The 57,671-nt window shown below is 61.2% G+C and carries 43 protein-coding genes and 3 pseudogenes (1 of these 46 running past the window's edge); 18 read left to right on the top strand and 28 right to left on the bottom strand.

Features of this window, described 5'->3' with window-relative positions:
• Window positions 1-1,549: the 5' portion of an adenylate/guanylate cyclase domain-containing protein gene (locus tag ABID19_RS17455; RefSeq protein ID WP_354492238.1), read on the bottom strand. It extends 221 nt beyond the left edge of the window; 1,549 of the gene's 1,770 nt are visible here — the first part of the coding sequence; its start codon is at window positions 1,547-1,549; its stop codon lies off the left edge, out of view.
• A gap of 284 nt (window positions 1,550-1,833) precedes the next feature.
• On the opposite strand from ABID19_RS17455, the gene ABID19_RS17450 reads away from it, so the two are divergent.
• From ABID19_RS17450 to ABID19_RS17440, 3 genes are all read left to right on the top strand, one after another.
• Entirely contained in the window at window positions 1,834-2,541 is a 708-nt protein-coding gene (locus tag ABID19_RS17450) for a helix-turn-helix transcriptional regulator (RefSeq protein ID WP_354492237.1), read from the top strand.
• A gap of 242 nt (window positions 2,542-2,783) precedes the next feature.
• Window positions 2,784-4,100, top strand: a complete 1,317-nt coding sequence (locus ABID19_RS17445; RefSeq protein WP_354492236.1) for a lipopolysaccharide biosynthesis protein — start codon at window positions 2,784-2,786, stop codon at window positions 4,098-4,100.
• Window positions 4,097-5,137, top strand: coding sequence for a glycosyltransferase family 2 protein (locus tag ABID19_RS17440; protein ID WP_354492235.1), 1,041 nt, complete (start codon window positions 4,097-4,099; stop codon window positions 5,135-5,137). Before ABID19_RS17445 ends, ABID19_RS17440 begins: the two co-directional genes overlap by 4 nt.
• Before the next feature lie 512 nt (window positions 5,138-5,649).
• Here the strand turns inward: ABID19_RS17440 and ABID19_RS17435 are convergent.
• From ABID19_RS17435 to ABID19_RS17420, 4 genes are all read right to left on the bottom strand, one after another.
• Window positions 5,650-7,872: a GumC family protein gene (locus tag ABID19_RS17435; protein ID WP_354492234.1), complete on the bottom strand. Its 2,223-nt coding sequence runs from the start codon at window positions 7,870-7,872 to the stop codon at window positions 5,650-5,652.
• Between the two features lies 1 nt (window position 7,873).
• The gene (gene asnB, locus ABID19_RS17430; RefSeq protein WP_354492233.1) at window positions 7,874-9,874 is read right to left on the bottom strand and encodes an asparagine synthase (glutamine-hydrolyzing); all 2,001 of its coding nucleotides are present in this window, start codon (window positions 9,872-9,874) and stop codon (window positions 7,874-7,876) included.
• 4 nt (window positions 9,875-9,878) lie between these two features.
• Window positions 9,879-11,030: an O-antigen ligase family protein gene (locus tag ABID19_RS17425; protein ID WP_354492232.1), complete on the bottom strand. Its 1,152-nt coding sequence runs from the start codon at window positions 11,028-11,030 to the stop codon at window positions 9,879-9,881.
• Between the two features lie 104 nt (window positions 11,031-11,134).
• Window positions 11,135-12,358 (bottom strand): glycosyltransferase family 4 protein, encoded by a 1,224-nt coding sequence (locus ABID19_RS17420; RefSeq protein ID WP_354492231.1) that lies wholly within the window; start codon window positions 12,356-12,358, stop codon window positions 11,135-11,137.
• Window positions 12,359-13,412: 1,054 nt separating this feature from the next.
• Between ABID19_RS17420 and ABID19_RS17415 the strand changes: the two genes are divergently transcribed.
• The 4 genes from ABID19_RS17415 (at window position 13,413) to ABID19_RS17400 (ending at window position 21,055) form a co-directional block, all read left to right on the top strand.
• A complete protein-coding gene (locus ABID19_RS17415; RefSeq protein ID WP_354492230.1) occupies window positions 13,413-15,353 on the top strand; it encodes a calcium-binding protein in 1,941 nt (646 codons plus the stop codon).
• Window positions 15,354-15,845: 492 nt separating this feature from the next.
• Window positions 15,846-16,901: a glycosyltransferase family 4 protein gene (locus tag ABID19_RS17410; RefSeq protein WP_354492229.1), complete on the top strand. Its 1,056-nt coding sequence runs from the start codon at window positions 15,846-15,848 to the stop codon at window positions 16,899-16,901.
• A gap of 51 nt (window positions 16,902-16,952) precedes the next feature.
• The gene (locus tag ABID19_RS17405; protein WP_354492228.1) at window positions 16,953-19,115 is read left to right on the top strand and encodes an amylo-alpha-1,6-glucosidase; all 2,163 of its coding nucleotides are present in this window, start codon (window positions 16,953-16,955) and stop codon (window positions 19,113-19,115) included.
• A 161-nt stretch (window positions 19,116-19,276) separates the two neighbouring features.
• Complete coding sequence (locus ABID19_RS17400; protein WP_354492227.1) at window positions 19,277-21,055, top strand: alpha,alpha-trehalose-phosphate synthase (UDP-forming); 1,779 nt, start codon at window positions 19,277-19,279, stop codon at window positions 21,053-21,055.
• Window positions 21,056-21,124: 69 nt separating this feature from the next.
• On the opposite strand, the gene ABID19_RS17395 is transcribed toward ABID19_RS17400, so the two are convergent.
• Window positions 21,125-21,796 carry an ABC transporter ATP-binding protein gene (locus ABID19_RS17395; protein ID WP_354492226.1) on the bottom strand — a complete coding sequence of 224 codons (672 nt, stop codon included), beginning with the start codon at window positions 21,794-21,796 and terminating at the stop codon, window positions 21,125-21,127.
• A gap of 8 nt (window positions 21,797-21,804) precedes the next feature.
• Between ABID19_RS17395 and ABID19_RS17390 the strand changes: the two are divergent.
• Window positions 21,805-21,963, top strand: a pseudogene (locus tag ABID19_RS17390) (winged helix-turn-helix domain-containing protein); the annotation flags it as partial.
• A gap of 41 nt (window positions 21,964-22,004) precedes the next feature.
• Here the strand turns inward: ABID19_RS17390 and ABID19_RS17385 are convergent.
• Window positions 22,005-22,307, bottom strand: coding sequence for a DUF982 domain-containing protein (locus ABID19_RS17385; protein WP_354492554.1), 303 nt, complete (start codon window positions 22,305-22,307; stop codon window positions 22,005-22,007).
• 320 nt (window positions 22,308-22,627) lie between these two features.
• On the opposite strand from ABID19_RS17385, the gene ABID19_RS17380 reads away from it, so the two are divergent.
• The gene (locus ABID19_RS17380; protein WP_354492225.1) at window positions 22,628-24,085 is read left to right on the top strand and encodes an NCS1 family nucleobase:cation symporter-1; all 1,458 of its coding nucleotides are present in this window, start codon (window positions 22,628-22,630) and stop codon (window positions 24,083-24,085) included.
• A gap of 35 nt (window positions 24,086-24,120) precedes the next feature.
• Here ABID19_RS17380 and ABID19_RS17375 read toward each other — a convergent pair whose 3' ends face one another.
• The 5 genes from ABID19_RS17375 to tpiA all read right to left on the bottom strand — a co-directional run bounded on the left by ABID19_RS17375 (window position 24,121) and on the right by tpiA (window position 29,202).
• On the bottom strand, window positions 24,121-24,660 hold the full coding sequence (locus ABID19_RS17375; protein ID WP_354492224.1) for a DUF1697 domain-containing protein: 540 nt from the start codon (window positions 24,658-24,660) through the stop codon (window positions 24,121-24,123).
• An 18-nt stretch (window positions 24,661-24,678) separates the two neighbouring features.
• Complete coding sequence (locus tag ABID19_RS17370; protein ID WP_352929938.1) at window positions 24,679-26,316, bottom strand: CTP synthase; 1,638 nt, start codon at window positions 26,314-26,316, stop codon at window positions 24,679-24,681.
• A 136-nt stretch (window positions 26,317-26,452) separates the two neighbouring features.
• Window positions 26,453-27,586 carry a L,D-transpeptidase gene (locus tag ABID19_RS17365; RefSeq protein WP_354492553.1) on the bottom strand — a complete coding sequence of 378 codons (1,134 nt, stop codon included), beginning with the start codon at window positions 27,584-27,586 and terminating at the stop codon, window positions 26,453-26,455.
• Between the two features lie 212 nt (window positions 27,587-27,798).
• On the bottom strand, window positions 27,799-28,260 hold the full coding sequence (gene secG, locus ABID19_RS17360; protein WP_354492223.1) for a preprotein translocase subunit SecG: 462 nt from the start codon (window positions 28,258-28,260) through the stop codon (window positions 27,799-27,801).
• Between the two features lie 174 nt (window positions 28,261-28,434).
• On the bottom strand, window positions 28,435-29,202 hold the full coding sequence (gene tpiA, locus ABID19_RS17355) for a triose-phosphate isomerase (protein ID WP_354492222.1): 768 nt from the start codon (window positions 29,200-29,202) through the stop codon (window positions 28,435-28,437).
• Window positions 29,203-29,346: 144 nt separating this feature from the next.
• Between tpiA and ABID19_RS17350 the strand changes: the two genes are divergently transcribed.
• The 6 genes from ABID19_RS17350 (at window position 29,347) to lexA (ending at window position 35,728) form a co-directional block, all read left to right on the top strand.
• On the top strand, window positions 29,347-31,239 hold the full coding sequence (locus ABID19_RS17350) for a SurA N-terminal domain-containing protein (protein WP_354492221.1): 1,893 nt from the start codon (window positions 29,347-29,349) through the stop codon (window positions 31,237-31,239).
• The gene (trpD, locus tag ABID19_RS17345; protein ID WP_354492220.1) at window positions 31,236-32,246 is read left to right on the top strand and encodes an anthranilate phosphoribosyltransferase; all 1,011 of its coding nucleotides are present in this window, start codon (window positions 31,236-31,238) and stop codon (window positions 32,244-32,246) included. The genes ABID19_RS17350 and trpD overlap by 4 nt, the downstream gene beginning before the upstream one ends.
• A gap of 4 nt (window positions 32,247-32,250) precedes the next feature.
• Entirely contained in the window at window positions 32,251-33,102 is an 852-nt protein-coding gene (gene trpC / locus ABID19_RS17340; protein ID WP_354492219.1) for an indole-3-glycerol phosphate synthase TrpC, read from the top strand.
• 66 nt (window positions 33,103-33,168) lie between these two features.
• A complete protein-coding gene (gene moaC / locus ABID19_RS17335) occupies window positions 33,169-33,666 on the top strand; it encodes a cyclic pyranopterin monophosphate synthase MoaC (protein WP_354492218.1) in 498 nt (165 codons plus the stop codon).
• Window positions 33,666-34,871 (top strand): molybdopterin molybdotransferase MoeA, encoded by a 1,206-nt coding sequence (locus tag ABID19_RS17330; RefSeq protein WP_354492217.1) that lies wholly within the window; start codon window positions 33,666-33,668, stop codon window positions 34,869-34,871. Before moaC ends, ABID19_RS17330 begins: the two co-directional genes overlap by 1 nt.
• A 104-nt stretch (window positions 34,872-34,975) precedes the next feature.
• The gene (gene lexA / locus ABID19_RS17325; RefSeq protein ID WP_352929915.1) at window positions 34,976-35,728 is read left to right on the top strand and encodes a transcriptional repressor LexA; all 753 of its coding nucleotides are present in this window, start codon (window positions 34,976-34,978) and stop codon (window positions 35,726-35,728) included.
• On the opposite strand, the gene ABID19_RS17320 is transcribed toward lexA, so the two are convergent.
• Complete coding sequence (locus ABID19_RS17320; RefSeq protein WP_354492216.1) at window positions 35,722-38,178, bottom strand: ComEC/Rec2 family competence protein; 2,457 nt, start codon at window positions 38,176-38,178, stop codon at window positions 35,722-35,724. The genes lexA and ABID19_RS17320 overlap by 7 nt on opposite strands.
• Before the next feature lie 102 nt (window positions 38,179-38,280).
• Here ABID19_RS17320 and gltX point away from each other — a divergent pair, with 102 nt between their 5' ends.
• Both gltX and gltA read left to right on the top strand, forming a co-directional pair.
• A complete protein-coding gene (gene gltX / locus ABID19_RS17315) occupies window positions 38,281-39,705 on the top strand; it encodes a glutamate--tRNA ligase (protein WP_354492215.1) in 1,425 nt (474 codons plus the stop codon).
• 181 nt (window positions 39,706-39,886) lie between these two features.
• On the top strand, window positions 39,887-41,215 hold the full coding sequence (gene gltA / locus ABID19_RS17310) for a citrate synthase (protein WP_354492214.1): 1,329 nt from the start codon (window positions 39,887-39,889) through the stop codon (window positions 41,213-41,215).
• Between the two features lie 94 nt (window positions 41,216-41,309).
• Here the strand turns inward: gltA and lpxB are convergent, their stop codons facing one another.
• From lpxB to ABID19_RS17245, 13 genes and pseudogenes are all read right to left on the bottom strand, one after another.
• The gene (gene lpxB, locus ABID19_RS17305; RefSeq protein WP_354492213.1) at window positions 41,310-42,476 is read right to left on the bottom strand and encodes a lipid-A-disaccharide synthase; all 1,167 of its coding nucleotides are present in this window, start codon (window positions 42,474-42,476) and stop codon (window positions 41,310-41,312) included.
• The gene (locus tag ABID19_RS17300; RefSeq protein WP_435528750.1) at window positions 42,466-43,365 is read right to left on the bottom strand and encodes an LpxI family protein; all 900 of its coding nucleotides are present in this window, start codon (window positions 43,363-43,365) and stop codon (window positions 42,466-42,468) included. The genes lpxB and ABID19_RS17300 overlap by 11 nt, the downstream gene beginning before the upstream one ends.
• Window positions 43,352-44,185 carry an acyl-ACP--UDP-N-acetylglucosamine O-acyltransferase gene (gene lpxA / locus ABID19_RS17295; protein ID WP_354492211.1) on the bottom strand — a complete coding sequence of 278 codons (834 nt, stop codon included), beginning with the start codon at window positions 44,183-44,185 and terminating at the stop codon, window positions 43,352-43,354. The genes ABID19_RS17300 and lpxA overlap by 14 nt, the downstream gene beginning before the upstream one ends.
• Before the next feature lie 13 nt (window positions 44,186-44,198).
• Window positions 44,199-44,657, bottom strand: coding sequence for a 3-hydroxyacyl-ACP dehydratase FabZ (fabZ, locus tag ABID19_RS17290; RefSeq protein WP_354492210.1), 459 nt, complete (start codon window positions 44,655-44,657; stop codon window positions 44,199-44,201).
• A complete protein-coding gene (gene lpxD, locus ABID19_RS17285; protein WP_354492209.1) occupies window positions 44,658-45,716 on the bottom strand; it encodes a UDP-3-O-(3-hydroxymyristoyl)glucosamine N-acyltransferase in 1,059 nt (352 codons plus the stop codon).
• A gap of 177 nt (window positions 45,717-45,893) precedes the next feature.
• Complete coding sequence (bamA, locus tag ABID19_RS17280; protein ID WP_354492208.1) at window positions 45,894-48,299, bottom strand: outer membrane protein assembly factor BamA; 2,406 nt, start codon at window positions 48,297-48,299, stop codon at window positions 45,894-45,896.
• 217 nt (window positions 48,300-48,516) lie between these two features.
• Entirely contained in the window at window positions 48,517-49,659 is a 1,143-nt protein-coding gene (rseP, locus tag ABID19_RS17275) for an RIP metalloprotease RseP (RefSeq protein ID WP_354492207.1), read from the bottom strand.
• A gap of 118 nt (window positions 49,660-49,777) precedes the next feature.
• Window positions 49,778-50,608: a phosphatidate cytidylyltransferase gene (locus ABID19_RS17270; RefSeq protein ID WP_354492206.1), complete on the bottom strand. Its 831-nt coding sequence runs from the start codon at window positions 50,606-50,608 to the stop codon at window positions 49,778-49,780.
• A pseudogene (locus ABID19_RS17265) lies at window positions 50,605-51,348 on the bottom strand (isoprenyl transferase); the annotation flags it as partial. The gene ABID19_RS17270 and the pseudogene ABID19_RS17265, both read right to left, overlap by 4 nt.
• 11 nt (window positions 51,349-51,359) lie before the next feature.
• Complete coding sequence (gene frr, locus ABID19_RS17260) at window positions 51,360-51,914, bottom strand: ribosome recycling factor (RefSeq protein WP_095485252.1); 555 nt, start codon at window positions 51,912-51,914, stop codon at window positions 51,360-51,362.
• A gap of 126 nt (window positions 51,915-52,040) precedes the next feature.
• Window positions 52,041-52,763: a UMP kinase gene (pyrH, locus tag ABID19_RS17255; RefSeq protein ID WP_111546675.1), complete on the bottom strand. Its 723-nt coding sequence runs from the start codon at window positions 52,761-52,763 to the stop codon at window positions 52,041-52,043.
• Window positions 52,764-52,902: 139 nt separating this feature from the next.
• Entirely contained in the window at window positions 52,903-54,009 is a 1,107-nt protein-coding gene (locus ABID19_RS17250) for an aldo/keto reductase (RefSeq protein WP_354492205.1), read from the bottom strand.
• Window positions 54,010-54,058: 49 nt separating this feature from the next.
• Window positions 54,059-54,487 (bottom strand): nuclear transport factor 2 family protein, encoded by a 429-nt coding sequence (locus ABID19_RS17245; RefSeq protein ID WP_354492204.1) that lies wholly within the window; start codon window positions 54,485-54,487, stop codon window positions 54,059-54,061.
• A 114-nt stretch (window positions 54,488-54,601) separates the two neighbouring features.
• Here ABID19_RS17245 and ABID19_RS17240 point away from each other — a divergent pair.
• A pseudogene (locus ABID19_RS17240) lies at window positions 54,602-55,539 on the top strand (LysR family transcriptional regulator).
• Window positions 55,540-55,546: 7 nt separating this feature from the next.
• Here ABID19_RS17240 and tsf read toward each other — a convergent pair.
• Together tsf and rpsB are read right to left on the bottom strand one after the other, a co-directional pair.
• Window positions 55,547-56,470: a translation elongation factor Ts gene (gene tsf / locus ABID19_RS17235; RefSeq protein WP_354492203.1), complete on the bottom strand. Its 924-nt coding sequence runs from the start codon at window positions 56,468-56,470 to the stop codon at window positions 55,547-55,549.
• Between the two features lie 118 nt (window positions 56,471-56,588).
• The gene (rpsB, locus tag ABID19_RS17230) at window positions 56,589-57,401 is read right to left on the bottom strand and encodes a 30S ribosomal protein S2 (RefSeq protein WP_354492202.1); all 813 of its coding nucleotides are present in this window, start codon (window positions 57,399-57,401) and stop codon (window positions 56,589-56,591) included.
• Between the last annotated feature and the right edge of the window lie 270 nt (window positions 57,402-57,671).

Here is a 57,671-nt window from a genome sequence, read left to right as displayed (position 1 = left end):
TGGCAATCGCCGAATCCCAATCATGAGCGAAACTGTAGGCCGCAGTCAGTTCGCCGAGATTGTGGAAGCCATATATGTCGAACGGACTCAGCCGCTCCGCAGCGAGGAACAGGGGGATCGCCTCCCTTATCTGCCCAAGCAGAAGATGGGCGCTGCCCATTGCCGAGCACGCAAAGGCAAAGCTTGGATTGATACGAAGCGCCTCGCGCAGATGTGCCAATGCCGATTTCGGCTGCCCGCGCATGATATCGGTAATGCCCAGATAAGCATGGGGACGCGCATCCTGACTGTCCATCAGCAGCGCCTTGCGGGAATAGTCAACCACCTTGGCAAGATGTTCGTTGTCGCCGAAGCGCAGCCAGCTGCGCCAGAAATGCCACCAGGCGAGTTCGTTGAGCACGGCCGAGGAATTCGGGTCTTCGAGATAGGCTTTTTGGAAGAACTCGAAGGCGAGTTCAGTATCCTCGCGCGTGCGACGCTGCATGTGCCAGCGCCCGCGTCTCACGAGTTGCCACGTCTCCATGCTTTCCCAAGGCACCTGGAATGTGCGCACCTGCTCGGCCCGATCGACCTCCTTTTCCAGCATCGACACGATTTCAGCACCGATCTCGTCCTGCAAATCGACGATGCCGGCGAAGTCGCGATCGAACCTGCGCGACCAGACCACCCTTCCATTCGAGGCGTCGGCAAGGCTGACGTTCAGCCGAAGTCCGCTGCTGCGGGAAAGCTTTCCGCTGACGACGTAGCGGGCGCCAAGCGCGTTACCGACAAGCCGGGTGTCGAGCATATCGTCGCGAAACTGAAAGCTGGAGCTTTCGGCGATGACCGGCAGCCATCTTGTGTTGGACAGCCCCTGTATTATGTCCTCGGCGATGCCGTCCGCCATATACTCGATTTCGCGATCGTCCCCGTCAATGCGGAATGGCAGGACCGCGATCGCTGGCGGGCCGTTCGCCGTGGATTTCAAACGTATGGAACCGGGAATGCCTCCGGCCGCGGGCGGCATCGTGCCTTGTCCCTCGCCGCTTCGGGCCACGACGAAGAGACGGACCGGCAAAGCGATGTTCTTCAGCGAAAACTCACCGAGATCGGTGAACTTGGCCGCCGATTTACCCTTCACATGGTGCCAGGTGGTCTCGGAAATTGCGACGCCGTCATGTGGCGCGAACTCCTGGATGCGCGCCGCGATGTTCACATCGTCGCCGTAGAGACTTTCACCGCGGACAATTACGTTGCCGGTGTGTATGCCCGCGCGAAAAGGCATGCGCATGTCCGGCACAACCGCGGCGTTGATTGCTGCGATCTTCTCCTGAAAGTCGAATGCCGCCCGCAAGGCCTCGATCGGAGCTCCGAATTCGGCCATGAGGCTGTCGCCGGCAGCGCCGAACATTCGTCCGCCGAAGGAGGTGCAGCTTTCGATAATCAGCGCCCGTCGCCCTTCGAACGCTGAAACTGCAGCCTCGTCATTGAGACCCATCAGACGCGAGAATCCAACCGCATCAATGGAAATGATAGTCGCGAGCTGACGGATATATTGCCGCTCAGCCATTCCCCTTACCACCCTCCACCGAAACGTTAGCGCTGTCATCCGCACGCTGCAATCGAAATTGTGGGCTCACCTATGCGAATGTAAAAATTTTCACATACGAGCGTTCTCGCAATCTGCATTGTAGGCGAGGGTCGGGGAAAGCACCCCAGAAAGCCGGGTATATTTGGTGGATTACCCACGCGATTTCTATTTCACCCGATAGCAATGAAATAGATTCCGTAAATCGTTCCATCGCATCCTTTCCGCTTGCTTCTGGTTGGTTAAATTTTGGGGAGATTAACAAGATGACTCTGGTCGACAGACACAGCAATGCTGTTGCGCGCAACCGGTACATTCCGATGGGCGCCAAGTATAATCGCGAGCCACATACGACGCGGCCTTTTTATGCTTTTCCAACTCGTGCATCTGATCGGCCGGATGCAGGCGGCGACGAACCAGGAAGACGCAGCCTCGAATCCATCACCGGCATGCTTGATCGCATCGGCTGCGGCTATCTCGTGCTGAACCGCGAACGAAAAGTGATCGAGTGGAATGTGGCCGCTCAAACCACGCTGGAGCGCCAGGGCGAAGCGGCTGAAACAGCCAGTGAGCTTTCGATCGCCCTGAGGCGGCTGGTCGCCAACGTTCCGGCCCATTTCCTGCCGGGTTCACTGTCTTGGGTGGTGATCCGCAGCGCAGGCGACAGGCCGGTGATATTGAGAGAGGACGGCGTTGTCGCGCCTGACGGAACCAGCATCGTGGCATTGCTGGACCGCGAGAACAGGTCGGGGCCAAACCCGCAGACGCTCCAAAGGATGTTTGGCTTGACGAGCGCAGAAACCAACCTGGCGCTGCGCCTGGCTCAGGGCGATGCGCCGTTGGAGATCGCCCGCAGCTGGCGCCTCAGCCCCACCACGATCCGTTCCCAGCTTGCCTCGCTCTTCGCCAAGACCGAAACGAGACGCCAAGCGGAATTGGTGGCTCTTCTGGGGCGTATTTCGGTCTTGCCATAAGGGATCCCAGGCACCGTGGATCGCCCTGCAGATCGCGCATCGCACTGCCCGGTTCGTCGCACTTAGGGTTACCCGATATCAGCGACAGCCGGCCCGAGGAGGTCAGCCGGCTGATCCATCGTTCAGACGAATGATGGCGAGGTTTGGCACCCATCATAAGCTCCGGTAAACCTTCTCGGAATCGCGATCTCATGCCCCAAAGCTACTTTCTGAGATACAGGACGATTCCTGCGGTCGAAAGAATGATCACCGGTGTTCCTGCAAGCCCGACTGGCAAAATCCTTCGCGCGGCAGGAGGCGTTTCGGCGATGGCGATCGCCGGCCAGCTTACTCTCGTTGCTGCTATCCCCGTGCTGGCCCGGGTCTATTCCCCGGCCGATTTCGGGATCTTCACGATCTATCTCTCGATCGTGAACATTCTCGGCGCAGTCGCAGCACTGCGCTTCGAGGCCTCTCTCTATGGCGTCAAGGACAATGCTCGGGCGTATGTTACTGTTAAGCTCATCCTCTTGGCTGTCGTGGTGACGAGTGTTGTCGCCTTTGCGGCAGGACAACTGTTGTCGGGCATCGTTCCCGCGCGCGTCAGCCACCTCGTCTGGCTGGTTCCACTTGGGATGGCGGGCGCAGGCCTCGTCGAAGCCATGAACTGCTGGAGTTTACGGGCAGGTCTTTTGCGCGATTTTGCCCTCGGCCGCCTGATCTTGCCGGCGACCATGGCGCTGTTGCAGTTGACTTTCGGTCTCGCCCATTTCCAAGGCGAGTCTATGGTGCATGCTCATATCCTGAGCCAATTCATCTTTATCGGAATCCTCGGCTATCGGGTTCTGAGCTGGGAAGACATCCGGGGCATCGTCCGAGCGCGGTGGCGGACCGTCTTTGCCATCGCCAGGCGAGAATACAAATTCCCGTTGTTCGACATTCCTTCAGCCCTCGCGAGCTTCGCCATCATCAATCTTCCCGCGATTCTCGTTGGCTCGTTGTTTGGCGCCGCCTTCGCCGGTTACCTGGGCGTTGCAGCGCGGCTCATCACTGGACCCGTCACGCTGATTGCCACTCCGCTCAGCAATGTTTTCGTGGCCGAGGCGAACAAAAAAAGCAGTCGCGGGCATCTGATCGGCACCGCACGCGGCCTCTTGATTCTTGCAGCCGGCCTAACCGCGTTACCAATACTGGCGCTTGGGCTGGCCGCACCATATATCGTCGTTCCTCTCCTCGGCGAGCCTTGGGTTCCAGCCGCAGAAATTATGACCGCGCTGGCGTTCATGGGCGCTGCGCAGGCCTTGTCGACGCCGCTTCAAGATGTCCCCGCTCTCCTGCGGCGACAGGAGGTGCGACTTCTCGTCGACACCGCGCGGACGGCACTTGTATTCGGTCCACTTCTCTTCGGTGCTGCGGCGGGTTTGGCACCGCTCACCGTCATTTACCTGATGGCGGCCGGCGGGACCGTCGGCTTTGCAATAAAAACGGCGGCCTATCTGTATCTTTTGAGCCACGACGTTCAATTCGCAGGAGCGGCCATGCCAAAGCAGATTCACCGTCTCGAGGGAAAGACACCATGAAGCAATCGCCGCTTGATCAGTTCCAAACGACCGATGTGGTTGACCAAAATCATTGCGCTGATGCATCGGGACTGCGCCCGTTCATATCGGTCGGAATCCCAACTTTTCGCCGACCGGATACAATCCGCCGGGCGATTGATAGCATCCTGCATCAGGATTTTTCCAATTGGGAACTGGTCGTCAGCGATGACGAGGGGCCAGAGGGATCGACTTGGGCAATCGTGACCGAATATGCCCGGGCCGAGCCTCGAATCCGAATTGTCGAAAACCGCCGAGGTCGTGGCCAGGTGGAGAACACCAACAATGCCATGCTCGCCTGCACCGGAAAATGGATCAAGTTGCTGCATGACGATGACTGGCTCGCACCAGGCGCGCTCAAGACATTTGCCGAGGTTTCCAAGAAACACCCCTCGGCTGCATTCATAACCTGCGCCGCGAACGTAATGGAAGAAAAGCGGGTCAAGTTCCGTTTGGCGCCGCAGGACCGAGAACGGATTTCGGTCTATTCGAGCCAGCAATGCCTGACCGACCTCTATCTGGTCCGCACGACGCGCACCCTTGGAATCATCCCATCGACACTATTAATCAACCGCGACGTCATCCACGCCGGTTGCCTGATGCGTGCGCACAAATCGATCCCGGCCGGAGTCGACCAATTGTTCTTTGTCGACCTGGCCCGCCATGGATACATGGTCGCAATAAACGATGGCTTGATTTTCTACGACGCGACGAACCATCCGAGCATCACGACATCGAAGAATTTCGACGAGGTGGATCAGGTAACCCTTGCCGTCAAACAGCTAAACTGGAACCTCATCGAGGATAGGAAACACCTCCCTCGCCCAGAGACCGTGTTGCGGGCGCTGCGGGTCGCTCGTCTTCCGATGAGATTTCATCGTCAGCCCTGGCGAGCGACAATCCGTGATGCCATGCAAATTCTTCGTCCGTCAGTTATGAAAGTCGCGAACCAGCACATTCTTGCTTACCTGTTCGCGATCCGCCCGCGATTGGGCCGGTTGCTTACCCGGACACGATAGCTCTCAATCTCGCAAAAGAACGCAGCCCTGCCGAAGCCCGGCGTATATGCGGGAGCGGGGTCGCGCTCTGTTATCAGATTCGGAGAAACGGATTCCGGTTTACAGATGAGAGCGGAGCGACTGTGCACTCCCGCTCGGGGAAGATCTCAGCTGCTTCATCGCTGACCACCGGTATCGAGATCGGCTCCGATGCCTCGATTGGCCAGCCACCTGCTCTCACTCACCCGCAAGGAACGCTCTTCGCAGGTCCGACGGCGTGGACGGGAGGTTCGTGAGCGGTCACCGCTTGACGGATCGGGGGCCTGAGGGATCGGGGGCCTGCAGACTCGGCGGTCGATAACCCAGCCTACCGGTCGATGTCATCAGTCGGATCGCAACGTTGTTGGGTTATGGTCCCATACAGCTGATGGCCTGTCTCCTCGACGGGGCAGGCGGCGCCCGTCGGCCGCGCGCCCACGCCTCCCCGGCGATCGGCACAGGGTTGGCGAATGCGCCAGCAGCAGGCGCACTCATCATGTTCTCACGAGCAAGAGATCAGCGCTGTCTCCGAACCGATAGCCGGCGTGCTTTTTGAGATCAACCTGGGTGAGAACACTCCCAATGGGGACCTGAGCCGACACATCGCCCTCAAACAGGTCCAGAACGCCGCGCGCGATACTGCGAGGTGTCTTCGCCCAGCGAACAGCAAAAAGAACCATGTTAGCCCAGCCGATCAGGAGCCTGGCCTCTGGCCCTCCCAGTCCCAGCGGCCCATTTATGATGACGACGCTATAGATCGAGTGTAACTCCTCCGCGAGCAGGGAGCTGTCGGCTTTGGACAGCAGCGGCAGCAGATCCTCCGACGGTGCGATGGCCATAAAATCGATTCCGGTTTCGGACGTTTCCGCGATTGCATCGTGCAGGGCGCAACGGTCGCTCACATAGTCTCCGAAAGAATTATGCGGCTTGGGTGCACCGAACTCGGCCGTGAGGCGAGAACCCGTGCGGTCAAGATCGAGGAAAAGCACTCGCCCGCCCAGTCGGGTGGCTGCCAAGGCCAAGCTCCATGCAAGCTCGGTCTTGCCATCATGCTGGACACTCGAGGTCACGAGGATCACGTGCGACGAGCGATCTCTCGCCTGATTGGGCGCCGCGGTGACAAGCAGGGACATCACGGCTCGGCTATATCTGGACGACTGCTGACCTAAAACCAGCTGCTGCAGTCGCCTCGCATGCGTCGTGGGGGCTTGGGGTATCAGCCCCAGGCACGGAACCCCGAGTGCTGCTTCAGCCTCGGCCTCGCCGCGCAAAGTACGGTCAAAGCGGTTGCTGATAATGACGAAGATGCCGCCCATGAGGCCAAACACAACCATGCCGGGCGGAATAAGGAAGATTGGCGAAAGAGTTGTTGGATTGGCGGGCGGCCACGCCGCTGAAAGAATGCCGACCCCGGAGGATGGACTTGCGATACGCCGCATCAAGTCCTGTTGCCGGGTCAAAAGGTCGTTGTATCGCTGCGTCAGAATGCTGACCTGCGGCTCGAGAGCACGCAATCCGGAAAGCCGGCCGGCTGTATCGGCCACAACCGCATCCAGGACGTCCTTACGCTTTTGCAGCGCCGCTACCTGAGAGCGATAGATATTCGCCTCAGCAGCGATGCGGGCGGTTTCTTGTTCGATCTCATGGTTGATCGCGCTTGTGGTATCTTTATCCGTTGCGCCACTGGTCTGGCGAGCCAAGAGGTCGGCCAGCACGGGTGATCCGATGGCTTCGACCAACGAGGCGACCGACGCACGCCCCTTTCGCAGTTCCTGAATGTGTTGGAGTCGAGATTCCGTCGCGGAGAGGTCCGCTTTCGACAAGGAAATTTGCTGGGTGAGTTCGGCTGTCTCCTTGGCAGCGTTGTCCGCCGCACCTTGATCGACCGCGCCATGGCTCAGCCGATATCTCTCCAGACGATCGGTGGCTTCTGCGAGATTGCTTTGGATGGCCGGCAGTCCCGCAGCTATCGAGGCGAGTTCCAGCCTGTCCGATGCTTGGCCCTTCCTTGCGAGATCGGCGATATACACTTGGACAAATGTATTCGCCACTTGAGCGGCCCGCGCCGGATCGTCATCGGTAAAGCCGATGCTGATAACTCTTGATCGCAGTTCCTGTCCAATCCTTATACGCTCGCGCAGCACCTTGAGTTCAGCCGCATCTGGCTCCGCCGGCTTGCTCTGCGGCCAAATTCTGGCCAGCAGACCGGCCGGAGCAGCGCGCACATTCGGCGGCGCGACGCGAGCAGGGTCGGGACGAGAGTTTCCAGTCCCGGCATCAGCCTGTTTCGTGACATCAGCCTGTTTCGTAATATTGGCAGCGTCCGTTTTGCGCAGCGCTGCGACTACGCTTCGTAGGTGGCTTGACGAGGAGAGCATGGTTATATGGTCGTCAATGCTGGAATCCAGCACTTCCTGAGCAGAGACCAAGCCGCCGGGCGCCACTCTACCAGGTGCGTCGACGATTACCTGTGTGGTGGCCTCATATAAGGCAGGCCGTGCAAGACCTGCCAGCGCCGCCAACAGGCCGCCTGTGACGGCCATGCCCAGCAGGAACCATTTTTTTCTTAAGAGGGTGACGAGAAGCTGATGGAACGGGGCTTGCGTATCCATCTGCTCGCGTAACGGCCGTCTCATGCGCGGATTGATTTCGCGCGCAGGTACGGGCATTTCCGTGACGTGCGGAAGGTGGATGCGACTAACTATAGATCCTTCCATCTCAGACTCCTGTAAGTTCGGACGCGCGAGAAAGCTCCGTTGCTGGCATCGATGGCCGCCGCCTTGCCTCGTTGCGCCAGGCCTGGAACATGAAAGCCGACCACAACTCGCGAGAATGGTCGTGCCTGCCGTCGACGTGATCGCGCCAGCACGCATCCACCTTCGCAAAGTCGAAAATCCCGTCTCCGGAGAGGCGCATGTCGGCGACGAGATCGTTGGCCCAAATGCGCAGCGGACCCCTCAGCCAGACTGCTATGGGAACATCGAAACCTTGTTTCGGCCGGTCCATCAGCCGCTGCGGAACGTAACGATGCAGCAACCGACGAAGGATCCACTTGCCTCTGCCATTGCGAACCTTCGTATGCGTCGGCAGGCGCCAAGCGAATTCGACAACCCGGTGATCGAGCAACGGGCAGCGCCCCTCAAGGCTATTGGCCATGCTGGCTCGGTCCAGCTTCACCAATATGTCGCCGGGCAGGTATCCAGCCATATCGTCGTACAAGAGGCGGGACAGCAAACCGTCAGGCCGGTGCTCGGCGCGAATTGATGAAGGCGGCTGGTGGAGAGTGAGGTTCTCGTTCGACGATCCCGTCAGTTTCCGATACAATTCGTCCTCATCGGCCGCAGCGAGCAGTTGAGCGAGGCGATTCAGACGGTCGCCCCGCAGCGCATGCCGGGCGCCCGCAGAGAGCGGTAGTTTGCCGACGAGATCGTGACGGGCTGCATGAGCCATCAGCCCGACCCCTGCTGCAAGCGCCTGACGCAGTGGCGACGGCAGAGCATGCTGTCGTTTCAGTCGGGCCGCCATGAAGTGGCGGGCGTAACCGGCAAAACACTCATCCCCGCCATCGCCCGACAGAGCCACCGTAACGTGCTGGCGGGCAAGCCGCGCCACCAGCAGAGTTGGTATTTGCGATTCATCGGCGAACGGCTCGTCCCATATCTGCGGCAGTTCAGGAATGACCTCGCGCGCAGCGGCGGCCGAAAGGTGAAGTTCAGTATGGTCGGTGCCCAGATGCCGCGCGACTTCCGCAGCGTGGGGAGCTTCATCAAACCCGTCCTCGCCGAAAGCTATGGTGAAAGTGCGCACAGGCTTCTCCGACTGAGCCTGCATCAGGGCAACAACAGCTGAACTGTCTATTCCCCCCGACAGGAAGGCTCCCAGCGGAACGTCAGCGATCATACGCTCCCGAACGGCAAGCCGAAGCAGGACATCGAGCTCATCCGTCAGTTCTTCGTCGGTGCCGACGATCGGCTCCGCCCTACCCTTCGCGACGGTTTCAGCCAGCGACCACCAGTATCGGATGCGATGCGACAGGGATTCGGCACTGCGTGCCTCAGCAAAATCGGCGGCCGTCACCGACAGGACCGAGCCGGGCGGTAGCTTGAACGCACCTCGCCAGATGCAACTGTTATCCGGTACCCATCCCTTCGAAAGCATGGCGGCGGCTGCATCAAGGTTGAGCTCCTGGTAGAAACCTGGAAAACAGTTGATGGCCTTCAACTCGGACGCAAAGACGAGTGCATCCCGTGTTGACGCGATATAGAGCGGCTTTTTGCCCATGCGGTCACGGGCAAGGTGAAGGGTTCTTGTCTTCAGATCCCACAGCCCAAACGCGAACATGCCAGCGCAGCGCGTAAGCGCCTTGTCGAGGCCCCAATTCTCGATGGCGCACAGCATGACTTCGGTGTCGCTGGCGCCCCGGAAACGATGCCCCGTACTTTCCAGCTCACGGCGCAGATCGCGGAAATTGTATATTTCGCCGTTGAAGGTAATGACATATCTGCCGCTTTCGGAAAGCATCGGCTGGCGGCCTGCTTCCGACAAGTCAACGATAGCCAAACGCCTGTGACCGAAAGCAACGCCGGCTTCACGGTTTGTCCAGAAACCTTGACCATCAGGCCCGCGGTGATGAAGGACCGCCGTCATTTGCTCTATTGCCCTGAGCGGCTTGGTATCGGCTGAATCGGCAGCTAAAAGAATCCCGGCAATCCCACACATGCCACTACCCCAGATTGTTAGAGACGGCCGAAACTGCTCGCGGAGTACCGGCAACAAGGCAGATGGTCAGCGAAAACCACACGATCGGGTGGCGGATGATCAGGTGTGGCATCCCGAAGATGACGATTGACACCAGGAGCACCAACAGCGCGTCGTGTTTCTCACGCCACGCCGATATGATGGCAGCGCCGACGATCCAGACCAACGCCAGGACTGCGATGAAACCGCCTTGAGTGAACAGATCGAGGATCGTGTTGTGAGCCTCAAACGGTCGTTCCAGAAATTGCCGTTCGGCCACTGCTGGGCGCTCGAGATGCGGACCCGGACCAAGGCCCATCGACCCGGATTCCGCGCCTTTCTCCAACGCTTCGTCCCAGAGATGCACGCGAAGTGCAGCGGCGCCGGTCGTAGCCTCGCCGCCCTTATCCTTGGTCAGGCTCTTGGCGAAGTTTCCGATGACGCTCGCCTCCGTCAGGACGTAGGGGCTCATTGCCATCGCTAACGGGAGCATGCCGACCAGCAACAGGAGGACGGCTTGCCGCGAAAAGCTGACCTTGTTGTTGCCGCCTGTCCTGAGCCATGTCCTGATCCGCAATCCGAGGAATGTCAGGCAGGCCAGGATGCTGGTATACAGATAGGTATCGCTCTTCGTCAGCCTTCCGACATAGAAGGTCAGAAACAAGCTGGCGATCCCAAGCAACCTGCCCCATCGATTGGTGGTGGTGGTGGCGAGATGCAAGGCCAGAGGGCCAAAGATTGCGCAGTAGAGCGCGAGCTGATTTGGATTCTGCGACCAGCCCCGAAAGCGATCCCAAAACCAGGGGTCGACGCCAGCCCGAGGGATCCACCCCCAGCCCTGTCCTACCTGAATGGCAAGGGCCATATTCGCGACGCCCACTACCCACCAGCCCGTGCGACGGAGATGGCGATCAGCCTCGGGTTCGGCGGCGGCAAGGCAGGTGATGCTGGCCAACAGCACGTAGGCCATCGTATCGTGTATCACCCCAGTCATGTATAGAATTGTGGTCAGATAGCCGACAATGGCGCCGACCCCGAGACCAAATGCCATCATCGTCCAGAAGCTTGCGAGGCGTATCAGCGCCGGCGTGGTTTCCAGGCGGCCGCCCGCGAGTACCCGCCCAATCGACAGCATCATCCAAAGCACCAGGAACAGCTCGCCAACCCCAAAGGGCGACCCCGGAACGTCGAGTTGCACTGCAAAGGACATTGCGAGGCCGCAGCCCAGGATCGCATCCCGGATCATCGGCTCGCTCCACCCAATCCGCGGCTTGCGGCATCCTCTTTGAGACGGATCCGAGACGCCGGTCGGGCAAGGCCGCCGTGGCATTTGGCGTTAAGGACATTTTTGTACAGATCGCAATACTGGTCTACGACCCGTGGCAGCGCGAACTGCTCCCGGACGAGTTCGACAGACCGGGCGCCCATGATCTTTCCGCGATCGCGATCAGAGAGGATGTCTATTATTCGAGACGCAAGGCCAGCGACATCGTGAGGAGGGACAAGATAGCCGTTCCATCCGTCTTCAACCACTTCATTGCAGCCGGGCATTTTTGAGGCGACGATGGGCAATCCCGCCAGTCCTGCCTCAAGCAGGACACGTGGGATTCCTTCTCGATACTGTGTGGGGAAGGCGAACAGATCGGCCATGCCAAGAAGGGCTGGAACATCGCGTCTCGGGCCTAGTGCGATGACATGAGGAGCGCGTCGATCGATTTCCGCCTTGTCGACTGCAAATGGACCTTCGGAATCCCAAGGGCCGACAAGTACGAAACGAGCGTTGGGCCGTTTAGACAGGACACGGGGGACTGCTTCAAGCAGTGTGGGGATGCCCTTCTGGCGGGTCAACCGGCCGACAAAAATTACGACCTCGGCGGACTGGAGCCCAAGCTCTTCGCGCATTCTCATCGCTGGCGGGGCAAGATGCCTTGCCATAGCGAATGCATCGACATCGATTCCAGAACTGCGGATCACTCGTTGACTGCCGCGTCCGATCAGTCGATAGCGCTCGAAGAAAGCCTGATCGTCCCGATTCTGGAACACTGTCGCGGCCGTCCAGCAGGACGAAAGCCATTGTAGCCCGCAAAAGACTGGACGTAAGGCCAGCGCCCGCGGTTGGAACGACGAGAACGTCCAGCCCAAGCCATTGATTGTGCGAACGACTGGAGCTTGCCCGCGCACGGCAAGCGGTGCCAACAGATTGGGCTTGGTATCGAAACTTTGAACAATGTCGGGTCGCAGCTCCGACATCAACTTTCGGATCGTCCTGACGGCGCTCCATTCCCCGCTGCCGCTGGTAAATCGGTCGAAACCGTAGCCGCGATGCGGAATGCCATGCCGCAAGAAAGCAGCGTCATCGCCGCTGGAAACTGCAGTGACCCGGAATCCCCTCTCCCGCAGCGACATCAGGAACGGAATTCTCAAGGCGTGATCCTCGCCCCCCACGCACACGAGATGCGGGTTCATCCTGCCTCTCCTGACCGTGCGTTGTACCCCGGTCGCGCGAAGTATCCGGTTTTTAGAGCTGCTTTCATGGAGTTCGCTACTTCTTTGCGCGTTATGCCAAGTTCACGGTAGGGGCAGCCTCGCCTACTGTCCTCGTCTGTTTGAATGAGGCAAACCGCGTTTGGATCAAGGTGTTGCAAACTTTGGTGAGCTGAGGTTTCCCTGCCGATCAGGCCATCCACACCGAGGGGTCGCGGCCCGGTGAAACCGTGCTGTATAGCGGGCCTGCTCGACCAAACTTTTGCCGACAAGCCCGGTGCGAGGCGACCGAGACTACGCCTCCGCCGTGCCTCGTTCCGTTACTGGCGACTCGGTGGGCTGTTGAACAGCATCTCAGCCACAGCGGTTTTGGGACATCACCGTGGGCGAGTAGCCCATAAGCCGAACTTGACCATTCCGACGTCGGCATCCTCAACTGTCGATGCTGCGGGTTGTGAACGGGCACTTGTCCACTGTCTGTCCACAACAAACTTGGTTCCGACGGTAGGCGATGTGGTCTGGATCAATATTCAGATTAACCTTGACTAATTTAGCCAATATGAAAAGTGCGCAGCGTGAAAAACGTATTTATTCAGCCAGATGACGTGATTTCAGTCGTATCTCTTAGGAATATATTAGTGAAATCTGACTCCCGCCCACATTGCCCAATTGAACCGACGTTGAAAAATCCAATTCAGCGATATCTGATGGTCAAAATAGCTCTAATTTAATTAATATCTCCTATCTACAACATATGTAAATATAAAATTTATTTATTCTAAATAACGAAACAATACTTATTAAAGGTAGCCTAATTTTATCGAGGCAGGTTTAGCAATTTTATCTGCAACAACGTACTTCACGTTTAAATTTCGTAGTGTATTACAAGTAATATTTTTCTCTCGTCCAGGCGCCCTGCAGTCGATCAACGATTCTATCAGATGGATGCGGGTATGTGATTTGGAGCTAATTTAGCTGTCGAGTAGGCAGGGGCACCGCGGGGCGCTATCGAATCAGACGAAGGATTAAATTCTAGATGGCTACTCTGCACTATACATCGGGTGGATCGGCCACCGAAATCGCAACCGCCGGATTCAACCTGGTTGACGTTCAATACCTTTCGCAGGTCAACGCGTTGCCGGATGGCATGAAGGCCCTGGTCTATCTTGGCGAGGCCGACGGAGTGACTTCATCGTTCATCGAAAAAGTCACGCCCTTCCTTGGCAATCCGAAGGTGTTTGGGTTCTACCTTACCGACGAGCCGGATCCCACCGGCAGGTGGGGCACCTACGCGACCGCTGAAGACCTGAAGGCGGAATCCGACTGGATCCACAATCATTTCCCAGGCGCCAAGACCTTCATCACCATGATGAACATGGGATCCCCAGAGAATCCGGACTTTTCCAATACCTATAATCCAGCCAACACCGGTATCGATTATTTCGGATTGGACCCCTATCCGGTGCGCACGGGAACGGACACGGTCGACTACGACATGATCGACAGATCCGTGGCTGCCGCGGTTGAATCGGGCATCCCGACCAGCAAGATTATTCCGGTCTATCAGGCTTTTGGCGGCGGCAACTGGGAGACTTCCGACGGCGGAAGACATGTCATGCCCACCGCCGAACAGCTGAAAACCATGATCGATCACTGGGGCGATCTGGTTCCGTCACCTGCCTTCGACTATACCTACAAGTGGGGAACGCAGAACGGCGACACCGCGCTTGAAAGCTCCTCGGCACTGCAAGCCGTCTTCCGCGAGCACAACACCAGCAACACCGGGACCCCTCCTCCCGACAATTCCGGCAACGAAATTTTGTATGGCACGAGTGGCGCCGACGTGTTCCACGGGGCCGGCGGCCACACGATGATCGGGTATGGCGGCAATGACACCTATTATGTCGAGGATGTTCGCGACAAGGAGATTGAGGCGGTCGGCGGCGGTGTCGACAAAGTGCTCGCCTCGGTGAGCCATACGCTTACTGCCGGCTCGCAGATCGAGCTTTTCACCACCGCGAACGCCGCCGGTACGGGAGCAATCAACCTGACCGGCAACGCGTTTTCCCAAACCATCCAGGGCAATGCCGGCGCCAATGTCATCAATGGCGGCGGCGGAGCCGATGCGATGACCGGGTATGGCGGCAACGACACCTATTATGTCGACAATGCCAGCGACAAGGTGCGCGAAGCGGCCGGCGGTGGTACCGACAAGGTGCTTGCCTCGGCGAGCTTTGCGCTTACGCACTCGGCCGGCTCGCAGGTCGAACTTCTTGCCACCACGAACGCTGCCGGTACGGGAACGATCAATCTGGTTGGCAACGAATTTGTCCAAACCATCCAGGGCAATGCCGGCGCCAATTACATCAACGGCATGGGTGGCGCCGACACGATGACCGGCTATGGCGGCTACGACACCTATATTGTCGACAATGCCGGCGACAAGGTGGTTGAGGTGGCCGGCGGCAGTGGCGACAGGGTATTCGCCTCGGTGAGCTATGCGCTTTCTGCCGGTGCGCACATCGAGCTTCTTGGCACCACGAAATCCTCCGGCACGGCGGCGATCAACCTCACCGGCAACGGATTCGCCCAGACCATCCAGGGCAATGCCGGCGCCAATGTCATCAAAGGCGGCGGCGGCGCCGACACCTTGACCGGTAACGGCGGCAACGATGCCTTCGTTTTCAATACCGCTCTTGGAGCCGGCAATATCGACAGGATCACCGACTTCAATAAGTCGCAGGACAAGATCCACCTCGACGACGCCATTTTTGCCGGGCTCAAGTTGGGAGGGCTTTCATCCGACGCTTTCTTCGCGGGTAAGGCCGCGCATGATAGCTCCGACCACATCATCTACAACAGTTCGACTGGAGCGCTCTCCTTCGACAGCGACGGGATCGGCGGCGCAGCTCAAACACAGTTCGCCACTCTCTCTCCAGGTCTGTCGCTTACGGCAGCCTCATTCTTCGTGACCTGAAGGAGTTAGCTGAAACGAGATCGCGCCAGGGCGCGGATGCTCTGGCGCGGGCCGTCGCGGCACCTGCGAGGAATGGTCGATCAGTTTTGACTGAGATAGCTGTAGACGCCCGCGCCGATGGCGACCGCTCCTATCGTGATCAAAATTGAAGGCACTCCCATCAAGGTGGCAGTGATTCCCCAAACAATGGCAACTGCGATGGCGCCAGCCGTGCCCAAGACCATTCTAGGCCATTTCCGCATTGTCCATATCCCCTACGTGTTCCGAAACATCGCATGAATACGTACGGCGTAATAGCATGGCGCAGTCGCGTCTAGGGCAACGCAGTGTTCTGCGCCGAACGCAAATGTGTTCGCCTGGCCAAATGGTTCCCGTCCGCGGCAGCAGCCAGTGAATTGCCTGTTATCCCCTAGGGAACTCTTACCGTCGCGGGAACGTTCGTAAGGCTGATGCATTTCGACTTCAGCGATGACCTGAGGGAAATGCCAGACGATGAGAATAGCCCATGTGGCACCGCTCCATGAATCCGTGCCGCCTCAGCTTTATGGAGGTACGGAGCGCATTGTCTTTTACCTGACCGAAGGATTGGTCGAGCTGGGCCATGACGTGACCTTGTTCGCCAGCGGCGATACAAGGACGTCGGCAAAATTGGTGCCGTGCCGCGAGCGTGCGTTGCGTCTTGACCCACGTCCGCTGAAATCCGAGACAGCCGCGCATCTCTCGATGCTTGTCGAAGTGAGGAAACGATCTCAAGAATTTGATATTATTCATTTTCACCTCAGCCATTTCCTGCATTTTTCCTTCTTCGAGGACATGCCCGAACGGACGGTGACGACGCCGCATGGCAGGCTCGACTATGTCGATCTGGCGCCGGCCTATGAGCGTTTTCCACGCTTTCCGATGATTTCCGTTTCCCATAGCCAAAGAACGGGCCTCGCCAGTGCCAACTGGTTGGCAACAATCCACCACGGGCTGCCGACCGAGATTTACAAACCGGTTTTCGAGACAGGGGAGCCCTACCTTGCCTTCCTTGGCCGGATGTCGCGCGACAAGCGGCCGGATCGTGCCATCGAGATCGCGCATCGCGCGGGACTGAAACTAAAGCTTGCGGCAAAGATCGGCGATGACGACCGTTCTTATTTCCACGATGTGGTCGAGCCACTGATCGACGGTGACCGCATCGACTATGTCGGCGAGATCGAGGAGGACAAGAAAGCGGAATTCCTCGGCAGGGCGGCGGGTCTGGTCTTCCCGATCGACTGGCCGGAACCGTTCGGTCTTGCCGTCATAGAAGCGATGGCCTGCGGCACCCCGGTGATTGCGTGGAGTTCCGGCGCCATGCCGGAGATCATCGATCAGGGAGTGACTGGTTTTATCGTGGATTCCATGGAGGATGCGGTCGCGTCTGTGCCCGGCATGCTGCGGCTCGACAGGCGGAAGGTGCGAGCTGCCTTCGAAAGGCGGTTTTCCGCCGAAAGAATGACCCGCGACTACATTTCCGCCTATGCGCGCCTGCTCGGTGCCTCGGCCGAAGCAAGAGCATCGTGAGCGGCGTTACCTCGGAGCGCGCGGGTCGAAAACGAGAGAGATGTGTAGCGAATGACCCAACTTGACGAGCGCAAGCTTGATCCAGCGGTGGCACTTGCCTCCCTGGACGCCACCGCACCTCGGGAGCCGCACCGGCTGTTCGCGCTCAAGCAGGGCGACTGCTTTGCCGTGGCCGACGCTTACGGCGATATCCGCGGCGCCGGCGACGGTTTTTTCCGCGATGACACCCGAGTGCTTTCCGAATTCCGGCTGACGGTCGGCGGCCGGCAGACATCGCTGCTCGGCGCATCGCTGAGCCAGGACAACGTGCTCTTCACCTCCAACCTGACCAATCTGCCGATGCAGAGTGTCCGCGGCCGGGACATTCCGCAGGGCGCGATCCATATCGAACGCGTCAGGCTGCTTTGGGAGGATCGCCTGTTTGAACGCATCACCCTTTCCAATTACAGCCAGGAACACTCCACCATCCGCGTTTCGCTGCATTTTGCCGCCGATTTCCGCGACATGTTCGAAGTACGCGGCTCGACAAGGCTGAAGCGCGGTATGGCCCATGCTGCCGAGACGGATGCGACTTCCGTCCTGCTTCGGTACGATGGGTTGGACGGGCTAGCGCGGATGTCGGCGATATCGTTCTCGCAGGCGCCTGACCATCTGACGGCCGACCGTGCGGATTTCCTGATTGCCGTGACGAGGCGCAGCAGCAAGGTGCTGTATGTCGAGGTCGGTCCCGAGGTGGCGGAAACGCCGAACCGCGATCGCTACCGCGCCGCCGCGGCCCGGGCTCGCTTCGGCATGCGGGCCAAGCGCCGCCATGGTGCTACGGTGCACAGTTCCGGGCGCGTCTTCAACGATTGGGTCGAGCGCGCCCGCGCGGATGTGGCGCTGCTGACCACCGAACTTACGACCGGACCTTATCCCTATGCGGGGATCCCTTGGTTTTCGACGGCGTTCGGCCGTGACGGCGTGATCTCCGCGTTGCAGATGCTGTGGCTCAACCCAGGCCTGGCGCGAGGCGTGCTGGCCTTCCTTGCTCAGCACCAGGCGACAGAGACATCGCCGTTCAGCGATTCGCAGCCGGGTAAGATCATGCACGAGACCCGCAAGGGCGAAATGGCAGCGCTGCGGGAGCTCCCCTTCGGCCGCTACTATGGCGGTGTCGACACGACGCCGCTCTACATCCATCTCGCCTGCGCCTATGCGGACCGCACTGGCGACATGGCATTCGTCGACAGCCTGTGGCCGTCGCTCTGCGCGGCCGCTGAATGGACCGAGGAGGCAAGCCGGCCGACCGGCTTCGTCACCTATCAGCGTGCCGCCGAGTCCGGTCTCTCCAACCAGGGATGGAAGGACAGTATCGATTCCGTCTTCCATGCAGATGGCCGAATTCCCAAGGGACCGATCGCCCTGGTGGAGGTGCAAGGCTATGTCTTTGCCGCGTTCCGGGGGCTGGCGGCGCTCGCCCGCCGCCGCGGCGAAGGCGACAGGGCCGATCATTGGGACAGCCGCGCCGAGGCCATGCGCGCCGCTGTGGAACGCCATTTCTGGCTGGACGATCTCGGCTTCTATGCCTTGGCGATTGATGGCGCAGGCGAACCCTGCAAGGTGCGGACGTCTAATGTCGGGCATCTTCTCTATGTCGGGCTCCCCGAGCCGACGCGGGCGCAGATGGTCGCCGACCAGCTGCTTTCGGCGTCCTTCCATTCGGGCTGGGGGCTGAGGACGCTCGCCGACGATGCTGTGTTCTTCAACCCGATGTCGTACCACAACGGCTCGATCTGGCCGCATGACACCGCTATGTGCGGCGCCGGTCTGGCGCGCTTTGGCGAGCGTGAAAGCGTCGTCCGGCTGATGAGCAGCACCTTCGAATCGGCGGTCCATTTCAACATGCGGTTGCCCGAACTGTTCTGCGGTTTTACCCGCGCGCCGGGCGAAGCGCCGATCGCCTATCCTGTCGCCTGCTTGCCGCAGGCGTGGTCGGCCGGGTCTGCCTTCATGCTGATGCAGGCCTGCCTCGGCTTGGAGATTCACGGCTGGGACGGCGAAATCCACGTCACCCGGCCCAGGCTGCCGATTGGTATCGACATGCTCACGCTGAGGCATCTGGGCGTTGGCACAAAAGCCGTGGATCTGACATTTCAGCGCGTCGGCGACAGGGTCGTCGCCTTTCTCGCCGACCGGCATGAGGGCTTGGTGCCGCTCATCGTGCGGACCTAGTTTAGCTTTGCGCATCGAATTGAACGCCTCCCTCCAACTGCCGGAACCGATGGCCCCATCCGTGCGTTGCAAACCACGCCGGCGCACGGCTGTCTGTCACCAGTCGCCGGCTTCGAAGGCAAAGAAAAACGGCCGACCGGCCGGAGGAAAATCGTGTTCCGATGTCAGACTATGGCGTAGAGGTACTGTGGGTTTTGATCCTTGCATGCCTCGGCCTTTCCGCCGTTGCCGTGGTGTTCTCGGTATTCCAACGGCGCCACAGCCACACACCAGCGGTTACATATAGCGCAGGCGAGGACGTGGCTTCGGAAGCGGCTCGCAAAGTGCTGCGGGAGTTTGAAAAGAACGGCCACTCGGCTGATGCAGCCCTGATCACATGGTCGCCCGACACCTTGCGCAAGATTCTGGCCGGCTATCTGCCGGAGACGCAGGTGATCGTCGTGTCCAACCGCGAGCCCTACATTCACAACACTAGGGATGATGGCGTTGAGCTCTTGGTACCGGCCAGCGGACTGGTTTCGGCGCTCGAGCCGATCACCCGCGCCTGTGCCGGCACCTGGATCGCCTACGGCGGCGGGACAGCGGACCGTCTCACGGTCGACAAGAACGACCGCGTTGAGGTGCCGCCTGACAATCCGTCCTACACGCTGCGCAGGGTCTGGCTGACAGAGGAAGAATATCGGGGCTATTATCTCGGCTTCGCCAATGAAGGTCTGTGGCCGCTCTGCCATATCGCCTTCACCCGTCCGATTTTTCGCGCGTCGGATTGGGAGGCCTATGAGGCCGTCAACCGCAAGTTCGCCGATACGGTGGTTGCCGAAGCGCGCAACGAGCGGCCGATCGTGCTGGTCCAGGATTACCATTTCGCGCTCTTGCCGCGCATGATCCGCGAGCGCCTCCCCGAGGCGATCATCATCACTTTCTGGCATATTCCATGGCCCAACTCGGAAGTGTTCAGCATCTGTCCATGGCGTGAGCGGATCCTGGAAGGCTTGCTCGGCAGCTCGATCATCGGCTTCCATACCCAGTTCCACGCCAACAATTTCGCCGAAAGTGTCGATCGCTTCCTGGAAAGCCGCATTGAGCGGGCCGATGCGGCGATCTCCTACGGCGGACAGACGACGCTGGTGCATGCGTACCCCATCTCCGTGGAATGGCCGGCCGAACTTCTGGCGAAACTGCCTGATGTCGATCAATGCCGCGCCCGCGTGCGCGAGAGGTTCGCGCTGAAAGCGGATGTCAAACTGTGCGTCGGCGTCGAGCGCCTCGACTACACAAAGGGCATTCTCGACCGTTTCCGGGCGCTGGAAGAATTGTTCACGAAACATCCCGAATGGGTCGGAAAACTGGTTTTCCTACAGATCGCAGCACCTAGCCGGGGAACACTCCCGGCCTATAGGCAACTCCACAATGAATGCCGCCGCTATGTCGAAGAGCTCAATCAGAGATACGGCAGCGAGGATTACAGTCCTGTCCTGATGGTAGACAAACATCACACGCAGGAACAGGTCTACGAGATCTATCGCGCCGCCGACATATGCATGGTCACCAGCCTGCATGACGGCATGAACCTGGTGGCCAAGGAATTCGTCGCGGCGCGCGATGACGAACAGGGCGTGTTGTTGCTCAGCACTTTTGCCGGCGCCTCGCGCGAACTCCTAGAGGCACTGATCGTCAATCCCTACGATACGGCCATGACGAGTGAGGCTTTGCTGCAGGCGCTGACCATGACACCGGAAGAACAGCGCGAGCGCATGCGGCCCATGCGCGAGATGGTCCGCGACAACAACGTCTATCGCTGGGCCGGCAGCATGCTTCTGGATGCCGCCCGGCTTCGCAAGCGCGGTGACCTCGACCGGGTGATGGGTAACGGCGAGCGGCCGTCGAACAACAACAACGTCATTCCCATGTTCGAGCGGATAAGAAAGGCAGTGTCGTGACAAGCCTTCGGCTGCTGCCGCCGCTGCAAAACGCACCGGCGAAGCTGCGCGCCGCAGCGCTTGAGCACCTTAGCCGATCTTCCCATCCACGATATGAATGCGGCGATCCATGCGCGCCGCCATGTCGAGATCATGCGTAACCGCTACGACGGTCTTGCCACGCTCGCGCACCAGATTCTCCAGGATTGCGAAAACTTGCTCGGAGCTCTTGCTGTCGAGGCTTCCCGTCGGCTCGTCGGCTAGGATGAGCGGCGGGTCGTTGGCGAGCGAGCGCGCCACCGCGACGCGCTGACGATGGCCGCCCGAGAGCTGGTCAGGCCGCTTGTCGAGATGTTCGCCGAGGCCCAGGGATGAAAGCAGTTCCCCGGCCCGTTGGCGCATTTCGGGCCGTCCCAGCCGGCCCAGCTTGCGCATCGGGATTTCGACATTTTCGCGGGCCGTGAATTCCGGCAGCAGAAAATGAAACTGGAACACGAAACCCAGCATCGAAAGCCTGGTCCGCGCACGCTCCCTTTCATTCATTGGCTCGGTATCGCGGCCGCCAATTTTCAACCTCCCCGCGGTCGGCCGGTCGAGCAGCCCGAGCAGATAGAGCAGTGAAGATTTGCCGGAGCCGGAGGGACCGGTGACAGCGACGAATTCTCTCTCGTTAATCGCGAGCGTGATGTCCTTGACCAGCGTGACGGGAACGGTCTCGGGCAACACGCGTGTCAGTTTCTCGGTCTCGATCAGTGCACTCATGACGCGCTGCAAGCAGGATTCATGACGAGGAGGTGTTCGATCGCAGCATCGACGTGCAGATATTGCGACTGCGCCGCAAGCTCGAAGTCAAGCCGAGCGAGCCCAATCTCATTGTCACCGAGCGGGGCGCTGGCTACCTGTTCGCAGCCTCAGTCGAGGTGCTGTGACTTTGCCGGAGGGGCGCCATGTTCATGGCAGATATGAACGTTCATCGCCTCATAGCATGCACGCTACCGATATTTTCGCCGCCCATCGGCAGCGCCATGTCGTCGTCGAGCAAGCGCGTAATGCGGGCGAAACCGGCAAAAGCCTTCCTTGCTTCCTCTGCCGACATCCTTCCCGCCAGAGCCGCGGAGCAGCAATTCACCGCACATTGATAGACGGGCCCACGCCGGCCTGTTGGCCACTTACGCAAGAAGTCCATCGCTTCGGTCACGCTACCAATTTCTGCGGCAGGGCCGTTCTGCCCGCGCGAAATCCGCACAGGCGTAAAGAATTGCAGGCGATCCATCGTTTCCTCCCGGTCGATCGCAACATCTGATCGAACTGTATTAAACTTGTGGCGGGCCATTTGGTTCCGGCAAAGAGAGCCCGATGCTGAAAAAGAAGGTCGGGCTAAAATAGAAGCCTCTCACATCGCTCGACCGAAATCGAATCACCAAACGTGACAAACGAGCGACAAACCGTTGCGCTGCGTCGATAAGCACGATTCTCATTGAATATCTTTAAGGTCAAAGCCGGCAAATCAATCTGTTGCCGGTCCCCTTGCGTCAGGCTTAACCTGCACGGTCAACGCGTGAGGGCGCGTGCGGCCAACAAGGGGACATCGCAATGACCATACAAGGCGCATCACCTGACCTGTATAACGAGGACCTCGCTCCTGCCAAGGTTCGAAACTGGGGACCATTCTCCATCTTCAACGTCTGGACGTCGGACGTTCACAGCCTCTGGGGCTACTATCTGGCGGCAAGCCTGTTCCTGTTCTGCGGTGGCTTCGTCAACTTCATTATCGCCATCGGCATCGGTTCCATGATCATCTACGTGCTGATGAACATGGTCGGCTATGCCGGCGTGAAGACCGGGGTGCCCTACCCCGTCCTTGCCCGCGCTTCCTTCGGCATCTGGGGCGCCAACATACCGGCCTTGGTGCGCGCCATCGTCGCCTGCTTCTGGTACGGCGCCCAGACCGCAGCCGCGTCCGGCGCCATCGTAGCGCTGCTGATCCGCTCGCAGTGGTTCGCCGACTTTAACCAGAACACACATTTCCTCGGCCATACCGGCCTGGAGGTGATCTGCTTCGCGGTGGTCTGGGCGCTGCAGTTGCTGATTATCCAGAAAGGCATGGAAACGGTGCGGCGCTTCCAGGACTGGGCCGGTCCGGCGGTTTGGGTGATGATGCTGATCCTGGCGATCTACCTCTGTGTCAAGTCAGGGACTTTTGCCTTCACCAGCGACATCCCGATGGATGTGCTGCTCGAAAAGACCAAGGATGCGGGCGTGCCCGGCACGCCGGGCTCGTGGACTTCGCTGTTCGCGGTGGCGGCGATCTGGGTGACCTATTTCTCGGCGCTCTATCTCAACTTCTGCGATTTCGCCCGCTACGCGCCGGACAAGGCATCGCTGCGCAAGGGCAACATCTGGGGCCTGCCGGTCAATCTCATCCTGTTCTCGCTGGTCGCCGGCGTCACCACGATTGCCGCGTTTGACGTTTATGGCGAAGTGCTGCTGCATCCCGACCAGATATCGGCCAAGTTCGACAGCTGGTTCCTGGCGGCGCTCGCAGCCCTGACCTTCGCCGTGGCGACGCTCGGCATCAACGTGGTGGCAAACTTCGTGTCGCCGGCTTTCGATTTTTCCAACGTCTTTCCACGGCAGATCGACTTCAAGAAGGGCGGCTATATCGCGGCGCTGATCGCGCTGGTGCTCTACCCCTTCGCGCCATGGGAAGGCAGCGCTGCCTCCTTCGTCAACATCATCGGTGCGACGATGGGACCGATCTTCGGTGTCATGATGGTGGACTATTACCTGATCCGGAAGGGCGAGGTCGACGTCGAGGCCCTCTACAGGGAAGACGGCGAGTTCCGCTTCCAGAATGGTTGGCATGTCAACGCCTTCATCGCAGCCGGCATCGGCGCGATCTTCTCCTCGCTCCTGCCGAACTTCACCAACTGGCTGCCGTCGTGGTGGGGCGTCTACGGCTGGTTCTTTGGCGTGGCGATCGCAGGTGTCATCTACTATGTGCTGCGTACGATGGCACTTGGTGCCCGGGCCAGGACGGCAAAGGCTTGAGATATCCAATCGGGGCGGCGCAATGCCGCCCCGCTCTACTTAGCGACCATTTCCGCCAATTTGCGCACTGTGTTCCAGTTGCGCGACGTGCCGACACCGAGACGTTTATGGCTTGTCGCCGCAAGCAATCGCGAACTTGGCGTTTCGCGGGAAAAGACGACCCAGATGTCGCCGCTGACCGCCCGCATCTTTTCATCCTTGCCGACATAGGCGTCCAGCGCCGCGACGGCTTCCGCCGGAACGGGCTTGCGCATTACGCGCACCGCCACCTGGTCCGCGGCGGCAGCCGATTCGGCGGGAAACGGATTGCCGGCCGCAAGCATCAACCAGTCATTTGCGCGGCGCACGATGATATCGACATGGCGGCCGAAGGTTGCCTCGAACGCTGCTTCGAGCCGCCCTTCCAGCACTGCAATTTCCGTTTCTTGCGCCTCGAAGACCAGATTGCCGGTCGCCACCAGCGTGCGCGGGTTGCTCAGCCCCAGGCCTTGCGCCATAGCCCTGAGATCGGACATGACGACCCGGCGTCCCTCGCCTAGGACGATGCTGTAAAGCAGAGCGACATAGGTTTGCACGGCAGCCGGGCGGCAGGCCTAGACCAATCGCGACTGTTCCACTGCCGCTTCGATGAAGCTGGCAAACAGTGGATGCGGGTCGAGTGGCCGGCTTTTTAGTTCGGGGTGGTACTGCACGCCGATGAACCAGGGATGGTCTGGATATTCGACCGTCTCCGGCAGGACGCCGTCCGGCGACATGCCGGCAAAGACCAGGCCGCAATCCTCAAGCCGCTCCTTGTAGTCGACATTGACCTCATAGCGGTGGCGGTGACGCTCGGAAATCTGCGTGTCACCATAGATGTCGGCGATTTTCGAGCCCTTGGCGAGGTCCGCCTGATAAGCGCCTAGCCGCATGGTACCACCGAGATCGCCGGTCTCTCTGCGCTTCTCCAGCATGTTGCCTTTCAGCCATTCGGTCATCAGGCCGACGACCGGCTCCTCGGTCGGGCCGAATTCGGTCGAAGAGGCATGCTCGACGCCGGCCAGCGAACGCGCCGCCTCGATGCAAGCCATCTGCATGCCGAAGCAGATGCCGAAATACGGCACCTTTCGTTCGCGGGCGAACTTCGCCGCCAATATCTTGCCCTCCGCACCGCGTTCGCCAAAGCCGCCGGGAACCAGAATGCCATGGACCTTCTCCAGCCACGGCGCCGGATCCTCCTTCTCGAATATCTCGCTCTCGATCCAGTCGAGCTTAACCTTGACGTGGTTGGCAAGACCGCCATGCGACAGCGCCTCGATCAGCGATTTGTATGCGTCCTTGAGGCCGGTGTATTTGCCCACGACGGCGATGGTCACCTCGCCTTCGGGATTGTGGATGCGATTGGACACCGCTTGCCAGGGCTCCATGCGCGGCTTCGGTGCCGGATCGATGCCGAAGGCGGCCAGCACTTCCGAATCGAGCCCTTCATTGTGATAGGCCATCGGCACGTCGTAGATGTGCGGCACGTCGAGTGCCTGGATGACCGCGCTTTCGCGCACATTGCAAAACAGCGACAGTTTGCGGCGCTCTTCCTTGGGAATGGGGCGGTCGGCACGGACCAGCAGAATATCAGGCGCGATGCCGATGCCGCGCAACTCCTTGACCGAATGCTGGGTCGGCTTGGTCTTCAATTCGCCCGCCGTCGGTATGTAGGGCATCAGGGTCAGATGCACATAGACGGCGTTGTTGCGCGGCAGGTCGTTACCGAGCTGGCGGATCGCCTCCAGGAACGGCATCGCCTCGATGTCGCCGACGGTACCGCCGATCTCGCACAGGACGAAGTCGTAATCGTCATTACCATTGAGGACAAAATTCTTGATCTCGTCGGTGACGTGCGGAATGACCTGCACGGTGGCGCCAAGATAGTCGCCGCGCCGCTCCCGCTCGATGATGTTCTTGTAGATGCGGCCGGTGGTGATGTTGTCCTGCTGATTGGCCGAGCGGCCGGTGAAGCGCTCATAATGGCCAAGATCGAGATCGGTCTCGGCGCCGTCATCGGTCACGAAGACTTCGCCATGCTGGTATGGCGACATCGTGCCGGGATCGACGTTGAGATAGGGATCAAGCTTCTTTATGCGCGCGCGATAGCCTCGCGCCTGCAAGAGGGCCCCAAGGGCCGCTGCAGCGATGCCTTTTCCGAGTGAGGAGACCACGCCGCCTGTGATGAATACATATCGCGCCATGGGAGTCATCGCTTAACGCGGCCGAATTGATTCCGCCAGAGAAAAAACCGCCGCGAAGGCTTTTTCCCAAGAAGGCGTTCTGGTGACGGGCGAGCAAAACAAAAGGGCCGGCAAAGCCGGCCCTTCGGCAGTATCGTTTAAAACGTCAGATGATGACGACCTTGGTGCCGACTTTCACCCTGCGGTAGAGATCCATGACATGCTCGTTGATCATGCGGAAGCAGCCATTGGAGGCGCTCGTTCCGATCGACTGCGGCGCGATGGTTCCGTGAATGCGCAGATGTGTGTCCTTCTTACCCTCATAGAGATAGATGGCGCGCGCGCCGAGCGGGTTGTCGCCGCCGCCGGGCATGCCGTCCTTGTACCGGCCATAATTCTTCGGTTCACGCTTCTGCATGTCGAGCGTCGGAATCCAGCGGGGCCATTCCTGCTTATCGCCAACTGCGACCGTGCCCTTGAACTGTAGGCCCTCACGGCCGACGGCGATGGCATAACGGCGGGCGGTCGACGAGGATTCGACGAGGTAGAGGCGGCGTGCGCTCGTATCGATGACGATGGTGCCGGGATTGTAGCCGGTGAACTCCACGCTCTGCGGCACGAACTCCGGCTTTACGGTGAACTGCTTCTTGGCTTCCTTCCTGGCGAGTGCGGCGTCAAGAGCGCGCGTCTCGGGGAGCAGCGACATCGAAGAGGACGAGGCGCTGCCGCCGAACAGGCCGGCGAACAGCCCGACGCTCTGCGGTTTCTGTCCGATCGCCTCGCTGCGCAATTCGCCATTGTTGCGGACCAGCGCAACGTTCATGGCCTCGGCGGAAACTGGTTCGGCCGACTGGATCGGTACGAGGGGTTGAACCGGTTCGATGATCTTGACGGCCTTCTTCTTAGCCGGCTTGGCGTCAGCCAGCTGGGCAGCAGGCTTATCTTTCTTGGCAAGGCCCTTCTTGGCAAGAAATGCCTGCCGTTCCGCGTCGGCCTTGGCTTTGGCCGCCTCGCGCATCGCCAGCTTCCTGGCCTCGATCGCCTTGGCTCGAGCGGCCTCTTTGTCGGCGGCGATCTTGGCTTCGAGCTTGCTGATCTGGGCAAGATCGTCCGAAGTCGGCTTTTTCTTCTTCTTGAGGAGCCTAAGTTGCGCCGTGTCGCTTTTGGCGGCGACGTTGACGACGTCAGTTGTCACTGCGGCCTTAGAGGCCGAATTGCCCGCCGGCATGGCCGCGTAAGCGGGCGCACCAAGGCTGAGCGCGGCACAAAGGCCGGCTAAAATGAAGCTGCGAAGCTGCATGGCGAAGATCCGATCGTTCAATGCTTGTTGCCCACGGCGTCGCCCGGCGTCCCCCAAGGACCCCGAAAGTGCCGCGCGCAATCTATAATCGATTAATCGAAGGCGCCTCAAGCGCCGCGTCGTGCCGTGCCCGGTCGAATCTACGTGATCGTGCGGCATTTGCCGCGACTGTGTTCAAACAACAACAGATCGCGGCGCCGGACGTCCGTCGATTACTGGTTTGGAACCTGCGGCGTCACCGGCGCCGTGGCGCCGTTTGTGGCCGGCGGCGTGGTCGAATCCGCGGCAGGCGGCGCAGTAGGAGCCGGCGCTGCTGCATCATTGCCGGAAGGCGGCGTCGGTGCCGTGTTGCCGGAAGGCGGCGCAGGCGCCGTAGTGCCAGGCAACTGGTCGAGCACGCCACCGCCCGCGCCGTTCGCCGCCGGCACGCGATCGAGAATATCGATCGGCTTCTCGCCGTAACGGGCGATGATCGACAGCGTCAGCGAGGTGACGAAGAAAGCCGCCGCCAGGATCGCCGTCGCCCGTGTCAACGCGTTGGCAGCGCCGCGCGCGGTCATGAAGCCCGATCCGCCGCCGATGCCGAGGCCGCCGCCTTCGGAGCGCTGCAGCAGCACCACGCCGACAAGAGCGAGCACGACCATGAGGTGGACGACGATCAGTACGGTTTCCATAGGTTATCCTGGCAAAGCCTTGCGCGGCCGTGGATACGACCGGTGATTTGGAGGCGGCTCAATACAATGCTTTGATGGCATTTCCAAGCCCGCAGCCGGAATATGGGAAGCAATGCGCCCTTTGCAACGATTTCCGCTGCGGCACCGCCTATCCCAGCCCGCCAGGACTGGGTGCTACGAGATATTTCGATAGGCTTCGGCGATGCCGAGAAAGTCCGCCGCTTTCAGACTGGCGCCGCCGACCAGGGCGCCGTCGACATTTTTCACGCCAAGCAGTTCGACGGCGTTCGACGGCTTGACCGAGCCACCATAGAGAATGCGCATCTTCGCCGCTGCGCTGCCAAGCTTTTCCGACAGTTTTTCGCGGATATGCGCGTGCGCCTCCGTAACGTCGGCGGCGGTCGGCGTCAGTCCTGTGCCGATCGCCCATACCGGCTCGTAGGCGATGACGGTATTCGACGCCGTGGCGTTGGGCGGCACCGAGCCGGAGAGCTGGCGCGACAGCACGTCGAGCGTAGCGCCCGCTTCGCGTTCGGCTCTCGTCTCGCCGATGCAGATGATCGCCACCAGCCCGGCACGCCACGCGGCGGACGCCTTGGCCTGAACGATGGCGTCGTCCTCGTTGTTATCGGCACGACGTTCGGAATGGCCGACGATGACGTGGCTGGCGCCCGCGTCTTTCAGCATCTCGGCCGAAATGCAGCCGGTATGGGCGCCGCTCTCCTTGGTGTGGCAATCCTCGCCGCCGGCCCGGACCGGCGTGCGCGACAAAATCTCTGCGGCGTGCGCAAGCAGGGTCGCCGGAACGCAGACCAGCGCTTCGGTCTCAGCATCGAGCCCGCTCATGAAGCCGTTGCCGATCATCCTGAGTTCGTTGAGCGAGGCACTGGTGCCATTCATTTTCCAGTTGCCTGCGACCAGCGGGCGGATTCCTGGCGTCATGGGATTTGCTTCTCCGGGCAATATTCGGCTGCGTCCTCACTAGCAAACTCAGCCCACAAAGCAATCGACAGTGGGCCGGAAGGACGCTATTGCGCTTGTTTCAGACTCGGCGCATGCGAAAATGCGCAAAAATCGGAAGTGACCATGCTTGGTATCTTGAGAAACGCGGCGGGGACCTGGGTCGCGAAGGCGTTGCTGATATTGTTGGTGTTGAGTTTCGCCGTCTGGGGCATTTCGGGGCAGCTTCTGGGTGGTTTTGCAGGCCACGACGCGGTTATCACGGCCGGAGGCACCAAAGTATCGATCAACGAGTATCGCCTCGCCTATGATCGCCAGATCAGCGTGATGTCGCAGCAATTCGGCCAGCGCATCAGCCGCGAGCAAGCGACGGCGCTCGGCCTGGACAACCAAGTGCTGGCGCAACTCGTGTCGGGTGCAGTCCTCGATGAGCAGGCCCGCAAGCTCGGGCTTGGGCTGTCCAAGGACCGCCTGGCCCAACTCACGCATGAAGACCCCGCCTTCAAGGGTCCCGGCGGCAGCTTCGACAGGCGAACGTTCGAATACATTCTGCAACAGGTCGGTATGCGGCCGGAAGACTACCTCAGGAACCGCGCCCAGGTGGCTGTGCGCCAGCAGATCGTCGAGGCGGTTTCGGACGGTCTCAAGACTCCGGATACCTTCTTGAAGGCGGTCGCGCTCTATCGTGGCGAAGACCGCACCATCGACTATGTGACGCTGCCGAAATCACTGGTCGAGCCGATCGAAGCGCCGTCCGACACAGTACTCTCGGCCTTTTTCGAGGAAAACAAGAAGACCTATGCGGCGCCCGAATACCGCAAATTCTCCTATGTCAGGCTCGAGCCGGAAGACATCATGGATCTGAGTGCTGTGACCGACCAACAGGTCAGCGAGGACTACAACAAGAACAAGGCGCGCTACACCACGCCGGAAACGCGCACCATCGAACAGCTCGTGTTCAAAACGCCTGATGCCGCGAAGGCCGCGCTCGATTCACTCAGGACCGGCGCAACTTTCGACAAGATCGTTGCCGCCGAGGGTAAGACGCAAGCCGACACGCTGCTCGGCACGCTGACCAAGGACAAGATCGCCGACAAGGCGGTGGCAGACGCCGCCTTCGCGCTAAACGCCAACGAGGTCAGCCCGGTCGTTCAGGGCGCTTTTGGTCCGGTGCTGCTGCGCGTCACCGATGTCAAGCCCGAAGTGGTGAGGCCGCTGGCCGAAGTGTCCGCTGAGATCCGCAAGGATCTGGCGCTGAGCGAGGCGAGCCGCATTCTGCTTGATGTGCATGACAATTACGAAGATATGCGCGCTTCGGGCAGCACGCTCGCGCAAGCGGCCGAAAAACTGAAGCTTAAGGTCGTCACCATCGATGCAATCGATCGCACCGGCCAGAGGCCGGACGGCACCGTCGTCAACGACCTGCCGGAATCGCCGGATCTCATCAAGGCGGTGTTCGACGCCGAACCCGGCGCCGAGAATCCCGACCTCACCACCGCCGGCAACGGCTTCGTGTTTTACGAAGTGGATTCGATCACGCCGGCCCGCGACCGCACGCTGGATGAAGTCCGCCAGAAAGTAGTGGCCGACTGGACGGCGGCGGAAACGACCAAGCGGCTCACGGCGAGAGCGGACGAACTCGAAAAGCGTCTCAAGGCCGGCGCCACGCTCGATGTGATCGCAAGCGAGCTCAAGCTCGAGAAGCAGACCAAGCGCGGCGTAAAGCGCGAGGCGGACGACGTCGATTTTGGCAAGGAAGGGGCGGCTGCGATGTTCGACGAGGGCGAAGGCGGGACTGGGTTGATCCCCTCGCCCACCGGCGACGGACAAATCTTGTTCAAGATTGCCGAAGTCTTCGAGCCTGCCGGAGCCGACGCGAGCTCGGTGCCGGAAGACGCACAGAAATCCTTCACCTCCGGCCTGTCGGACGACCTGCTCGACCAGTTAGTGGCGCAGTTGCAGACCCAATACGACGTTCGCATCGACCAGACCGCCGTTGCCCAAGCCCTGACCAGATGAGCGCGCTCAAGACCCATATCGCCAAGGTTGCCGCCGGCGACGCCCTTTCCTTCGAGGAGGCGCGGGAGGCCTTCGACATCATCATGTCGGGCGACGCGACACCCGGCCAGATCGGCGGCTTCCTGATGGCGCTGCGCGTGCGCGGCGAGACGGTGAGTGAGATTTCCGGCGCCGTCGCCACCATGCGCGCCAAGATGCTGCGTGTCGAAGCGCCCGCTGGCGCCATCGACATCGTCGGCACCGGCGGCGACAATTCGCACAGCGTCAACATCTCGACCGCTTCCGCCTTCGTCATCGCCGCCTGCGGGGTGCCGGTGGCCAAGCATGGCAACCGCGGACTGTCGTCGCAGACCGGCGCCGCCGACGTGCTGACAGCGCTCGGCGTCAAGATCGATATCCCGCCGGAAACGATCGGCCGCTGCATCCACGAAGCAGGCGTCGGCTTCATGTTCGCGCCGGCGCATCATCCGGCAATGAAGCATGTCGGCCCGACCCGCGTCGAGCTTGGCACCCGCACCATCTTCAACCTGCTTGGTCCGCTCTCCAATCCGGCCGGTGTCGCCAGACAGATGGTCGGCGTGTTCTTGCCGGAGTGGATCATGCCGGTGGCCGAGACGTTGAAGGCGCTGGGCGCCGACCACGCCTGGGTCGCCCATGGCGACGGCTATGACGAGATTACCACCACCGGTGAAACCCAAGTGGCCGAACTGGTCGGCGGCGAGATCCGCAGCTTCACGCTGACCCCGGAAGCGGTGGGACTGAAGCGTCACACCAAGGACGAGTTGCGCGGCGGCGATGCCGCCTACAACGCCCAGGCGCTGCGCGACATGCTGGGCGGCGCTGCCGGCGCCTTTCGCGATACGGTGCTGATGAACGCCGGCGCCGGACTGGTGGTGGCGGGCAAGGTAACAACGCTTGCCGACGGCATGGCGACGGCGGCGCAAGCCATCGACAGCGGCCGCGCGCTGCAAGTGCTCGACCGGCTGGTCGAGATTTCGAACGGATAGAGCCGTGTCTGACATTCTGCGCAAGATCGAAGCCTACAAGCGCGACGAGATCGGGGCGGCAAAGGCGCGCGTGCCGCTTGCCGAGATCAAGGCGCAGGCGAAGGACGCCGATGCGCCACGCGGCTTTCTCGCGGCCCTTGAAGCCAAGCGCAAATCCAGCAGTTTCGCGCTGATCGCCGAGATCAAGAAGGCGAGCCCGTCCAAGGGTCTGATCCGCGCCGATTTCGATCCGCCGGCGCTGGCCAGGGCCTATGCGAAAGGCGGCGCCGCCTGCCTTTCGGTGCTGACCGACGCGCCGTCCTTCCAGGGCGCGCCTGAATTCCTCACCGATGCGCGCAGCGCCGTGACATTGCCCGCTTTGCGCAAGGATTTTCTGTTCGAGCCTTATCAGGTTTTCGAAGCCCGTGCGTGGGGTGCGGATGCCATCCTGATCATCATGGCGAGCGTCGATGACGCCATGGCCAGGGAGCTCGAAACGACGGCTTTCGAGCTTGGCATGGACGCGCTGGTCGAGGTGCATGACGAGGCCGAGACGGAACGCGCGCTGAAACTGTCGTCACGGCTGATCGGCATCAATAACCGCAACCTCCGGACGTTCGAAACCAGTCTCGACACCTCGGAGCGGCTCGCTGCGATGGTGCCGGCCGACCGCCTGCTGGTCAGCGAGAGCGGTATTTTCTCGCACGAAGACTGCCGCAGGCTGGAACGGAGCGACATCGGCACCTTCCTCGTCGGCGAGAGTCTGATGCGGCAACAGGACGTGGCTGCCGCAACGCACCTGCTTTTGATGGGCAAGGCGCCGGCTCATGCATCGGCCCGAAAATCAGAATCGATTTTCGGAGAGCACGATGCTTAGATTCAAAGTGTTAGAGCGTACCATGTGCGTCCAAACGGACGCACATCGCTCTAAGGCCATCTGACGATGACGACCGCCCTCACCCATCTTGGCGCGACAGGCGAAGCCAACATGGTCGATGTCGGCGACAAGGCGGAGACGACGCGCACGGCGATCGCCGAGGGTTTTGTCTCGATGCTGCCGGAGACGCTCAAAATGATCCTCGATGGCGACGCCAAGAAGGGCGACGTACTCGGTACGGCGCGCATCGCCGGCATCATGGCGGCCAAGAGGACGCATGAGCTGATACCGCTCTGCCATCCGCTGCTGTTGACTAAGATATCCGTCGACATCGAACCGGACGCGGCGCTGCCCGGCCTGAAGGTCACGGCATTGGCCCGCGTCACCGGCAAGACCGGCGTCGAGATGGAGGCGCTGACCGCCGTCTCGGTCGCTTGCCTGACGATCTACGATATGGCCAAGGCGGTCGACCGCGCCATTGTGATCTCGGGCGTCAGGCTGGTGGAAAAGACCGGCGGCAAGTCCGGCGACTACAAAGCGGGCGCCCAGGGGACAGGCCGATAATGGCGCTGCTTCCGGTCGCCGAGGCGCTAGAGCGCCTGCTTGAAGATGCGGCGCCCTTGCAAGCTGAAAGCGTCGCCCTGATGGACGCCGCCGACCGCGTTCTGGCGGAGCCGCTCATGGCGCTCCGCACCCAGCCGCCCTTCAACGCGTCCGCCATGGACGGCTATGCCGCGCGGGCCGAGGATGTCGCCTCCGTGCCGGCAAGACTTTCGGTGATCGGCATGGCGCCGGCCGGACGCGGCTTTGCCGGAACGGTCGGTCCGGCGCAAGCCGTGCGCATCTTCACCGGCGCGCCGCTTCCCGCAGGCGCTGATACCATTGTCATCCAAGAGAATGTCCGCGATCTCGGCGGCGGCAGCATCGAAGTGACCGCGCCGACGGTTGAAGGCCGCAACATTCGACGCCTCGGGCTCGATTTCTCGAAGGGCGACGTCCTGCTGGAGAAAGGTCGCCTGCTTGATCCGGCGGCGTTGTCGCTGGCGGCGTCGGCCAACCATCCGCAGGTCAGCGTGGTGAAACGGCCGTTGGTCGCTATCATCGCTACCGGCGACGAATTGCTGCCGCCGGGCAGCGAGCCTGGCCCCGACCAGATCATCTCGTCCAATGCCTATGGCGTCGCCGCTGCAGCCCGCTTGGTCGGCGCCGACGCGCTCGATCTCGGCATCGCCTCCGACCGCAAGGAGGCGATCGCCGCGTTGGTGAAAAAAGCGGTCGATGCAGGAGCCGACGTCATCGTCACGCTGGGCGGCGCCTCAGTCGGCGACCACGACCTTGTGCATGACGTGCTGACTGGCGAAGGCATGACGCTCGATTTCTGGAAGATCGCCATGCGACCGGGCAAACCGCTGATGTTCGGCCGGCTGGGCGACGTCCGCTGCATCGGCCTGCCTGGCAATCCAGTGGCGAGCCTGGTCTGCACACAGCTTTTCCTGAAGCCGTTGCTTGCGCGGCTCGGCGGCCGCGCCTACCGGCAGGACATGCGTCAGGCGCGGCTCGGCGCCGCCATACCGGCCAACGATCTCAGGCAGGACTATGTACGCGCGGTGGTGAAGGAAGACACCGGCACGCTAACGGCGACGCCGTTCGGCATCCAGGATTCCTCGATGCTCAGAACGCTGGCCGATGCGAACGGGCTGATCGTGCGTGAGCCATTTGCACCCCCAGCCGCGACAGGCGCCGCCTGCAGCGTGCTGATGTTACGCTGAACAAACCGTCAACGCATTCATTAAACTTTAAACAGTTGCGGAACACAACTGGAACAGATAGTGTTTGTTCTGGGTTTGTTTTTCTGATTCTGTTGGGGGTCGCGATGCTGACACGCAAACAACATGAGCTGTTGATGTTCATCCACGAGCGGCTGAAGGAAAGCGGTATTCCGCCATCGTTCGACGAGATGAAGGAAGCGCTCGACCTGGCCTCCAAGTCGGGAATCCATCGGCTGATCACGGCACTGGAGGAGCGCGGCTTCATTCGTCGGCTGCCCAACCGCGCTCGCGCGCTGGAGGTGCTGCGCCTGCCCGATTCGATCGCGCCCGGCCTCAATGCGGCGCGCAAATTCTCGCCGAGCGTCATTCAGGGCAGCCTTGGGCAGAGCAGCCATGGACAGGGCAGCCTCGGGCGGCAGATCAAGCCGGCGCCTTCACGCATGCCCGCAGCCGGCAACGACGACGACGTTGTCGCCACCGTCTCCATCCCGGTGATGGGCCGGATCGCTGCCGGTGTGCCGATCGATGCCATCCAGCACCAGACGCATTCGATCTCGGTGCCACCGGACATGATCACCGGCGGCGCGCACTACGCGCTGGAAGTCAAAGGTGATTCGATGATTGAGGCCGGCATTTTCGACGGCGATACGGTCATCATCCGCAACGCCGACACCGCCCAGCCTGGCGAGATCATTGTCGCCCTGGTCGACGAGGAGGAAGCGACGCTGAAGCGGTTCCGCCGTAAAGGCGCCTCGATCGCCCTGGAAGCCGCCAATCCGGCCTATGAGACGCGCATATTCGGGCCGGACCGGGTCAAGGTGCAAGGCAAGCTGGTTGGATTGATCCGGCGTTACTGAACGGCAGCTTTCTTGGCTTTCTCAGGCTTGCGGTAAGGCGGCAGACCCCTCGCCTCGCGCGAAAATCTCCGCTGCTCATGCCAGGGCCTGTATGGCTGTTCGACGGCAAAACGGATTTCTGCGCGCGTCGTCGCAGATTGCGGATCGAAGAAGACGGCAGCACTGCCCATGCGAGCGAGCTGGCGTTTGGTGACGACGAGAACCAGCGGGTTGCGGCAGGGATTATAATAGGCTGTGGCGTCGTCAATAACGAGCAAATCCGCAAAGCCACAGGCCGGCCGCGCGGTTTTGCGGTCGTCGGCGAGCGCGATGATCGCGCCGGACGGATGCCGGGCGATGCAAAGGCCGTCAGTGCAGTAAAAAGGCGCTCCCGGCGGCAGGTCGGCCGGGTCGGCGATGTCGAACCGCACGTCTCCTTTTTCGAATGTCTCCGGCTCGACAATAGTCGCTGAAATCAGCGCATGTTTCCAATTGTCGGTGGTGAATTCGTTCGAGCGCACTCGGTTGACGGCAAGTTCTCCCCCGCCGATCGGCAGCGCCACCAGATGCGCGTCCTCCGAGATCAGCACGTCGGGGGTGCGTGTCTCGGAAATCGTCAGCAGGCCGGCGAGCGCAAAGGGAAGTGCCGCAAGCCGCAACCATGTCGTCGCCATTGTGGCAATGACCAGGGCGACCGTCACCAGCAGAACCGACTGCAACGAAATCAGCCCGACTGCATCGACCGGCGAACGCTCGGAGATCCATCCCGATATTGCGATCATGGCCGTCAGCCCCTTGCCCATCATGTAGAGGAAAGGCCCGTCGAGGCCGAAAGGCATTGCCAAGGCGCTGACGACGGCCAGGAACATGACGACCGTAACGATCGGCATGACGGCCAGATTGGCGAACAGGCTGAGCGGCGAGACGCGCTGGAAGTGCCAGATGGCGAAAAGCGCGGTGGCGCTGCCGGCAATGATGGAAGTCATTGCGATGGTACCTGTCCCAGCGAGGAGTTTGCGCGTGACGAAAGCGACCGGTGACCGTCGCTGCGGCGGCGCCTTGGCCTTGTCGGCACGATAGTCCGACCAGCCGGCATAGGCGCCTACGAGAGCCGCGGTCGCGGCGAAGGACATCTGGAAGCTGGGGCCGACCACCTCGTGCGGCGACACGACGATGACGGCGATCGCTGAAATCGTCAGATTGCGCATGGTGAGTGCGGCCCGATCGAACAACACGGCGACAAGCATCACCGCCAACATGATGAAGCTGCGCTCGGCCGCGACCACGACACCGGAAAATATCAGATAGGCAGCTATGGAAACGAGTGCGGCGCCGGCCGCATATTTTTTGACCGGCCTACGCGACGAAAAATCGGGAAACAGCGCAAAGGCGCCGCGCAGCAATCCCATGATGGTGCCGGCAACAAGCGCCATGTGCAGGCCGGAAATGGAGATGATGTGGTAGATGCCGGTGCGCCGCATCGATTCGTTGATTTCTTCGGGGATGCCGGCACGCACGCCGACGATCAGCGCAGCGGCAATCTCCCCCTCGGCCCCACCGATGCTGTCCCTGATGTGGTCGGCGATGGTTTCGCGCGCCTTTTCGATCGAGGCGGAAAGGCGCGCGGCTAACGGTGCATCCTCGGAAGCGACGATCTTCGGATTGCCGAGGAAAAAGCCGCTGGCGCCAATGCCGGCGAAATAGCTGTCAAAGGAGAAGTCATAGCTGTCCGGCCTAACCGGGCCAGTCGGAGGCAGAAGCCTCACATAGCCGGCCACCACCGAGCCTGCGGTCATCTCGGCGGGAGTTTTGCGTGCCGAAACCCTGACACGTTCCGGTGCATAACGCAGGGTCGGCCGGGCGGTCGATATCACGTCGATGGTCAGCCTGATCCGGCCGTTCGCCATCTGGTCGAGCCTGACGACGCGGCCGGTGAGCTGGGTCTGGATTACCGAACCGAGCATCTGCGTTCCCGCGCGCCAGGTTTCAACCTTGGCGGCGAGCACACCGAGTGCGCACAGCAACGCTGCCATGAAACACAAATGCGTTTTGCGCCATGACCGCGTGACCGCTGCACACAATGCCGTGAGGACCACGACGGCGATGGGTTGGGGAAAGCCCGGTTCCACGGCAAGCGAAAAATAGACGATCACGCCGGATGCCAGGAAAACCGGCACCAGCAGGAAGGCGACGCCGCGGTCGAGTTCCATGCCGGCCGCCGAAACAACGCTGTTGCGGACAGCGGATGGTGCGAGGCGACGGAACTGTCGGCGGAAACCAACGACAGGCCTGGGTGTTGGACCGGGTATTGGCGCGGAGCGGCCTGGCGAAAGAAGCTGGATGCCCGAGTGCGACCCAGGCAACGAAACGGGTAGCGGCTCGGCGTGAGGAACGTCGGCAAACAGCGATCGTTCGCTGACGCTTGCGACCACGCCCTCGCTCTCGTTCACGCCGCGGCCTGGTCCAGCCATCGGGTCTGCCCCTTGCGCCCTTGACCTCCTATGCTACATGAACGCGCGACGCGCGAAAGTCCGCGCAACCACATCCGTTTCCTGCGCCTGCCTGAGAGTTCCATGTCCGACAAGGTCGTAACCCGTTTTGCCCCCTCGCCCACCGGCTTCCTGCATATTGGCGGGGCGCGCACGGCGCTGTTCAACTGGCTGTATTCGAAACACACCGGCGGCACCATGCTGCTGCGCATCGAGGACACCGATCGTGAGCGTTCGACGGCTGCGGCAACCGCTGCCATCCTCGACGGGCTCTCGTGGCTCGGCCTCACCTGGGACGGCGAGCCGGTATCGCAGTTCGAGCGCGCGCCGCGCCACCGCGAGGTGGCCGAGGAGCTGGTACGCATGGGCAAGGCCTACTATTGCTATGCGACGCCAGCCGAGTTGGAGGCAATGCGCGAGGCGGCCCGGGCCAAGGGGCTCCCTCCCCGCTATGACGGCCGCTGGCGCGATCGCGACCCGTCGGAGGCGCCTGTGGGCGTCAAGGGCGCCATTCGCATCAAGGCGCCGACCGAGGGCGAGACGGTGGTGGATGATCTCGTGCAGGGCGCAGTCCGCTTCCCCAACAAGGATCTCGACGATTTCATCATCCTGCGCTCGGACGGCAATCCGACCTATATGCATGCCGTCGTCGTCGACGACCATGACATGGGCATCACCCACATCATACGCGGCGACGATCATCTGACCAACGCCGCCCGCCAGATGGTGATCTATCGAGCCATGGGCTGGGGCGTGCCGTCGATGTCGCATATCCCGCTGATCCACGGCGCCGACGGCGCCAAACTGTCGAAGCGACATGGTGCGCTCGGTGTCGAGGCCTATCGCGCCATGGGCTATCTGCCTGAAGCGCTGCTCAACTACCTGGCGCGGCTCGGCTGGAGCCATGGCGACGACGAGGTGATGTCGATCAAGGACATGATTGCCTGGTTCGATATCGGCGACGTCAACAAGGGCGCCGCCCGTTTCGACTTCGCCAAGCTGGAGGCCCTGAACGGCGTGCATATGCGCCGCATGAGCGACGCCGAATTGCTCGATATCTTCATCGCCACCTTGCCCTATCTCGAAGGCGGCCCGGCGATCGCAGCGCGCCTCGACGACACGCGCAAGGCGCAATTGCTTGCCGCCCTGCCAGGCTTGAAGGAGCGCGCCAAGACGCTGGTCGAGCTTGTCGACGGCGCCGGCTTCCTGTTCGCCGAGCGGCCGCTGCCTATCGATGAGAAGGCGGCTGCATTGCTCGGCGGTGAGGCGCGCGAGATCCTGCGGGGTGCCCACGCGACCCTGAAGGCAGTTTCAGGCGATTGGACGGCCGCCGCGGCGGAGGCTGCGATCCGCGAATATGCTCTGGCAGGCGGTCGTAAGCTCGGCGCCGTGGCCCAACCTTTGCGTGCCGCGCTGACCGGCAAAAGCACCTCGCCCGGCGTGTTCGATGTGCTTGCCGTGCTTGGCCGCGAGGAAAGCCTGGCGCGCATATCCGATCAAATCGATTAGCAAAACTGGCCCAAGAAGATTGGCATTGAAAGGCGGGTTTCGCAGTGCAACATTAGGTCTTGGCCCAATTTGGCACGCAAATCCAATAGCGGGCGCAAACGCGCGAACTCCGATCCTTTCGACGTGTTGCGTTGCAGATATATTGCCTTGCCGGCAGTGAGAAAACCAAAAGGAGTTTGCAATGTCCGAAGCTGCGACAAAGATGGAATTTGGCGGCAAAACCCAAGCATCGACTGCAAAACTTGAATTCGGCGGCAAAACTCACGAGCTCAAGGTGCGAAGCGGTTCGGTCGGACCTGATGTCATCGACATCGGCTCGCTTTACAGCACCACCGGGGCCTTCACCTACGATCCCGGTTTCACGTCGACGGCAAGCTGCGAGTCGGAAATCACCTTCATCGATGGCGATGCCGGCATTCTTTTGCACCGCGGTTACCCCATCGACCAGCTGGCCGAGCATGGCGACTTCCTCGAAGTCTGCTACCTCCTGCTCTACGGCGAATTGCCGACCAAGGCGCAGAAGGACGATTTCGACTACCGGGTGACGCGCCACACCATGGTGCACGAGCAGATGTCACGCTTTTTCACCGGCTTTCGCCGCGACGCGCATCCGATGGCGGTGATGTGCGGCGTGGTCGGCGCGCTGTCGGCCTTCTATCACGATTCCACCGACATCTCGGACCCGTATCAGCGCATGGTCGCATCGATGCGGCTGATCGCGAAAATGCCGACGATCGCGGCGATGGCCTACAAATATCACATCGGCCAGCCCTTCATTTACCCGAAGAACGAGCTGAATTTCGCGGCCAATTTCCTGCATATGTGCTTCGCCGTGCCGTGTGAGGAATACAAGATCAACCCGGTGCTGGCGCGTGCGATGGAGCGCATCTTCATCCTGCACGCCGATCACGAGCAGAACGCCTCCACCTCGACCGTCCGCCTCGCCGGCTCGTCGGGCGCCAATCCGTTTGCCTGCATCGCTGCCGGCATCGCCTGCCTGTGGGGACCGGCGCATGGCGGCGCCAATGAGGCCGCTCTGAACATGCTGGGCGAAATCGGTCATGTCGACCACATCCCGGAATTCATCGCGCGCGCCAAGGATAAGAACGACCCGTTCCGATTGATGGGCTTTGGCCATCGCGTCTACAAGAACTACGATCCGCGCGCCAAGATCATGCAGAAGACCGCACATGAGGTGCTGGGCGAACTCGGCATCAAGGACGATCCGCTGCTCGACATCGCCATGGAGCTGGAAAAGATCGCGCTGACCGATGCCTATTTCATCGAGAAGAAGCTTTATCCGAACGTCGATTTCTATTCCGGCATCACGCTGAAGGCGCTGGGCTTCCCCACCACCATGTTCACCGTGCTGTTCGCGGTTGCCCGCACAGTCGGCTGGATCGCGCAGTGGAAGGAGATGATCGAGGATCCGCACCAGAAGATCGGCCGCCCGCGCCAGCTCTATACAGGTGCGTCGGAACGGGATTACGTGCCGATTGCGAAGAGGTGAATGGTGAATGGTGAATGGTGAATGGAAGTAAGCAAGCGCCGTTTGGCGGCTATAGCTAGCTTCTATTCACTATTCACTATTCACTATTCACTATTCACCCTTTTATGTACCCCATCACCACCCCCGCCGCGATATCGCCGGACGGCCTGCCGGTGGCCATGCGTCTGCCCACTTCGGCAAAACCGTCCTTCTGCCAAGTGCGGTAGGCGGTGTCGGAAAACAGCGCTTCCAACTGCCGCGCCAGATAGTGCGGCCGCACATATTCATTGTAGTGCTCGGTCACCACCGGACGGTCGGCGATGAGATTGGGCAAGGCGGCGCTCCATACGGTGATCAAGCGTTGGGCTATCCGCATGACCGGATCGAGCCGGTAGCAGGAGATCATCGGCACACCCGACAGCGCCAGTTCCAGCGACACCGTTCCCGATGCGATCAGCGCCGCATCGGCCTTACCGAAAGCCTGCCATTTGCGTTCGGGATCAAGGATGATCTCCGGCTTCTCGTCCCAACTTGCCACCGAAGTCCTGACCAGGTCGGCGACATGCGGAACCGTCGGCAACAGCAGGCGCAGGCGATGCCCGCGCGCGCGCAGGATCGAGACCGTCTTGCCGAACGGGCCGACCAGCCTTCGCACCTCGCCGCGACGCGAGCCGGGCAGCACCAGCAATGTCTTCACGCGATCCTCGGACAGGTCGCGCGGCAGGCTTTGCGCCTTGGCAGCACCGAGCACGCCCGGATCATGCGTGAGGCGATGGCCGACATAGGTGCCGGGCGGGCCTCCGAGGCGGGCGAGTTCCTTCACCTCGAAAGGCAGGATGCAAAGGATATGGTCGACATACGGTCTCATCGCCACCGCCCTGCCCGGCCGCCATGCCCAGACGCTCGGGCAGACATAGTGGACGATGGGGATTGCCGGATCGGCGGCACGCACCTTCTTGGCTACGCGGAGTGAAAAATCCGGACTGTCGATGGTGATGAGGCAGTCGGGCTTTTCACCGGCGACCGCGCCGGCCGTTTGGCTGATCCGCCGCATCAGGCGCGGCAGGTCGCGCAGGACCGCGCTCAGCCCTGTCAGCGCGATCTCGCTGCCCTCGAACAGGGGGATGAGGCCAAGCGCCTGCAGATGGCGTCCGCCAATGCCGACGAGCCTGACCTCGCGGCCGGTCGTGCGCTTGAGCGCCTGGATGAGGTCGGCGCCAAGCAGGTCGCCGGATTCCTCGCCGGCGACGATGGCGATCTTCAGCGGCTTGTCACTGGCCATTGGCCGGCTCCTCAACGGGCAGGCCGACGATGAAGAGGCCGAGCGCATTGGCGCGCGCGATGGTGACGGGGGCCTCCAGAATGAGCGAACGACCAGCTTCGATGGCAATGCCGGCAAGGCCGGCTGCATGCGCCGCATCGACCGTCTGCGGGCCGATCGACGGCAGGTCGGCGCGCAACTCCTGGCCGGGCTTGGCGCATTTGACCAGGACACCACGCGTGCCGCCGGCCAGCCTGCCATGACCGCGCAACTCTCTTGCCCGCTCAATCAGCCCGGCAGTGCCCTCGATGCCTTCCAGCGCGATCACCCGCCCACCGACCGCTATTGCCGCCTGGCCGATATCAAGCGCACCAATGGCCTTGGCGGCGGTGCGCCCTGCCTCGATGTCGCGCCAGTCGGATCGATTTGGTCCTGCCGCGGTCAGTGTTCCCTGGCTCGCCGCCAGTTCGGGAACCACCTCATGCGCGCCGACCACTTTGATGCCCCGCTTTTCCAGGCCTCGTGTCAGGACTTTCAGAAGCCCATCATCGCCGCGCGCCAGCGCCAGGACCACCGAAGGCACGATCGCCAGCAATCCGAGACTCGGGCGCATGTCGATCAGCCGCGGCCTGCGCTTGATCTCGCCGGCAAGAACCAGATGAGTGACGCCGTGACGCTTCAGCGTCGCCACCAATGAGCCGATCTGCTCAAGTGCCAGGCTGTCGTGCTCGTACCGGCGGAGCTCCTGCCGGTCGGCCTCGCCTTCCATCAACAGAATGAAAGGCGGATGATCATGCGCGACCAGGCCTTCGGCGACTTCCACGGGCAAGCTGCCGCTACCGGCAACGATACCGATCCTGGAGCCCGGCGGGAGTTGAAGCTTCGTCCCGGCGATCTCAGCCTTCGTCATCGCCATCGTCACCATCGCCGCCCTTGAGCGACGGGACGGCGTAGTGCCGCTTGCCGCGACTGGCGATGAAATCGATGATCTTCATGGCCGTCGGCGATGAAGCGAATTCCGCCTTGGCGAACTCGATATTCTCGCCGACGGTTCGGGAGCGATCGAAAATCGTCCTGTAGGCCTTGCGCAACGTAAGGATCTCGGCGCGCGGCAGGCCGGCGCGCTTCAGGCCGATGATGTTGAGGCCGCGAAGGCTGGCGCGGTTGCCGACGGCGATGGCGTAGGGAATGACATCGCCGACAATTGCCGAGCAACCGCCGAGAAAGGCATTGTCGCCGACGCGGACAAACTGATGAACAGCGGTAAGGCCCCCGATATAGACGTTGTCGCCGATCTCACAATGGCCGCCCAACGTCGCCTGATTGGCGAAGGTGGCGTTCTTGCCGACGACGCAATCATGCGCGATGTGGGCATAGGCGAGGAAGTTGCCGTTGTCGCCGATAACAGTCTCGCCGCGGCTGGAATCGGTGCCGAGGTGCATGGTCACGCCTTCGCGGATCGTGCAGTTCTCACCGATGACGAGCGTGGTACGGCCGCCCTTGTGCTTGGTGTTTTGTGGCGGCGCGCCCAATGTCGCCATCGGATAGACCTTGGTCGAGGCGCCGATCGTGGTCGCGCCAATCACCGAGACATGGCTGACCAGTTCGACGCGGTCGCCGATCACGGCGTCGGCGCTGATGTGACAGAACGGCCCGATGCGGACGCCTTCGCCGATTTTAGCGCCTGCCTCGATGACCGAAGATGGATGGATAACTGTCTGGATTTTCATAAGCATTCGATCGTCAGTCGCTCGTAACCATCATCGCTGAGATCTCGGCTTCCGCGGCCTTGATGCCGTCGACCAGAGCCTCGCAGGCGAATTTGAGAAGGTTGCCGCGTTTCTTAATTTTCTTCACATGAATCTTCAACTGGTCGCCGGGAACGACCGGCTTGCGGAATTTGGCGTTATCGATGGTCAGGAAATAGACCAGCGATGGTTTTTCGGTGCCAAGGCTGCGGATGCAGATGGCGCCGGCCGTCTGCGCCATCGCCTCGACGATCAGCACGCCGGGCATGACCGGCTGATCCGGGAAATGACCCTGAAAATGCGGCTCGTTTATGGTCACGTTCTTGATGCCGATAGCGGACTCGTCGCCATCGATATCGATGATGCGGTCGATCATCAGGAACGGATAGCGATGCGGCAGGAGCTTCATCAACCCCAATATGTCGACCGCTTCGAGCGTCGTCGCCGCCATCATCTAGCTATTCCCCCCCTCGCCGGATTTGCGCGCCCTGGCCAGTCTTCGCAAAGCTGCGATCTCCCGCATGGCTTCCGCCATCGGCTGTGCCGGATATCCTCCCCAAATCTCGCCCGCAGGAACGTTGCTCATAAACCCGCTTCTTGCAGCAAGTTTGGCCCCCGTCCCTATGGTCAGGTGATCGGCAAGGCCAACACCGCCACCCATGGTGACGTTGTCGCCCACCGTCACGGAACCGGAAATACCTGAAAGGCCAGCGATTATGCAATTGCGGCCGATGCGGACGTTATGAGCGATCTGCACCAGATTATCGATCTTGGTCCCCTGACCGATGATCGTGTCGGACATGGCGCCACGATCGACCGTGGTGTTCGAGCCGATCTCGACATCGTCCTGGATAACGACCCGGCCGATCTGCGGGACGCGCTCCGGACCTTTCGCGCCGGCCACGAAGCCAAAGCCGTCCTGACCGATGCGGGCACCGCCGTGGATGATGACGCGGTTGCCGATCAGCGCGTACTGGATGCTGGCGCCTGGACCGACATAGCCGTCGCGGCCGAACTGGCAAGAGGGGCCGATAACGGCATGAGGGGCGATGACGGTCCCGCTGCCGATAGAAGCGCGGGGGCCGATGATCGCGCCGGCCTCGATGATCGCGCCGGCCTCAATATGCGCCGATGGGTCGATATGGGCATGCGGCGAGATGCCGGTTTCGCCGGTCATCGGCGCCGGTGTCGCAGCCGCTGGGAAGAGTAGGCGTCCGACCATCGCGAAAGCCTGTTGCGGGCGCGGATGGACCAGAACCGCGATGCCCGCCGGCGCTTTGCTGGCAAATTCGGCGGGACAGAGAACTGCCGCTGCCCGCAGCGATTGCATCAGCGCGAAGTTGCGCCTGCCATCGACGAAAACAAGGGCGTGTTCGCCGCCTTCGCTTGCCGGCGCCAAGGCTTCGATCAATATATCGGAGAGACTCGAATCGACAAGCACCGAGCCAGTCAGATTCGCGACTTCGCCAGCCGTGTACCGGCGTGAGGGCGCGAAGAACACCGGATCGGTCATTCCAGAAGCTATATCCAGCTAGCGCATGAGCCCGAAAATCGGAATCGATTTTCGGAAAGGATCATGTGCAAATCAAAGTGCCACAATGTGCTTGCGCCTCCGGAGGACGCACGGCGCTGTAGTATCGGTTCACTCTCTTCCGGACCCCAACGGCCCGGAAGCATCGTTGCCCGCCGATCAGAAGCGGGTCGATATGCCGAAGTTAAATTCCTGCACGTCGTCGGTTTCTTCCTTGAGGACCGGGACCGCATAGTCGATGCGGATCGGGCCGAACGGTGATGCCCACATTAGACCGACGCCGACAGAGGCGCGCCACTGCATGTCGGTTGTCGATTGGTCGACAAACTCTCTCTGAACCTTGCTGCCGTAGAGCGTTGCCGCATCGGCGAAGACTGCGCCACGCAGACCGAAGCTCTCCGGAATGACCGGCATTGGGAACTGGGCCTCCGCCGAGGCATGGAAATAGGTGGTGCCGCCGAGATGGTCGCCCGCGTCGTCGCTGTCGACGGGACCGATGCCGCCATAGGCAAAGCCGCGGATCATGCGATCGCTGCTCTGGAAATGATCGAAGATGCGCAGGTCGCCAGACCCGTAGCCTTGGACGTGGCCGGCGCCGCCCGAAATCAGACCAACCAGATCAAGCTGCTCCGACAGGGTCTGGTAGACGCTGCCGCGCGCTGTCACCTTGATGAATTTGGCGTCGCCGCCCAGACCCGCAAATTCGGTGCTGACGTTTGCATAGATACCTTCATGCGGGTTTTTCATGTCGTCGATGGTGTTGTAGACTAGGCCGAGACTGACCGACGACTTGAGCCACGGGCTCTCGTCGATACCCTGAAGGATTGCCCGAGATACGTCGTCGGCGCAGTCGGGGGCGGGGAGGCCATCATTGTCCGTGGGCTCGTCGATGCCATCGTCGTCATCGTCGCAACCATCGTCGAGCTTATACTTCTCCTGCGCGATATTATACGCAAGCTGCGTCGAGATGTTGTCGGTGATCGGCAGGCCGAAGCGCACTGTCGCACCTGTCGTCTCGCTCTCGTATTCGTCGTATTGCCTGGTCCGGTGGAAGACATCGAAGCCGGCGGCAATGCGCCGCCCGAGGAAATAGGGCTCGGTGAAGGAGAAGTTGTAGTCGCGCGAATTTCTGCCGCCGCCCGCCGATATCCTGATGAACTGGCCGCGTCCGAGGAAGTTGCGCTCCGTGATCGATCCTTCGACGGATGGGCCTGACGTGTCGCCGCCAGTCGAATAGCCGGCGCCAACCGAGAACTCGCCGGTCGACTTCTCGACCACGTCGACCACCAGCACCACCTGGTCCGCCTCAGAGCCGGGCACGGTGGAAACTTCGACTTTCTCAAAATAATCGAGCGCTTCCAGACGCTTCTTCGCGCGCTGGATGAGAACCTGGTTGAAGGCGTCGCCCTCACTCACGTCGAATTCGCGGCGGATGACATAGTCGCGTGTGCGGTCGTTGCCGCGAATCTCGATGCGTTCGACATAGGCTTTGGTGCCCTGGTCGATCGTATAGACCACCGAAATCGTGTGGTTCTCGAAATTGCGGTCGCCGCGCGGCGTCACCTGGGCGAAGGCATAGCCGGAACCGGCGACCGTCTCGGTCAGCGCGATGATGGTGTCTTCGACGTTCTTGGCGTTGTAGACTTCGCCCTTATGGGTCTCGACCACCGACTGCAGCGATGCGCCGTCGACCTCGGGAATCGTGCTCTCGACGCTGACGTCGCCAAATGTGTAGCGATCGCCCTCCTGCACGGTGATGGTCACCGTGTATTTGTTGGTGGTCTCGTCGAGTTCGCCGACCGCGGAAACGACCTGGAAATCGGCATAGCCGTGATTGTAATAGAAACGACGCAGCAGCTCCTGGTCGGCGCGCAGCTTGTCTTCGTCATAGACGTCGTCGCGCAGCACGAACGAAAGGAAGGACGAGCGCTTGGTGGAGATGATGTCGGACAGACGACGGCTCGAATAGGCGCTGTTGCCGACGAAATTGACCGCGGCGATCTGCGTGCGGCCGCCTTCATTGACGTTGAAGACCACGTTCACGCGGTTGTCGCCGAGATCCATGATCTGGGTGGTCACGGCGGCGTCGTCGCGACCGATACGCCTGTAGGCGGCTTTGACCGCCTCGACGTCGGCATCGAGCGCCTGCTGCGAGAACGTTCCGCGCGGCTTCAACTGGATCGCGGCCGCAAGGGCATTGTCCTTGAGCTTCTTGTTGCCCTGGAACAGCACCTGGTTCACGACCTGATATTCGGAAACCTTGATGACCAGCGACGAACCGACCTGATTGATCTGGACGTCCGAGAACAGCCCGGTGCCGAACAGCGCCTTGACCGCATCGTCGATATCGGAGCTGGAGAAGGCCTTGCCGGGCTTGATCGTGACGTAGTTGCGGATCGTGTCGGCGTCGACACGCTGATTGCCGCTGACTTCGACTCTTGAGACAACAGCGGCCTCGACCGCCGATGTGGCAACGAATTGCACTGCGAGCGCACCTGGCACGACCAGAGCGGCGGACATGGCCGCCGCGGACGCGGCGCTCAGAAACTTGGATGCTGCCTTCATCGGGCTTTTGTACCTTTTCTCGAAGTCCCCACGGCGAGAAAACCGGACGTGCGGTAATTTCCCCTACCGTATTAACCGGATTTTCCCTACACGCAAGGCTCCTGGTTAATTTGTATTTACTTAACCCTGTTGCGTGGCTTTCGCGTCACGCATATCCCCACGCATGGTAAACGGCGTCTCAACATTGGCTATGTCGAAGCCAAATTTCTTCATGATTTCAGCATCCAAACAGATCGTTCCAGAAAACGAACCCCATGAAGCCCAACACGAGCATGAAGCCAGCCCTGTAACCCATCTCCATCATCCGTTCCGACACCGGCCGCCGAATGACAGCCTCCACGCCGTAGAACAACAGATGGCCGCCGTCGAGGGGGGGAATCGGCAAAAGGTTGAGGATACCGATCCCGACCGACAGCAAAGCAACAAGTTGCACAAGCCAGTCGAAGCCCAGTTTTGCCGCCTGCCCCGACATCTTTGCGATCTTGATCGGTCCGCCCAGCTGGCATTTGTCTTCACGGCCGACGACGAAACGCTGCAGGAACTGGCCGGTGCGCTGAATGATGTATCCCGTCTCCTCGACCGCCGCCCCTACCGCTTCGATCGGGTTGTAACTGACTAGCCGGGGTTGGCCGAATTCCTGATTGTTGACGACGCCGATCACGGCCACTTTGACCTTGTTGCCCAGCCCGTCTTGCTGCTCCATCAGCTCCGGCGTCGCAGTGGCGGTGATCTCCTTGCCTTCCCGCAGCATGACGAAGGTGATGGCATCGCCGCCGCGGCCCGAAACCAGGCGCTGGACGTCGGAGAAGGTCTGGACCTTGCTGCCGTTGACGCTGACGAATCGGTCGCCCGGCAGGATGCCGGCCCTGGCCGCAGGACTGCCGGCGGTGACTTCAGCCACCGTCGGCTCCATCACAGGGCGGCCATAGACGGAAAACAGCACCGCAAAGACGGCGATCGTCAGCAGGAAGTTGAACAACGGTCCGGCAACCACAGTCGCCGCGCGCTTCCAGACCGGCTGCGTATGGAAAGCAATCTTGCGTTCGGCATTGGTCAGCGATTCGAGCTCCTCCGAGCTGGGCTGGCTCGACGTGGCATTCATGTCGCCGACAAATTTGACATAGCCGCCAAGCGGAATGGCGCAGAGCTTCCAACGCGTGCCATGGCTGTCATTGAAGCCGAAGAGCTCCGGGCCGAAGCCGATCGAAAAGGCTTTTACGCCGATGCCGCACCAGCGGCCGACGAGATAATGGCCCATCTCGTGCACGAACACGACCACCGTCAGCACGAACAGGAAGGGCACCAGCGTGCCGAGGAAAAAGCCCTCCGTGCTGAAAACCGCGTGAAGAATCTCGTTCAACTCATGTCCTCAAAATTCGTCCGCAGCACTGGCGTACCGCGACTGTGACATCAATCCAGGCGAATCCATGGCGCATCCTGCGCAGGTCAAGAAACCGGGGCCAAAGGAACAATGCCGATCAAGCTGGAAACAGCCCCTGCGCCGGATGGTCGGCGGTCGCCGAAATCCACCCGATGACGTATAGGGCGAAGGCCGCCGCGACAAGCCCGTCGACCCGGTCCATCACACCGCCATGGCCCGGTATCAGCGTGCCCGAATCCTTGCGGTCGTGACGGCGCTTCACCCATGATTCGAAAAGGTCGCCGGCCTGGGCAACGACCGACAGCACGAGCGCAACGACACCGAGGATTGCGAGATTGCCGGCACCGGCCGAGGCGGCCAAAAGCAGCCCGGCAACAACCCCGCCAACGGCCCCACCGAGCGCCCCGCTCTGCGTCTTGCCGGGCGAGATCGACGGCGCCAGCTTCGGACCGCCAACAGCGCGACCGACAAAATAGGCCGATATGTCGGTCGCCCAAACCACCGCGAACAGGAAGAGAATGGCGACTAGGCCGGATCGGTCGCCGTCGCGCAAAAGAGCAAGCGACAGGCCGGAAATGGCGGCATAGGCAAGGCCGGACGCGTCCCACCGTCCTGTCTGGGGCGTCGAAGTCTGGTGCATCGAAGCCACGATGACGGTGACAACGACCATCGCGGCCACAAGAAGCAGCAGCCAGGACGCCGGCAGGCCGGCGACCAAGGCGACGACGAAGACCAGGAGCAGCGCTTCAGGCAGCAAACCAAGGCCCGTGGCTGCAACCGGGCGGCACATCCGCGTCCATTCATAGAAGATCAGGATCGTCATGGCGGCGCAAAGCAGCCGGAAGGGTAGTCCGCCGAGCCAGGTCAGGCCAAGCGTGATGACGGCAAGCACGACGGCAGAAATCACGCGAAGCTGGAGGTTGCTCATCCCTTGGCAGTCACGGCGACGTCTTGAGCGCCAAGCCCGCCGAAACGGCGCTCGCGGCCAGCGAAATCGCGTAATGCGTCGGCCAAATGCTCGCGGCTGAAATCGGGCCAGTAGCAAGGCAGGAAGACGAGCTCGCTATAGGCCGCCTGCCACAGAAGGAAATTCGACAGCCTGAGTTCGCCGCTGGTGCGGATGACCAACTCAGGGTCCGGAATACCCTGGGTATCGAGGGAGCCGGCAAAGGATTCGGCCGTGATCGCCTCGCTGTCGAGCTCGCCGCGCGCCACAGCCGAGGCAAGCTTGCGCGCCGTGCGCACGATCTCGTCGCGCCCGCCATAATTGAAGGCGATGACCAGGGTCAGCGCATCGTTGCGCATAGTCAGCGTTTCGGCCTCTTCCAGCAGGCTCCTGATATCAGGCTGCAACCCTGCCCTGTCGCCGATTATCCTGACCCGCACGCCGCTCTGGTGCAGTTCGGCGAGATCGCGGCGGATGAAGATTTTCAGGAGGCCCATCAGGTCGCTGACCTCGGATTTCGGCCGCGACCAGTTTTCCGACGAAAAAGCGTAAACGGTCAGGAAGGAGATGCCGAGGCCAGGAGCAGCGCGGACCGTGTTGCGCAGGGCCTCGACGCCGGCGCGGTGACCGGCAAGCCGTGGCATGCCGCGCGCCTTGGCCCAGCGTCCGTTTCCGTCCATGATGATCGCGACATGCGCGGGGCTTGCCATAGTTTCGCTTTCGGGTCGGACCCTTAAACCTGCATGATTTCAGCTTCCTTATCGGAAAGCAGATGGTCGATGGTGCCGATCATCTCATCGGTGAGCTTCTGGACCTGGTCGGACCGCTTGCGCTGATCATCCTCGCTGATGTCGCCGTCCTTTTCCGCCTTTTTGAGAAACTCCATGCCATCCCGGCGCACGTGGCGCACGGCGATGCGGGCATTCTCGGCATAACCATGCGAGATCTTGACCAGCTCCTTGCGGCGCTGTTCGTTGAGCTCGGGCAGCGGAATTCTGAGATTGGTGCCGTCGACGATCGGATTGAAGCCAAGATTGGATTCACGGATGGCGCGATCGACCGCGCCGACCATCGACTTATCCCAGACCGAAACCGAAATCATGCGCGGCTCCGGCACCGACACGTTCGCCACCTGGTTGATCGGCATGGTGGTGCCGTAGGCCTGCACCTGGATCGCGTCGAGCAGGTTGCTCGATGCGCGGCCGGTCCGCAGCGAAGCCAGATCGTGCTTGAACGCAGCGATCGCCCCGTCCATGCGCCGTTTGAGATCATCGTATTCGCCACTCATCATCATCTCCTCGACCCGTTAGCCCGGGTTCACTGTTCAGGGGTAACCCCGTATTCGAGCCTCAATCCGAAAACCGGTTCCCGCTTTTCGCTTAGGCGGACCCTCGGTTCGGCATCGGGCTCCCGATCAGTCGTCCGCGACGACAGTGCAACGGCCGCCGCCCCTCAGAATATCACCGAAACCACCCTTCTCGTGGATCGAATAGACGATTATCGGAATGTTGTTTTCGCGCGCAAGTGCAATCGCGGCCGTATCCATGATCGAAAGACCGCGTTTTATGACTTCGCCATGACTGATGCGCTCGAAGCGAGTCGCATTCGGGTCCTTCTTCGGATCGGCCGAATAGACGCCGTCGACCTGGGTGCCCTTGAACAGCGCGTCGGCGCCGATTTCCGCCGCGCGAAGTGCCGCGGCCGAATCGGTGGTGAAGAACGGATTGCCGGTGCCGCCGGCGAAAATGACGACCTTGCCCTGGTTCATGTAGGCGGTCGCCTGGCGCTGCGAAAAGCTCTCGCAAAGCTCAGGCATGGCGATTGCCGACAGCACCACCGCGTCGACGCCGATCTTGTTCAACGAGGTGCGCAGCGCCAGCGAGTTGATGACGGTGGCGAGCATGCCCATGTGGTCGCCAGTGACGCGATCGCCGCCCTTGGACGCAACCGCCACGCCGCGAAAGATGTTGCCGCCGCCGATGACGACCCCGACCTCGATGCCCAGGGCGCGGGCCTCGGCGATGTCTGCGGCGATACGATCGACGACCGAAACGTCGATGCCGAAATGCTGCTCGCCCATCAACGCTTCGCCTGACGCTTTCAGCAAGACACGTCGGTAGAGGGGCTTCACCGTCATCTGGTCCTCATCGTTGTGCGTGTGACGCGCCTGGAGCGGCTCCCCCGCGCAGGCGCTGCCCCGAAACATTGGCGTTCCGATACACGAAGGGCGCCGCGATGTCACGCGGCGCCCGAGCCGGAAAACTCTCTTCCCCTCTTTAGCTTACGCCTGCAAATGCACCTTGCATGAGCAGATCCGGCAGATAACCAGCCGGCTTATCGCCGACCGCCTGGCCTCCCGTAAGGCCGCCCTGTATTTCCGAGCCGAAGAACGAATACGGAAAGGGTGTGATTGGTCGGCTCACCGCATCGAGCCGTGCCCGAAGCTCCTGCGGAATGTCGAAATCGAGCGCGCCGAGATTGTCCTTGAGTTGGTCCAACTTCGTCGCCCCGATGATCACCGACGCAATGCCGGGCTGGGTCGCGGCCCAGTTCAAGGCGACCTGAGCCATGCTGCGGCCGAGCTGACTTGCGACCTTTTCCAGCTCAGCGACGATCTCCCAGTTGCGATCGTTGAATTTCTGAAACCCAGGATTGGTCGAGCCGCGCATCGTCTCCAGCCTGCCGCCTGCCTCATTCATCGTATCGGAACGATATTTTCCGCTGAGCAGACCGCTGGCCAACGGGCTCCAGACCATTATACCCGCACCGTAGCGCGTGCCGAATGGCACGAACTCATGTTCGATGTTGCGCTCCGCAAGCGAATATTCGAGCTGAAGCGCCGAAACCGGTTCATAGCCGCGATGCTCGGCAACCGACTGGGCTCGGCTTGCGTACCACGCGGGCACGTCCGACAGGCCGACATGGCGGATCTTTCCGGCGCGGACCAGATCGTCCAGCGTCCTCATCACCTCCTCCGGAGGTGTCAGCCTGTCCCAGGCATGCAGGATGTAGAGGTCGATATAATCGGTGCCGAGGCGTTTCAACGAGCCTTCGACGGCGCGGATGATGTTCTTGCGGCCGTTGCCTCCGGCATTCGGATTGCCTTGTTCAAGGTTCATGCTGAATTTGGTGCTGATCACGGCCTTGTCGCGCAGCCCACGCTCGGCGATAAATTCACCGAGCCAGGTCTCGGATGTGCCGCCGGTATAGGCGTCGGCCGTATCGAAGAAATTGCCGCCTGCCTCGACATAGGCATCGACCATCGCGCGGGCCGTTTCCTTTTCGGTGCCCCAGCCCCATTCCGTGCCGAAGGTCATCGTGCCGAACGCTAGGCGGGTGACACGCAGTCCGCTATTGCCGAGCGTGTAATAGGACATGGTCATTCGTCGTCTCCTGAAGTGTGAGGATAGGAAGTTTTGTCTGGGAAGGCGGTCAGGCCTTGGGCAGCGCGTCGACCACCACCTGGAACCGGCGTGGGTCGAAATAATCGTGGTAGGCGCTGATCAAGCCGTTTTCGAAACGAAAGACAGCAATGTTCCTGTTGGTGTATTCGGTGCCACCCACGAGCACGGCACGGTTCTTGTATTCCACGACGATGGCGCCCGAATCCGCCGCCGGATAGATGCCAGTCAGTTGAGAATCGAAGGATTCGAAATTGCCGAAGAGCCCTTTGAAGGCCGCCAGGATGGCGGCCTTGCCATCGATGCTGCTTCCAAATCCTGCCGGCGGATAGAAGACAAGAATCCGGCCGTCTTCAGCCCAGAGATCGCCCCATGTTTCGATATCCTTGCGGTGCATTAGATCGAAGAAGTTGCGTACCGTCTCGAGGTTGCGGGTCTGTTCGGCGTTGAGGTTGGTCATTGGTCTCTCCATTGCTGCTTTGGCGATTGCCGTTTGATGCAGCCATAGATACGCCGCCCATTCCCTGCCGATAAGATTGCATTATCCGTATGGACTATGCGATATTATGCATGAATGGATCGCGATCTGCTTAGCCATCTTCCTGTTATCGTCGCTGTAGCGCGGCGCGGCGGCTTTGCAGCAGCCGCGGCGGAACTCGGCATGAGCCCTTCGGCGCGGTGCGCCTTGTGGAAGAGCGGATCGGCCAGCCGCTTTTTGCCCGCACCACGCGCAGCGTCGCGCTTACCGAGGCCGGCGAGGCGCTTGTCGCGGCAGCGGAGCCTGCGCTGGAAGACATCGCGGACCGGATGGAGCGTATCCGCTCGGTCAAAGGCAGAGCGAGCGGGCTGCTCAGGATCAACGCGCCGCGTATCGCGCTGCCTCTGGCCCTGATGCCCATCCTGTCGGCAATGGCGGAGCGTTATCCCGACGTGACGGTCGAGATCGCGGCCGACGAGCGCTTGAGCGACATCGTCGGCGAAGGCTTCGACGCTGGCATCAGGCTTGGCGAGATGATCGCCGAGGATATGGTAACGGTACGGCTTACTCAGCCGTTCCGGACAGTCATCGTCGCCTCCCCAGCATACGTCGGCCGCCACGGAAAGCCGCGAACGCTGGCTGACCTCTCCAACCACAACTGCATTGGCTATCGGCTGCTGCGATCGCGCGCCCTCTACCGCTGGGACCTGAACGACCGGGGCAAGGATATCAGCGTCGAGACGCGCGGCAGCGTCGTCGTCACCGATCCGCTTTCGGCGCGCGACATGGCGCTGGCCGGCATCGGCCTCGCCTATCTGTTCGAGCCGCTTGTCCGGGCTGACGTAGAGGCCGGTCGGCTGGTCGAAGTCCTGCGCGACACCTCGATCGATGAACCGGGGCTGTTCCTCTATTTTCCACGCCGGGCGGCGATGGCGCCGAAGCTCAGGGCCTTCATCGACACCGCACAAGAAATCGGCCGGGCATCCTCGCGGACACCCGGCCGTAAAATCTTCCAGCAATCAAAGGCTGTCTGAAGGCCGATTACTTCTTGACCGCCGCAGCGACTTCCGCCGCGAAATCGGTCTCTTCCTTCTCGATGCCCTCGCCGAGGGCGAAGCGCAGATAGGCAGTGATCTTGGCCGGTGCGCCGATTTCCTTCTCGGCATCCGTCAGCGCCTTCTCGACGGTGATGTCAGGATTGAGCACGAAAGCTTGCTTGAGCAGCACGACCTCTTCGTAGAATTTGCGCAGACGGCCCTCGACCATCTTCTCGATGATCGCTTCCGGTTTGCCGGACTGGCGCGCCTGGTCGGCGAAGATCGCCTTCTCACGCTCGACCGCGGCCGGATCGAGTTGTTCCGTCGTCAGCGCCATCGGATTGGTGGCGGCGACATGCATGGCGACCTGGCGGGCAAAGGCGTTCGCTGCCTGGGCGTTGCCCGACGTCTCGATGGCGACCAGCACGCCGAGCTTGCCAAGGCCGTCGGCGACCGCATTGTGGACGTAGGTCGCAACAGCGCCATGCTCGACGGTGAGCTTGGCCGAACGGCGGAAGCCAAGGTTCTCGCCGATCGTGCCGACAGCGTCCTTGATGGTCTCAGTGACCGACTTGTCCGACCCCGGATAGGGTGCAGCTGCAACGGCCTCGGTCTTGCCGCCATAGGCGAGCGCGACCTTGGCAATGTTGGCGACGATCTCCTGGAATGCGGCGTTGCGGGCAACGAAGTCCGTCTCGGAATTGACCTCGACGACCGCCGCCTCGCGGATACCGGCATCGACGCCGATCAGACCCTCGGCCGCGGTACGGCCGGCCTTCTTGTCGGCCTTGGAGATGCCCTTCTTGCGCAGCCAGTCGACGGCCTCTTCCATGTTGCCGTTGGTCTCGTTCAACGCCGCCTTGCAGTCCATCATGCCCGCGCCGGTCAAGTCGCGGAGTTCTTTGACCTGTGCAGCCGAAATGCTCATTGTCGCCTCTTTGTTTTAAAATGCACCGACGCACCACCGGTCTTCGATGATGCGCCTGGCGCCAGCGCTCAGCGCGCCAAAATATGAGAAAGATGAAGGCCGAAACCGGCCTTCGCTGTTACGCTTCCGGTGTCTGTTCGGCCGATGTCTGGGCAGCCGATGCCTCGGCCACCGGGGTCGGCTCGAGCGCCGGCTCGATCGGAGCCTCGGCCAAAGCGCCGACGTCGACGCCGAGCGCACCCTGCTGGCGAGCGATGCCGTCGATTGCAGCCTTGGCGATCAGATCGCAATAGAGCTGGATGGCGCGCGCCGCGTCGTCATTGCCGGGGATCGGGAAATCGATCTTGTCCGGATCGCAGTTGGAATCGATGATGGCGACGACCGGGATGCCGAGACGCTTGGCCTCGAGGATCGCGATCGCTTCCTTGTTGGTGTCGATCACGAACATCAGATCGGGCGTCGAGCCCATGTCCTTGATGCCGCCCAACGCCTTATCAAGCTTCTCGCGCTCGCGATCGAGATTGAGGCGCTCTTTCTTGGTGAGCCCCTGGGCCTCGCCGGCCAGCATCTCGTCGAGCTTGCGCAGGCGCTGGATGGAATTCGAGATCGTCTTCCAGTTGGTCATCATGCCGCCGAGCCAGCGGGAATTGACATAATACTGGGCCGAGCGCTGCGCGGCGTCGGCGACGATGTCGGACGCCTGGCGCTTGGTGCCGACGAACAGCACGCGGCCACCCTTGGCGACGGTGTCGGAAACCTGCTTCAGCGCCTGATGCAGCAGCGGCACCGTCTGCGAGAGGTCGATGATGTGGATATTGTTGCGGGCGCCATAGATATAGGGCGCCATTTTCGGGTTCCAGCGGTGGGTCTGGTGGCCGAAGTGAATGCCAGCTTCCAAAAGCTGACGCATGCTGAAATCAGGCAGAGCCATTCTTTAGTTCCTTTTCCGGTTAGCCTCCACGGACACAGGCATTTCTGGACTTTGTCCTCGAACGCCACCGGAGGTTTCAGCCGGATTTCTCCCGGGCAGACACCAAAGTCCGTGTGTGGAATGAGCGGGCATATAGAGGGGATGCGCGACAAACGCAAGCGCTGCGGTGTGTTTGTGTCGTAAGCACATGAGTTGTCCGGATTAGGTAGCACGTGAGTTGTCCGGTTTTATCGCCAGCGAATGGAGGCTGGGGATGAAGCGGGCAGCGTG

Source organism: Mesorhizobium robiniae, assembly GCF_040545535.1.
Classification (GTDB): Bacteria; Pseudomonadota; Alphaproteobacteria; order Rhizobiales; family Rhizobiaceae; genus Mesorhizobium; species Mesorhizobium robiniae.
This window is presented reverse-complemented; position numbering and strand designations above follow the sequence as displayed.

Coding starts and splice junctions, on each gene's coding strand:
- ABID19_RS17450 (WP_354492237.1), top strand. CDS start 1,834: ATGACTCTGGTCGACAGACACAGCAATGCTGTTGCGCGCAACCGGTAC.
- ABID19_RS17445 (WP_354492236.1), top strand. CDS start 2,784: ATGATCACCGGTGTTCCTGCAAGCCCGACTGGCAAAATCCTTCGCGCG.
- ABID19_RS17440 (WP_354492235.1), top strand. CDS start 4,097: ATGAAGCAATCGCCGCTTGATCAGTTCCAAACGACCGATGTGGTTGAC.
- ABID19_RS17435 (WP_354492234.1), bottom strand. CDS start 7,872: ATGGAAGGATCTATAGTTAGTCGCATCCACCTTCCGCACGTCACGGAA.
- asnB (WP_354492233.1), bottom strand. CDS start 9,874: ATGTGTGGGATTGCCGGGATTCTTTTAGCTGCCGATTCAGCCGATACC.
- ABID19_RS17425 (WP_354492232.1), bottom strand. CDS start 11,030: ATGATGCTGTCGATTGGGCGGGTACTCGCGGGCGGCCGCCTGGAAACC.
- ABID19_RS17420 (WP_354492231.1), bottom strand. CDS start 12,358: ATGAACCCGCATCTCGTGTGCGTGGGGGGCGAGGATCACGCCTTGAGA.
- ABID19_RS17415 (WP_354492230.1), top strand. CDS start 13,413: ATGGCTACTCTGCACTATACATCGGGTGGATCGGCCACCGAAATCGCA.
- ABID19_RS17410 (WP_354492229.1), top strand. CDS start 15,846: ATGAGAATAGCCCATGTGGCACCGCTCCATGAATCCGTGCCGCCTCAG.
- ABID19_RS17405 (WP_354492228.1), top strand. CDS start 16,953: ATGACCCAACTTGACGAGCGCAAGCTTGATCCAGCGGTGGCACTTGCC.
- ABID19_RS17400 (WP_354492227.1), top strand. CDS start 19,277: ATGTCAGACTATGGCGTAGAGGTACTGTGGGTTTTGATCCTTGCATGC.
- ABID19_RS17395 (WP_354492226.1), bottom strand. CDS start 21,796: ATGAGTGCACTGATCGAGACCGAGAAACTGACACGCGTGTTGCCCGAG.
- ABID19_RS17385 (WP_354492554.1), bottom strand. CDS start 22,307: ATGGATCGCCTGCAATTCTTTACGCCTGTGCGGATTTCGCGCGGGCAG.
- ABID19_RS17380 (WP_354492225.1), top strand. CDS start 22,628: ATGACCATACAAGGCGCATCACCTGACCTGTATAACGAGGACCTCGCT.
- ABID19_RS17370 (WP_352929938.1), bottom strand. CDS start 26,316: ATGACTCCCATGGCGCGATATGTATTCATCACAGGCGGCGTGGTCTCC.
- ABID19_RS17365 (WP_354492553.1), bottom strand. CDS start 27,586: ATGCAGCTTCGCAGCTTCATTTTAGCCGGCCTTTGTGCCGCGCTCAGC.
- secG (WP_354492223.1), bottom strand. CDS start 28,260: ATGGAAACCGTACTGATCGTCGTCCACCTCATGGTCGTGCTCGCTCTT.
- tpiA (WP_354492222.1), bottom strand. CDS start 29,202: ATGACGCCAGGAATCCGCCCGCTGGTCGCAGGCAACTGGAAAATGAAT.
- ABID19_RS17350 (WP_354492221.1), top strand. CDS start 29,347: ATGCTTGGTATCTTGAGAAACGCGGCGGGGACCTGGGTCGCGAAGGCG.
- trpD (WP_354492220.1), top strand. CDS start 31,236: ATGAGCGCGCTCAAGACCCATATCGCCAAGGTTGCCGCCGGCGACGCC.
- moaC (WP_354492218.1), top strand. CDS start 33,169: ATGACGACCGCCCTCACCCATCTTGGCGCGACAGGCGAAGCCAACATG.
- ABID19_RS17330 (WP_354492217.1), top strand. CDS start 33,666: ATGGCGCTGCTTCCGGTCGCCGAGGCGCTAGAGCGCCTGCTTGAAGAT.
- lexA (WP_352929915.1), top strand. CDS start 34,976: ATGCTGACACGCAAACAACATGAGCTGTTGATGTTCATCCACGAGCGG.
- ABID19_RS17320 (WP_354492216.1), bottom strand. CDS start 38,178: ATGGCTGGACCAGGCCGCGGCGTGAACGAGAGCGAGGGCGTGGTCGCA.
- gltX (WP_354492215.1), top strand. CDS start 38,281: ATGTCCGACAAGGTCGTAACCCGTTTTGCCCCCTCGCCCACCGGCTTC.
- gltA (WP_354492214.1), top strand. CDS start 39,887: ATGTCCGAAGCTGCGACAAAGATGGAATTTGGCGGCAAAACCCAAGCA.
- lpxB (WP_354492213.1), bottom strand. CDS start 42,476: ATGGCCAGTGACAAGCCGCTGAAGATCGCCATCGTCGCCGGCGAGGAA.
- ABID19_RS17300 (WP_435528750.1), bottom strand. CDS start 43,365: ATGACGAAGGCTGAGATCGCCGGGACGAAGCTTCAACTCCCGCCGGGC.
- lpxA (WP_354492211.1), bottom strand. CDS start 44,185: ATGAAAATCCAGACAGTTATCCATCCATCTTCGGTCATCGAGGCAGGC.
- fabZ (WP_354492210.1), bottom strand. CDS start 44,657: ATGATGGCGGCGACGACGCTCGAAGCGGTCGACATATTGGGGTTGATG.
- lpxD (WP_354492209.1), bottom strand. CDS start 45,716: ATGACCGATCCGGTGTTCTTCGCGCCCTCACGCCGGTACACGGCTGGC.
- bamA (WP_354492208.1), bottom strand. CDS start 48,299: ATGAAGGCAGCATCCAAGTTTCTGAGCGCCGCGTCCGCGGCGGCCATG.
- ABID19_RS17270 (WP_354492206.1), bottom strand. CDS start 50,608: ATGAGCAACCTCCAGCTTCGCGTGATTTCTGCCGTCGTGCTTGCCGTC.
- frr (WP_095485252.1), bottom strand. CDS start 51,914: ATGAGTGGCGAATACGATGATCTCAAACGGCGCATGGACGGGGCGATC.
- pyrH (WP_111546675.1), bottom strand. CDS start 52,763: ATGACGGTGAAGCCCCTCTACCGACGTGTCTTGCTGAAAGCGTCAGGC.
- ABID19_RS17250 (WP_354492205.1), bottom strand. CDS start 54,009: ATGACCATGTCCTATTACACGCTCGGCAATAGCGGACTGCGTGTCACC.
- ABID19_RS17245 (WP_354492204.1), bottom strand. CDS start 54,487: ATGACCAACCTCAACGCCGAACAGACCCGCAACCTCGAGACGGTACGC.
- tsf (WP_354492203.1), bottom strand. CDS start 56,470: ATGAGCATTTCGGCTGCACAGGTCAAAGAACTCCGCGACTTGACCGGC.
- rpsB (WP_354492202.1), bottom strand. CDS start 57,401: ATGGCTCTGCCTGATTTCAGCATGCGTCAGCTTTTGGAAGCTGGCATT.